The organism is Ruegeria sp. AG1, from assembly GCF_056541705.1.
In genome coordinates, this window is sequence record NZ_JBQFYU010000007.1 from 56117 (window position 1) to 113332 (window position 57216).

The 57216-nt window shown below is 56.3% G+C and carries 53 protein-coding genes, 2 tRNA genes and 1 riboswitch (2 of these 56 only partly in view); of the genes, 26 read left to right on the forward strand and 29 right to left on the reverse strand.

Annotation, left to right across the window (positions count from 1 at the left end):
• Positions 1-357: the 5' portion of a cobalamin biosynthesis protein gene (locus ACR0B5_RS11980; RefSeq protein ID WP_170767023.1), read on the reverse strand. Its footprint begins 12 nt before the window's first position; only the first 357 of its 369 coding nucleotides appear in the window; its start codon is at positions 355-357; the stop codon falls past the left edge of the window.
• Positions 354-1553: a precorrin-6y C5,15-methyltransferase (decarboxylating) subunit CbiE gene (cbiE, locus tag ACR0B5_RS11985; RefSeq protein ID WP_480540638.1), complete on the reverse strand. Its 1200-nt coding sequence runs from the start codon at positions 1551-1553 to the stop codon at positions 354-356. The genes ACR0B5_RS11980 and cbiE overlap by 4 nt, the downstream gene beginning before the upstream one ends.
• Here cbiE and ACR0B5_RS11990 point away from each other — a divergent pair.
• Complete coding sequence (locus ACR0B5_RS11990) at positions 1552-2316, forward strand: cobalt-precorrin-6A reductase (protein WP_480540640.1); 765 nt, start codon at positions 1552-1554, stop codon at positions 2314-2316. The genes cbiE and ACR0B5_RS11990 overlap by 2 nt on opposite strands.
• On the opposite strand, the gene cobJ is transcribed toward ACR0B5_RS11990, so the two are convergent.
• From cobJ to ACR0B5_RS12025, 7 genes are read right to left on the reverse strand one after another with little or no spacing between them, the layout of a single operon-like run.
• Positions 2289-3041: a precorrin-3B C(17)-methyltransferase gene (cobJ, locus tag ACR0B5_RS11995; RefSeq protein ID WP_480540642.1), complete on the reverse strand. Its 753-nt coding sequence runs from the start codon at positions 3039-3041 to the stop codon at positions 2289-2291. The genes ACR0B5_RS11990 and cobJ overlap by 28 nt on opposite strands.
• Positions 3038-3766 (reverse strand): precorrin-2 C(20)-methyltransferase, encoded by a 729-nt coding sequence (locus ACR0B5_RS12000; RefSeq protein WP_480540644.1) that lies wholly within the window; start codon positions 3764-3766, stop codon positions 3038-3040. Before ACR0B5_RS12000 ends, cobJ begins: the two co-directional genes overlap by 4 nt.
• Positions 3763-4392 carry a precorrin-8X methylmutase gene (locus tag ACR0B5_RS12005; RefSeq protein ID WP_480540646.1) on the reverse strand — a complete coding sequence of 210 codons (630 nt, stop codon included), beginning with the start codon at positions 4390-4392 and terminating at the stop codon, positions 3763-3765. Before ACR0B5_RS12005 ends, ACR0B5_RS12000 begins: the two co-directional genes overlap by 4 nt.
• Positions 4392-5531 (reverse strand): precorrin-3B synthase, encoded by a 1140-nt coding sequence (cobG, locus tag ACR0B5_RS12010; protein ID WP_480540647.1) that lies wholly within the window; start codon positions 5529-5531, stop codon positions 4392-4394. Before cobG ends, ACR0B5_RS12005 begins: the two co-directional genes overlap by 1 nt.
• Positions 5528-8821: a cobaltochelatase subunit CobN gene (gene cobN / locus ACR0B5_RS12015; protein WP_480540649.1), complete on the reverse strand. Its 3294-nt coding sequence runs from the start codon at positions 8819-8821 to the stop codon at positions 5528-5530. The genes cobG and cobN overlap by 4 nt, the downstream gene beginning before the upstream one ends.
• Before the next feature lie 5 nt (positions 8822-8826).
• Complete coding sequence (gene cobW, locus ACR0B5_RS12020) at positions 8827-9882, reverse strand: cobalamin biosynthesis protein CobW (protein WP_480540651.1); 1056 nt, start codon at positions 9880-9882, stop codon at positions 8827-8829.
• On the reverse strand, positions 9879-10259 hold the full coding sequence (locus tag ACR0B5_RS12025; RefSeq protein WP_170676600.1) for a DUF1636 domain-containing protein: 381 nt from the start codon (positions 10257-10259) through the stop codon (positions 9879-9881). Before ACR0B5_RS12025 ends, cobW begins: the two co-directional genes overlap by 4 nt.
• Positions 10260-10342: 83 nt before the next feature.
• Positions 10343-10546, reverse strand: a riboswitch (cobalamin riboswitch).
• Positions 10547-10572: 26 nt separating this feature from the next.
• Between ACR0B5_RS12025 and ACR0B5_RS12030 the strand changes: the two genes are divergently transcribed.
• From ACR0B5_RS12030 to ACR0B5_RS12050, 5 genes are all read left to right on the forward strand, one after another.
• Positions 10573-11643 carry an NAD(P)-dependent oxidoreductase gene (locus ACR0B5_RS12030; protein WP_480540653.1) on the forward strand — a complete coding sequence of 357 codons (1071 nt, stop codon included), beginning with the start codon at positions 10573-10575 and terminating at the stop codon, positions 11641-11643.
• A 269-nt stretch (positions 11644-11912) separates the two neighbouring features.
• Positions 11913-13148 (forward strand): tyrosine-type recombinase/integrase, encoded by a 1236-nt coding sequence (locus ACR0B5_RS12035; RefSeq protein ID WP_480540655.1) that lies wholly within the window; start codon positions 11913-11915, stop codon positions 13146-13148.
• 1 nt (position 13149) lies between these two features.
• The gene (locus ACR0B5_RS12040; RefSeq protein ID WP_480540657.1) at positions 13150-13785 is read left to right on the forward strand and encodes a hypothetical protein; all 636 of its coding nucleotides are present in this window, start codon (positions 13150-13152) and stop codon (positions 13783-13785) included.
• Positions 13786-13857: 72 nt separating this feature from the next.
• Positions 13858-14049 carry a helix-turn-helix transcriptional regulator gene (locus ACR0B5_RS12045; protein ID WP_480540659.1) on the forward strand — a complete coding sequence of 64 codons (192 nt, stop codon included), beginning with the start codon at positions 13858-13860 and terminating at the stop codon, positions 14047-14049.
• Complete coding sequence (locus tag ACR0B5_RS12050) at positions 14036-15394, forward strand: virulence-associated E family protein (protein ID WP_480540661.1); 1359 nt, start codon at positions 14036-14038, stop codon at positions 15392-15394. Before ACR0B5_RS12045 ends, ACR0B5_RS12050 begins: the two co-directional genes overlap by 14 nt.
• A gap of 532 nt (positions 15395-15926) precedes the next feature.
• On the opposite strand, the gene ACR0B5_RS12055 is transcribed toward ACR0B5_RS12050, so the two are convergent.
• Complete coding sequence (locus ACR0B5_RS12055; protein WP_480540663.1) at positions 15927-16388, reverse strand: very short patch repair endonuclease; 462 nt, start codon at positions 16386-16388, stop codon at positions 15927-15929.
• A gap of 73 nt (positions 16389-16461) precedes the next feature.
• Here ACR0B5_RS12055 and ACR0B5_RS12060 point away from each other — a divergent pair, with 73 nt between their 5' ends.
• The 8 genes from ACR0B5_RS12060 to ACR0B5_RS12095 all read left to right on the forward strand — a co-directional run bounded on the left by ACR0B5_RS12060 (position 16462) and on the right by ACR0B5_RS12095 (position 29981).
• Entirely contained in the window at positions 16462-18018 is a 1557-nt protein-coding gene (locus ACR0B5_RS12060) for a DNA cytosine methyltransferase (RefSeq protein WP_480540665.1), read from the forward strand.
• A 288-nt stretch (positions 18019-18306) separates the two neighbouring features.
• Entirely contained in the window at positions 18307-20940 is a 2634-nt protein-coding gene (locus ACR0B5_RS12065) for a Z1 domain-containing protein (protein ID WP_480540667.1), read from the forward strand.
• Positions 20930-21940: a PD-(D/E)XK motif protein gene (locus ACR0B5_RS12070; RefSeq protein WP_480540669.1), complete on the forward strand. Its 1011-nt coding sequence runs from the start codon at positions 20930-20932 to the stop codon at positions 21938-21940. Before ACR0B5_RS12065 ends, ACR0B5_RS12070 begins: the two co-directional genes overlap by 11 nt.
• Positions 21940-23787: a hypothetical protein gene (locus tag ACR0B5_RS12075; RefSeq protein ID WP_170703485.1), complete on the forward strand. Its 1848-nt coding sequence runs from the start codon at positions 21940-21942 to the stop codon at positions 23785-23787. Before ACR0B5_RS12070 ends, ACR0B5_RS12075 begins: the two co-directional genes overlap by 1 nt.
• 29 nt (positions 23788-23816) lie before the next feature.
• Positions 23817-24695 carry a hypothetical protein gene (locus tag ACR0B5_RS12080; protein ID WP_480540671.1) on the forward strand — a complete coding sequence of 293 codons (879 nt, stop codon included), beginning with the start codon at positions 23817-23819 and terminating at the stop codon, positions 24693-24695.
• Positions 24692-25576, forward strand: coding sequence for a DUF6339 family protein (locus ACR0B5_RS12085; protein ID WP_480540673.1), 885 nt, complete (start codon positions 24692-24694; stop codon positions 25574-25576). The genes ACR0B5_RS12080 and ACR0B5_RS12085 overlap by 4 nt, the downstream gene beginning before the upstream one ends.
• Before the next feature lie 234 nt (positions 25577-25810).
• The gene (locus tag ACR0B5_RS12090) at positions 25811-26581 is read left to right on the forward strand and encodes a Hachiman antiphage defense system protein HamA (protein WP_480540675.1); all 771 of its coding nucleotides are present in this window, start codon (positions 25811-25813) and stop codon (positions 26579-26581) included.
• Entirely contained in the window at positions 26568-29981 is a 3414-nt protein-coding gene (locus ACR0B5_RS12095; RefSeq protein WP_480540677.1) for a DEAD/DEAH box helicase, read from the forward strand. The genes ACR0B5_RS12090 and ACR0B5_RS12095 overlap by 14 nt, the downstream gene beginning before the upstream one ends.
• Before the next feature lie 181 nt (positions 29982-30162).
• On the opposite strand, the gene ACR0B5_RS12100 is transcribed toward ACR0B5_RS12095, so the two are convergent.
• Positions 30163-30276, reverse strand: a tRNA-Cys gene (locus tag ACR0B5_RS12100).
• 82 nt (positions 30277-30358) lie between these two features.
• Here ACR0B5_RS12100 and ACR0B5_RS12105 point away from each other — a divergent pair.
• From ACR0B5_RS12105 to ACR0B5_RS12120, 4 genes are all read left to right on the forward strand, one after another.
• Entirely contained in the window at positions 30359-30499 is a 141-nt protein-coding gene (locus tag ACR0B5_RS12105; RefSeq protein WP_480540679.1) for a hypothetical protein, read from the forward strand.
• 113 nt (positions 30500-30612) lie between these two features.
• Positions 30613-30933: a hypothetical protein gene (locus tag ACR0B5_RS12110; protein WP_480540681.1), complete on the forward strand. Its 321-nt coding sequence runs from the start codon at positions 30613-30615 to the stop codon at positions 30931-30933.
• Positions 30933-32546 (forward strand): DNA primase family protein, encoded by a 1614-nt coding sequence (locus ACR0B5_RS12115; protein WP_480540683.1) that lies wholly within the window; start codon positions 30933-30935, stop codon positions 32544-32546. The genes ACR0B5_RS12110 and ACR0B5_RS12115 overlap by 1 nt, the downstream gene beginning before the upstream one ends.
• A 629-nt stretch (positions 32547-33175) precedes the next feature.
• A complete protein-coding gene (locus ACR0B5_RS12120; RefSeq protein WP_480540685.1) occupies positions 33176-33640 on the forward strand; it encodes a hypothetical protein in 465 nt (154 codons plus the stop codon).
• A gap of 556 nt (positions 33641-34196) precedes the next feature.
• Here ACR0B5_RS12120 and ACR0B5_RS12125 read toward each other — a convergent pair.
• The 7 genes from ACR0B5_RS12125 to ACR0B5_RS12155 all read right to left on the reverse strand — a co-directional run bounded on the left by ACR0B5_RS12125 (position 34197) and on the right by ACR0B5_RS12155 (position 39236).
• Positions 34197-34757, reverse strand: coding sequence for an alpha/beta hydrolase (locus tag ACR0B5_RS12125; protein WP_480540687.1), 561 nt, complete (start codon positions 34755-34757; stop codon positions 34197-34199).
• Positions 34754-35725: a hypothetical protein gene (locus ACR0B5_RS12130; RefSeq protein WP_480540689.1), complete on the reverse strand. Its 972-nt coding sequence runs from the start codon at positions 35723-35725 to the stop codon at positions 34754-34756. The genes ACR0B5_RS12125 and ACR0B5_RS12130 overlap by 4 nt, the downstream gene beginning before the upstream one ends.
• Positions 35718-36242, reverse strand: coding sequence for a hypothetical protein (locus tag ACR0B5_RS12135; RefSeq protein WP_480540691.1), 525 nt, complete (start codon positions 36240-36242; stop codon positions 35718-35720). Before ACR0B5_RS12135 ends, ACR0B5_RS12130 begins: the two co-directional genes overlap by 8 nt.
• A 3-nt stretch (positions 36243-36245) precedes the next feature.
• Entirely contained in the window at positions 36246-37052 is an 807-nt protein-coding gene (locus ACR0B5_RS12140; protein WP_480540693.1) for a hypothetical protein, read from the reverse strand.
• A gap of 489 nt (positions 37053-37541) precedes the next feature.
• Positions 37542-38153 (reverse strand): hypothetical protein, encoded by a 612-nt coding sequence (locus tag ACR0B5_RS12145; RefSeq protein WP_480540695.1) that lies wholly within the window; start codon positions 38151-38153, stop codon positions 37542-37544.
• Positions 38154-38275: 122 nt separating this feature from the next.
• Positions 38276-39079, reverse strand: a complete 804-nt coding sequence (locus ACR0B5_RS12150) for a hypothetical protein (RefSeq protein WP_480540696.1) — start codon at positions 39077-39079, stop codon at positions 38276-38278.
• Positions 39080-39162: 83 nt separating this feature from the next.
• Positions 39163-39236 (reverse strand) — tRNA-Cys (locus ACR0B5_RS12155).
• Between the two features lie 221 nt (positions 39237-39457).
• On the opposite strand from ACR0B5_RS12155, the gene ACR0B5_RS12160 reads away from it, so the two are divergent.
• From ACR0B5_RS12160 to ACR0B5_RS12170, 3 genes are all read left to right on the forward strand, one after another.
• Complete coding sequence (locus ACR0B5_RS12160; protein ID WP_480540698.1) at positions 39458-40111, forward strand: protein-L-isoaspartate O-methyltransferase family protein; 654 nt, start codon at positions 39458-39460, stop codon at positions 40109-40111.
• A gap of 94 nt (positions 40112-40205) precedes the next feature.
• Positions 40206-41624 carry a TolC family outer membrane protein gene (locus tag ACR0B5_RS12165; RefSeq protein ID WP_170465821.1) on the forward strand — a complete coding sequence of 473 codons (1419 nt, stop codon included), beginning with the start codon at positions 40206-40208 and terminating at the stop codon, positions 41622-41624.
• Between the two features lie 71 nt (positions 41625-41695).
• On the forward strand, positions 41696-42466 hold the full coding sequence (locus ACR0B5_RS12170) for a hypothetical protein (RefSeq protein WP_480540701.1): 771 nt from the start codon (positions 41696-41698) through the stop codon (positions 42464-42466).
• Between the two features lie 4 nt (positions 42467-42470).
• Here the strand turns inward: ACR0B5_RS12170 and ACR0B5_RS12175 are convergent, their stop codons facing one another.
• A complete protein-coding gene (locus ACR0B5_RS12175) occupies positions 42471-43928 on the reverse strand; it encodes a cobyric acid synthase (RefSeq protein WP_480540703.1) in 1458 nt (485 codons plus the stop codon).
• A gap of 60 nt (positions 43929-43988) precedes the next feature.
• Between ACR0B5_RS12175 and ACR0B5_RS12180 the strand changes: the two genes are divergently transcribed.
• Entirely contained in the window at positions 43989-44558 is a 570-nt protein-coding gene (locus ACR0B5_RS12180) for a cobalamin biosynthesis protein CobQ (protein ID WP_480540705.1), read from the forward strand.
• A gap of 67 nt (positions 44559-44625) precedes the next feature.
• Here ACR0B5_RS12180 and ACR0B5_RS12185 read toward each other — a convergent pair whose 3' ends face one another.
• Positions 44626-44946: a DUF6280 family protein gene (locus ACR0B5_RS12185; RefSeq protein ID WP_108785849.1), complete on the reverse strand. Its 321-nt coding sequence runs from the start codon at positions 44944-44946 to the stop codon at positions 44626-44628.
• A gap of 218 nt (positions 44947-45164) precedes the next feature.
• Here ACR0B5_RS12185 and efp point away from each other — a divergent pair, with 218 nt between their 5' ends.
• Positions 45165-45728, forward strand: coding sequence for an elongation factor P (gene efp, locus ACR0B5_RS12190; RefSeq protein WP_170374158.1), 564 nt, complete (start codon positions 45165-45167; stop codon positions 45726-45728).
• Between the two features lie 55 nt (positions 45729-45783).
• On the opposite strand, the gene ACR0B5_RS12195 is transcribed toward efp, so the two are convergent.
• The 3 genes from ACR0B5_RS12195 to ACR0B5_RS12205 all read right to left on the reverse strand — a co-directional run bounded on the left by ACR0B5_RS12195 (position 45784) and on the right by ACR0B5_RS12205 (position 48482).
• The gene (locus ACR0B5_RS12195) at positions 45784-46719 is read right to left on the reverse strand and encodes an ABC transporter transmembrane domain-containing protein (RefSeq protein WP_480540707.1); all 936 of its coding nucleotides are present in this window, start codon (positions 46717-46719) and stop codon (positions 45784-45786) included.
• A gap of 108 nt (positions 46720-46827) precedes the next feature.
• On the reverse strand, positions 46828-47565 hold the full coding sequence (ygfZ, locus tag ACR0B5_RS12200) for a CAF17-like 4Fe-4S cluster assembly/insertion protein YgfZ (RefSeq protein ID WP_480540709.1): 738 nt from the start codon (positions 47563-47565) through the stop codon (positions 46828-46830).
• Between the two features lie 89 nt (positions 47566-47654).
• Entirely contained in the window at positions 47655-48482 is an 828-nt protein-coding gene (locus tag ACR0B5_RS12205) for a hypothetical protein (RefSeq protein WP_480540711.1), read from the reverse strand.
• A 103-nt stretch (positions 48483-48585) separates the two neighbouring features.
• Here ACR0B5_RS12205 and ACR0B5_RS12210 point away from each other — a divergent pair, with 103 nt between their 5' ends.
• Positions 48586-49356 carry an alpha/beta hydrolase gene (locus ACR0B5_RS12210; RefSeq protein WP_480540713.1) on the forward strand — a complete coding sequence of 257 codons (771 nt, stop codon included), beginning with the start codon at positions 48586-48588 and terminating at the stop codon, positions 49354-49356.
• 119 nt (positions 49357-49475) lie between these two features.
• Here ACR0B5_RS12210 and ACR0B5_RS12215 read toward each other — a convergent pair whose 3' ends face one another.
• The 6 genes from ACR0B5_RS12215 to ACR0B5_RS12240 all read right to left on the reverse strand — a co-directional run bounded on the left by ACR0B5_RS12215 (position 49476) and on the right by ACR0B5_RS12240 (position 55696).
• Entirely contained in the window at positions 49476-50441 is a 966-nt protein-coding gene (locus tag ACR0B5_RS12215) for a UDP-glucuronic acid decarboxylase family protein (RefSeq protein ID WP_480540715.1), read from the reverse strand.
• 15 nt (positions 50442-50456) lie between these two features.
• Positions 50457-51455 (reverse strand): glycosyltransferase family 2 protein, encoded by a 999-nt coding sequence (locus tag ACR0B5_RS12220; protein ID WP_480540717.1) that lies wholly within the window; start codon positions 51453-51455, stop codon positions 50457-50459.
• Between the two features lie 153 nt (positions 51456-51608).
• Positions 51609-51890: a DUF1496 domain-containing protein gene (locus ACR0B5_RS12225; protein WP_480540719.1), complete on the reverse strand. Its 282-nt coding sequence runs from the start codon at positions 51888-51890 to the stop codon at positions 51609-51611.
• Between the two features lie 247 nt (positions 51891-52137).
• Positions 52138-53178, reverse strand: a complete 1041-nt coding sequence (locus tag ACR0B5_RS12230) for a hypothetical protein (protein ID WP_480540721.1) — start codon at positions 53176-53178, stop codon at positions 52138-52140.
• A 4-nt stretch (positions 53179-53182) separates the two neighbouring features.
• A complete protein-coding gene (gene parE, locus ACR0B5_RS12235) occupies positions 53183-55141 on the reverse strand; it encodes a DNA topoisomerase IV subunit B (RefSeq protein ID WP_170676583.1) in 1959 nt (652 codons plus the stop codon).
• Between the two features lie 111 nt (positions 55142-55252).
• Positions 55253-55696, reverse strand: coding sequence for an NYN domain-containing protein (locus ACR0B5_RS12240; RefSeq protein ID WP_480540723.1), 444 nt, complete (start codon positions 55694-55696; stop codon positions 55253-55255).
• A 260-nt stretch (positions 55697-55956) separates the two neighbouring features.
• On the opposite strand from ACR0B5_RS12240, the gene ACR0B5_RS12245 reads away from it, so the two are divergent.
• Positions 55957-56565, forward strand: coding sequence for a carboxymuconolactone decarboxylase family protein (locus ACR0B5_RS12245; protein ID WP_480540725.1), 609 nt, complete (start codon positions 55957-55959; stop codon positions 56563-56565).
• Positions 56566-56689: 124 nt separating this feature from the next.
• Positions 56690-57216: the 5' portion of a polyphosphate kinase 2 gene (gene ppk2, locus ACR0B5_RS12250; RefSeq protein ID WP_170767004.1), read on the forward strand. Its footprint extends 403 nt past the window's final position; the window shows 527 of its 930 coding nt (coding positions 1-527); the start codon lies at positions 56690-56692; its stop codon lies beyond the right edge, outside the window.

Below are 57216 nucleotides of genomic sequence, written 5' to 3' on the forward strand. Positions count from 1 at the left end.
TCCGATGGCAATGGCGCATGTCGCCAGCCGGTCGTCCGAGATATGTCTGGGTGAAAGAAGCCGCGCGCCATTTCCGGCGGCGGCCAATGCGGATGCTTCGGCCACGCTGCCGGTGCCATAGGTGGCTCGGCTGCGGTTCGAACATGTCAGGGTGCGCTGCCCAGCCAGATCGGCTGCGGCAACGAAATGCAAGGGCAAGGCAAGGCCTTCTGCGAAACTGGCAAGTGCCAGATGACCCTCTTTGTCGGCAACGGTTGCCAAGGCTTGAACGTTATGTGCAGCAGCGGCGGCCTTAAAGGCTGCGCGCAGGCTGTCCACTGTTGCGCTTGATGAAAAGCCAAGGCCTGCGACGATCATAGCGTCACACTCCATTGCACGACCGGATAGGCCGATTTCCATCCGCGCCGAGGGCCGAGCGGTGCCGATTGCGCGAGCTCAATCCGCAGAAGATCTCCGCCCAATTCTTCGTGCCAGCGGGCCAGCAGCGCTTCGCTTTCCAAAGTAACGGCGTTGGCGACCAAGCGGGCGCCTGATGGAAGGGCATTGCGCAGCCACGCCAAGAGATCGGCGCTGAGACCGCCTCCAATGAACACAACATCGGGCAGAGGCAGACCTGACAGCGCATCCGGCGCCGTACCGTGAACGACATTCAACCGATCTTGCCCCAACGCATCGGCATTGCGCCGGATGCGTTCGGCGCGATCTACGCGGGGTTCGATGGTTGTGGCCGTCAAGGTCGGATCACACATCAGCCATTCAATGCTGATCGAGCCCGTGCCGCCACCAATGTCCCAAAGATGCTCACCGCGTTGTGGGGCCAGCGCCGACAGGGTGAGCGCTCGGATCGGGCGTTTGGTGATCTGGCCGTCGGTTTCGAAAATCTCGTCGGGCTTGCCCGAGGCCTTTGGGAAAACGCGCCCCTCGCCCGCAACCTCCAGCCCGACGCAGACCGGGTGATCGAACGTGCCCAGAAGCGCCTCGGTCAGCGAGACAGAGCGCGCGCGTTCACGCGGGCCGCCCAAGGCCTCCATCACGTGCAACTGGGTATCGGCGAACCCGGTCTCGGTCAGATAGGTCGCAAGCTCTGCAACGGCAGCACCATTGCGCAACAGGATGATCGCCCGCAGACCCGGAGACAGGTGCGGTCGCAAACGCGTCAGAGGAGCGGCGTGAAGGCCAAAGGTCTGGGTGCCCTCCAACGGCCACCCCAAACGCGCGGCGGCCAGCGAAAAGGTCGATTGGCCGGGTCGCGCTGTCCACTCGGCAGCCTCGAAATTGCGTGCAATCACCGAGCCCGCGCCGAACCAGAAGGGATCGCCCGAGGCCAGAACCACCGTCGCACGACCCCGAAGTCCGGTCAGGATCGGCAGACCGTCGGAGAAAGGCACCGGCCATTCGATCCGCTCAGCCCCTGTTTCCGGCACCAGCGAAAGGTGGCGAGGCGGGCCCATGATGACCTCGGCCCGATCCAGCACTTGACGGTTTGCAGGCGACAGGCCATCAAGCCCATCTTCACCCAGGCCCAGAACGGTCAGCCACGGAGTATCAGACATGACCAACCTCCTGATCCCCAATGTGCTTATTCTGGGCGGCACGACCGAGGCAAACGCTTTGGCCAAAGCCGTTTCCGAACAGGGGCTTGCGGCGACCTATTCCTACGCAGGACGGGTCGAGAAACCGCGCCCGCAGCCCTTGCCGGTTCGGGTCGGCGGGTTTGGCGGAGCGCAGGGTTTGGTCGCTTACATCCGCGACAACGGGATCAGCCATGTAGTCGACGCGACCCATCCATTCGCCTCGCAGATGAGCCGAAACGCTATTGAGGCCTGCCGTGAGGCGCAAACGCCACTGGCCGCGCTGACGCGACCGGCCTGGCGCGCGCAGCCCGGTGATGACTGGCGACACGTTCCCGATATCCCCGCCGCAGTTGACGCGCTGAACGTCGAGGCGCAGCGTGTGTTCCTTGCGGTTGGTCGGATGCATCTTGAGGAGTTCTCGGCCCAGCCCCAGCATCGCTATTTGCTGCGACTGGTGGATGCGCCCGATGAGCTGCCCTTGCCGAATGCCGACGTGGTTGTCGCCCGCGGCCCGTTTGTCGAGGCTGACGACCGCGCGTTGATGCAGAGGCACGAGACGCAGTTGGTTGTGTCCAAGAACGCAGGCGGCACGGGCGCGCGGGCCAAGCTGGACGCGGCGCGGTCGCTGGGCCTGCCGGTGCTGATGATCGACCGACCGGTCCTGCCAGAGCGGACCGAGCTGTCGACGATTGCACAGGTTCTGGACTGGCTGGCTCATTCTGGGGTGAACCTCGGGGTGTAGACGATCGGCGCGCCGTCGCGCTCGATCACGCGGGTGCGCGATGATCCGACGATCACCACAGTCTGCATATCCGCCATCTCGGGCGTGGCCTCGGCCAGAGTGGAAATCCGGATCGCTTCGTCCTCGCGCGACACGGCGCGCGCGAAAAGGATCAGACGTTCAGGCTCACATTCCTCACGCAGGATTTCCAGCGTTTTCACAAAGCCTTCCGGTCGCGACTTCGAGCGGGGATTATAAAAGGCCATCGAGAAGTCCGCTTGCGCCGCTAGACGCAGCCGCTTTTCGATCAGGGACCAGGGCTTGAGGTTGTCGCTAAGGTTGATAGCGCAGAAATCATGCCCCATAGGCGCACCGGCGCGGGCAGACGCGGCCAGCATCGCAGTGATCCCCGGCAGTACATCAATCTGAATGTTGCGCCATTCTTCCGGGCCGTTCTCCAGCGCCTCGAACACCGCAGCGGCCATCGCAAAGACACCCGGATCGCCAGAAGACACAACGACGACGCGTTTCCCCTCGGCCGCCATCTGTAGCGCGTGTTGCGAGCGATCGATCTCAACCCGGTTGTCACTGGCATGCAGCGTCAGGCCGGGGCGCTCAGTCACGCGCGCGACATAGGGGATGTAGCCCACCACATCGGTCGCCTCGGCCAGTGCGGCGGTAGCTTCCGGCGTGACCAAATCCTCATTGCCCGGCCCGAGGCCTGCGATCTTGACCCAGCCGCTCATGGCCGTCGCCCCTGACCGTGTACGAGGATGATCGAGAAATAGGGGGTGATCCCCTCGCAATTTTCGGACAATTTGCAGACGCGTTGGTTCGGCATTTGTGCGTATTCCACAATCCAAGCCCGGTCATACATTCCGGCGGTCTTGAGCGCGCGCTTCACCTTGTCGATATTGCGCCCGATCTTCATCACGACCAGCGCGTCGGTCTGCGCCATGCGTTCGGCCAGAACCTCTTCGGGCAGGGTGGCGGCCAGAACGGTCAGGATGTCGTCTCCCCATGTGATCGGATCGCCTGTTGCTGTCCAAGCGCCGGACATTCCGGTAATGGCCGGGATGACCTCGACGGGGGCGATATCGCGCAAACGGGTGTAGAGATGCATGAACGAGCCGTAGAAAAACGGGTCACCCTCGCAGAGAACAACGACATCTTCGCCCTTCTCAGCAAGGGCTTTCAGATGGTGCGCACAGTCCTCGTAGAACGCGGCCAACAACTCATTGTAGCGCGGATCGTTCAGAGGGATCTCGGTTGTGACGGGGTATTCCATCGGGAATTCCACCGCGCCTTCCGGGATCATACCGTTGACGATCTGGCGGGCCTGACCACTGCGGCCCGGCTTACGGAAAAACGCCACGTGGCGGGCATTGCGCAGCAGGCGGTCGGCCCGCACGCTCATCAGGTCGGGGTCACCGGGGCCGAGGCCAACGCCATATATCTTGCCGGCGCTCATTCGGCGCGGCTCGCGATGGCGTTGATGGCGGCGACGGTGATGGCGCTGCCGCCCAGACGGCCTTTGACGATGCAGGACGGCACGGGCTGTGCCTCCCACAGGGCGTCCTTAGATTCGACCGCGCCGACAAAGCCCACAGGGCAACCGATGATGGCGGCGGGGCGCGGGCAGCCTGGGTCTTCCAGCATGTTCAGCAGGTGAAACAGAGCCGTCGGCGCATTGCCGATAGCGACCACAGCGCCTTCCAGATGCGGACGCCACAGCTCAAGCGCGGCCGCCGAACGCGTGTTGCTCATCTCAGCGGCTAAGGGGCGCACGCGCTCGTCATGCAGGGTGCAGATCACCTCATTCTCGGCGGGCAGGCGGAAACGGGTCACACCCTCGCTGACCATGCGCGCGTCACACAGGATCGGTGCGCCGTTTTCCAGCGCGGTCCGCGCGGAGGTTACAAAACCCGGCGAGAAATGGACGAACTCTTCCAGCCCGACCATGCCAGCTGCGTGGATCATCCGAACGGCGACCTGCTCTTCATCGGCGTCGAACCGGTCCAGATCGGCCTCGGACCGGATGGTTGCAAAGCTCTCCTTGTAGATCGCCGCGCCGTCGGTTTCGTAAGTGTAGGGCATCAGGTGAAGTCCATCGTCATCAGTGTTTCGGGGGTCAGCCCGCGCAGGATTGGCTCATCCCCCGCACGGCCCTGTTTGACAAGATCAAATCGTCCGTTCTGGCCGACTAAAGTCACATCCGCGGGGCCCATCCGGGCGCACCCTTTGGAACACCCCGAAACATGAAGTGTGCCGGGCACAAGCGGGGCCAATTCGCGCGCGATATCGCGGGTTTCCGCTTGCGCCTGCGGGCATAACGGAGCACCGGGGCAGGCGTCGGTGGTCATAAGCGGGTCGGTGCCGTCTATGACAAAACCCGGTGCGGGTATCGCCGCCCCGCCTTCCAGCAGGATCAGTCGCCAAGGGGTGACACGCAGGGCAGAGGCGCCGCTGTCGCGGATCAGCGCGTGGAGCTCGTTGGCGGGCAATTGCCCAAAGGCCGCGCCATAGAGGCTGCCCAGATCGCAAGCGCCAGGTTGCAACGACGCGCCAATTGGTCCGGGGTCGCGGCCCTGCCATTCCGCAGGCAGACCAAAAGCCGCCACGGCCCGCGCCATGCGGCGGGTGTCTGGCGTGAAGGCTTCCGCAAACCAAGTGGCCAGAGCAATCAGGTGATCAATGGCCTCGGCCTCCGAGACTGCACGTCCGGTTTGTGCTCCTTCTGCGCGTAGGATCAGCCCATCGGCGGAACGCTCCACCCGGATATCGGCCGATTCCGCCGCTAGTAGACGCGTCGGCCCAGTGTCGATGGCGAAGCCGAATTTGGCCGGTAGAGCAGGCAACTCGCTCAGGCGGTCGATCAATTCCTGCGCTAGCCGCGCGGTCAGATCACCCGGCTGGTAAAGCGGTGAGACCAGAATGTTGCGTCGGACCTCGATATCCGGCTCCGCGTCCAGCAGCCCAAGCGCGGACAGCTCGGACAGCAAAGCCTGGTGTTCACTTTCCTGCACGCCGCGCAACTGCAGGTTTGCGCGGTTGGTCAGGTCGATTGTGCCGTTGCCGTATTTCTGGGCCAGTTCACACAGACCAAGCGCTTGTGGCGCGGTCAGCCGAGCGAGCCGAGGGCGCACGCGCACCACCAGCCCATCCCCTGACATCATCGGTCGGTGGGCGCCGGGGCACCAACCTTGGACGACTGGTTTTGGGGTGGGCGCGCTCATCCCAGCCCCCCCAGGTCCGCCCGGATCGAGTTGCGCCGGGTGTTCCACAAGCCGGCATCCAGCAGCGCGCGGAACCGGTCCTGCATGGCCTGATGGGCCTGCGGATTGGCCTGTTGCAGGAAAGCATCCACATCTTCATCGCCCAGCGTGGCATCGTGGTAGAGGTCGAACAGATGCGGCGCAACAGTGCCCGAGAGATGCGCGAATGAGGCCATGTGATCCAGCGTCGCCGCGATCTCTGCCGCGCCACGGAAGCCATGCCGCTGCATCCCTGCGATCCAGTCCGGATTGGCAGCGCGGGCGTGGACAACGCGGCTGATCTCTTCCGGCAAGGTGCGGGCGCGTGGGTTTCCGGGGTTGGTATTGTCCAAATGATATAGCTGTGCGGTCCCATCCGTTGCCTTCTTGGCGGCAGCAAAACCGGCCTCATGCGTGGCGTAGTCATTGGCCAGCAGAAGGTCTGTTTCCGTCAGGTCCTGCAGGTGAACAAAGCTGTCGGCATGCGCCACGCGTTGGGTGATGCCCGCCTTGTCCTGAACGATATTCTCGCCTTCCAGCGCAAAAGAGCTGGCCTCAAGCCATGCCTCACCCGCCTGCGCGCGGGCCTCTTCAGTATAGACCTCGGACAGTTGGGTCATGTTGACGCCATAGCTGCCAGGCGCGGGGCCGAAGACGCGAGCCGACGGGGCCTGACCGGCAAAGGGGTTCCAGTCGGTCGCCTCATCCCGCGCGGTCAACGCGCGGATCGCTTGACCGTAAAGTGCCGAGAGGGTTGGGAAGACGTCTCGGAATAGGCCTGACACACGCAGCGTCACGTCCAAGCGCGGGCGGCTGAGGTCAGTAATCGGCAGCACCTCGATCCCCGAGACCCGCTCGGACCCTTTATCCCAGACCGGTTTCACGCCCAGCAGGTGCAACGCCATGGCGAATTCCTCGCCAGCCGTGCGCATGGTGGCCGAGCCCCACAGGTCGACGATCAGCCCCTTGGGATAGTCGCCTTCTTCCTGAAGGTGGCGGCGGACCAGTTCCTCAGCCAGTTTGACGCCTTGGGTGTAAGCCGCCCGGGTCGGCACTGAGCGGGGGTCGGTAGTGAAAAGGTTCCGCCCGGTTGGCAGAACATCCGAGCGACCGCGATAGGGGGAACCGGACGGCCCGGCCTCGATCCGCTTCCCAGCCAAAGCGTCGATCAGAGCGCTGCGTTCCGCATGGGCCGAAGGCGCAGGGTCGAAAGTACCGGATACCTCAGGCGCGCGGCCATAGATATGCAGCCCATCACCAAACTGGCTTTCTTTGATATCGCAGACAAAGCGGTCGATGCGGGTGATCGCCTCGGCGGTGCAGGTGGCCTGATCGAGGCCTAGATCGCTCTCCAACCCGATGGCCTGTGCCTCGTCGCGGATATCTTCCTGCAGGCGGTCTCGTCGCTTGGGGTCCAACCCGTCCGCGTTCGAGAACTCATCGAGCAGAGATTCCAGCCGCACCATACGATCTGGGGTGCCGCTTTCCTTCATCGGAGGCGGGATATGGCCCAGCGTGACAGCCCCGATCCGACGCTTGGCCTGCGCGGCCTCGCCCGGGTCATTGACGATGAAAGGGTAGATCACTGGCAGATCGCGGATAAGCGCCTCGGGCCAGCAATTTGCCGACAGAGCAACGGACTTGCCCGGAAGCCATTCCAGAGTGCCATGCGCGCCGATATGGATCAAAGCGTCTGCGCCCAGCCCTTTGCGGAGCCACAGATAGAAGGCGACATAGCTGTGACGCGGGGTGCGAGACAGGTCGTGATAGTCGTCATCGCGCAGTTCGGGTGTGCCGCGTTCGGGTTGCAGTGCAACCAGCGCGTTGCCTCGGCGCAGGGCGGTGAAGTGGAACGCGCCCTCGGTAAAGATCGGGTCGTCCTCGGGCTTACCCCAAACGGTTTGGAGATCGGCCCGCATTTGCTCAGGCAGGTCAGCTAGGGCTGCCTGGTAATCTTCCAAAGACCACGAAATGCGCGCGTCCAGCAGGGTTTCCGCAATCGGCTCAGCCGGCGCGGTGCTGTAGCCCTCGGCCTGAAGATCGGTCAGCATCGCCTCGGCCGAAGCCAGCGCGTCGAGGCCCACCGCATGCGCCATTTGCCAGTCTTTGCCAGGATAGGTCGACAGCACCAGCGCGGGCACCTGATCCGCCTTGGGCTTGTCATGCAGGGTTAGCCAGCCGGTGACGCGGTCGATAATCGCTTCGATTCGCTCTTGCTCAGCCCGGTGGGCAAAGCGGGAATATTCCAGATGCGGATCGCGCTTGCCAGGTTCCTTGAACGAGGCGACGCCCGCCGAAATGCGCCCGTCAACTTCGGGCAGCACCACATGCATGGCGAGGTCGGCGGGGGAGAGGCCGCGTTCGGCCTCGGCCCAAGCCTTGCGGCGGGACGTGGCGAGGGCCATCTGAAATACCGGCACGCCCGCTGCGTCGAGAGGGGATGTGCCTGATGACCCTTTTCCAGAGAAAGAGGTGGCGTTGATGATCGCCGAAGGTTTCAAAGCGGCGATGTTGTCACGCAGCCATTCAGCGGCAGCAGGTGCTTTGAGCGAGGGGGCAAAGAGGCCCACGGCCTGAAACCCACGATCCCGCAAGCTGCGGATCACGGCGGCGACGGGGGCGGTATCCGCCGAGGTCAGATAGGCGCGATAGAAGGTGACGACGATACGTTTTGCGTCGCCCGAAAAGGCCGTCTCAACCGGGATCACGCCGCGATCAGGACACCACGCGCCGGATTCGGGCAGGGTTTTGGCTCCCATAACGGGACCGGCGTAAAGCCCCGCCGCCAATGCCATCTGCGCCAATGCGGCCTGTGCCGCGACTTCACCGCCTGTGTCGCAAAGATGGGCCAGACGGCGTAGGGTCGAGACGGGAAGGGTGGAATATTCATCCAGCCGCGTGTCCTCACGCCCGTCGGCGGGTAGGACGGCCAGCGCGATCCCCTTGGCCTGCGCCAGTGACAGAACCTGCTGCAGCCCGTAGGCCCAGTAAGGCACGCCACCAATCAGACGGATCAGAATGCCCTTGGCGCCCTCAAGCGTCTGTTCCACATAAGTGTCAACGGACAGAGGGTGTTTCAACGCCGTCAGGTTCGCCAACCGCATCGTGGGCATGCGCCCCTCCGGCCCGCCACCACGGTGCCAGCCTGCCGCGAAAGCGCCAAGGTCGCTATCCGAGAAGGACAGCACCACCAAATCCGCCGGGCTCTGGCCCAGATCGGTTGGGGTTTCCGTTTCTTCTAACCCGTGGCTTTCGCGGAAGACGACGTGCATGGGCCTTACTCGGCGGCCTCGGTTACACCCGCGAGGATATCGCGGATTTCTGCTTCTTTGATGTCGTCATGCTCGGCGATCACCACCATGCGCGAGCGGCGGTCTTCACCGGGCTCCCACGGACGGTCATACTGGTGACGCACGCGGGCACCCACGGCCTGCACCAGCAGGCGCATCGGTTTGCCTTGAACGGCGGCGTAGCCTTTGACGCGCAGGATGTTCAGCTCATTGGCCAAACGTTCGATCTTGGCAACCAGATCGGCAGGATCGGACTGTTCCGGCAGATCAACGATGATGCTTTCGAAATCGTCGTGCTCGTGGTCGTGGTGACCGTCGTGATGCGACGGACGAGCGTCCATGTCATCTTCAGCAGCCGCTTCCAGACCAAGAACAACGCGGACGTCCACGGCACCTTCGGCCACTTCGACAACGGGCAGCGGGCGAGGGGCCTCGGCGGCGATGATCTCTTTGGCTTTTGCCACGCCTTCGGGACCGGCCAGATCAGGCTTGGTCAGCAGGATGATATCGGCGCAGGAAATCTGATCCTCAAACACCTCGGATAAGGGCGTTTCATGGTCGATCGAGTCATCAGCCATGCGCTGAGCGTCCACCGCTTCGACATTCGGAGCAAAGCGACCAGCGGCGACGGCCTCGGCATCGGCCAGCGCGATCACGCCATCAACAGTGATTTTCGATCGGATATCGGGCCAGTCGAACGCCTTCAGCAGCGGCTTGGGCAGGGCGAGGCCCGAGGTTTCGATCAGGATGTGATCGGGGCGCGGCTCCAGCGCCATAAGGGCTTCGATGGTCGGGATGAAATCATCGGCCACAGTGCAGCAGATGCAGCCGTTCGCCAGTTCCATGATGTTTTCCGCCGGACAATCCGGGATCGCGCAGGATTTCAGGATATCGCCATCGACGCCGACATCGCCGAACTCATTAACAACCACGGCCAGACGCTTGCCTTGCGGGTTCTGCATCAGGTGCTTAACGAGAGTTGTTTTGCCCGAGCCCAAGAAGCCAGTGATCACGGTGACGGGGAGTTTTTCCAAGTTGCTCATTTCAGGGCTCCAATCGGGGGAATACGGGCTGCGCAGTTTTTGCGGAAGTGTTCAGGGCGCTCACGCCATTTGACCAAGCCGTCCTCGGTCGCGAGGTACTTGGTGGCGCCGTCCACGATCACGTCGACATGGTCGGTTTCGTTCAGATGTTCATAGACGAAGGTCCAGCGTTCCGGGCCGCCACGCAGCACGATGGAACAGCCCTCGTTGCAGTTGGACAAGCATTCCACGGCTTTGAGGGTAATCCCTTCCGGCAGGTCCGCCTGTTCAAGCGCCTTGTGCAACAGGGTGCCGGGGCGTTTCGCGTCGTCTTCAACGGGCAGTCCGCGACGACAGGTGGTGCAAACCAGCAATTCGACCGGAGCGGTCTCGGTCATGTCTCTCATCCCCCCAAATCCTCATCGTGGGGGACGGGGTTTCATGCGGGTCCCTTGACCCGACACCGGAACACCCCGTCCGGTTTCATCTTCGGGCGCTGGCAGGTCTCCCGGCTTGCGGATGTCAGAGGCGTCCTCTGTCGGATGTCCCGCCTTCCCGGCTTTGCGCCAGTGGCTCGGGCACCCTCTCCGGTCACGGTCGCGGGGGCGGCTGCGTTTGGCGGAAAACCCGTTGACGCATTCCCTTTTCATCTGCTCTCACAGACACCAACAGGAGGCTCATGCGGCACCGACCCTCAGCTTGTCAAGCGCGATGCAGTCCAGACCGCTGTGGTGCGTTGAAAAGCGACCTGCCAGCGTCGCTAGGCGGCATGAACATGGCGCTGATGCATGGTCGCATGGCCTCAAATCGCAAACGGAGGCGAAATCCATGAAAGTAGGTTTTATCGGGCTTGGGAATGTGGGCGGCAAGCTGTCGGGGTCATTGCTGCGCAATGGAATCGATCTGACGGTTCATGACCTAAGTTCCGATTTGGTCGAGGCCTTTGTCGCGCAAGGCGCCAAAGCGGCTGAAAACCCGGCCCAGATGATGCGCGATTGCGATGCTGTGATCACCTGCCTGCCGTCGCCTGCGGCCTCGGACGCGGTGATGCAAGAGATGCTGCCCGAGGTTGGCCCCGGTAAAATCTGGATGGAGATGTCCACCACTGACGAGGCCGAGGTCAAGCGGTTGGGGGCTTTGGTTCTGGAGCGCGGAGGGGCTGCCGTCGATTGCCCTGTTTCGGGTGGCTGTCACCGTGCGGCGACGGGCAATATCTCTATCTTCGCTGGCTGCGATCGCGACACCTTCGAACGCATTCTGCCCTTCCTGACGACCATGGGGCGGCGCGTTCTGCACACCGGAGAGCTCGGCTCGGCCTCGGTTCTGAAGGTGCTGACCAACTATCTGGCCACGGCCAACCTGATCACGTGTGCCGAAGCCCTAGTCACCGCCAAGGCCGCCGGGATGGATTTGAACACCACCTATGAGGCCATCAAAATCTCGTCGGGGACATCGTTCGTGCACGAAACCGAAAGCCAGGTGATCCTGAACGGTTCGCGCGATATTTCGTTTACGATGGATTTGGTGAAAAAGGACATCGGCCTCTTTCAGGACGTCGCCGACCGCGCCGGTGTTCCGCTGGAAATCAATCCGGTGATGATCAAGATCTTTGAAGACGGCATCGCCCGGTTTGGCGAGCGTGAGCTGTCGCCAAACATCATAAAACGTCTGGAAGAGGCCACAGGCCTGGACATCCGCGCACCGGGTTTTCCTACGGAAATGCAGGACGATGAGCCGGAAGAACCAGGTTACGAGGTTGTGCCTCAGGGGCGTTCCTCCTGAAAACTGATTCCCGGAGACGGTATTTAGAGGAAGGGGATGTGGAGGCGAGTACCACTTGAATACCGCTGTCCCGATCCGTCTCATTTCGTATTAATTTCAAAGGCCTGGTCGATTTTGCTTGTTCCATTCCGTCGCATGAAATAGCCATGTGTTGCATCCGTTTGGGCGGGTAGGAATGGGGTAGGAATTCAGAGGTCGAGTTCGATTCCCGGTTCGAACAGAGGTCGCAAGTATTGCCAAAACGTGCCAGAGAGCTCGGATCTCTCGAAGTGAAACGGCTGACACGGCCCGGCGTACACGCAGTGGGCGGCGTGGCCGGGCTTGCATTGCAGGTAACCGGCACCGGCGCGCGATCCTGGGTCTTTCGCTACAGACATAACGGTCGGCGACGAGAGGCGGGCCTTGGCCCTTACCCGGACGTGCCGCTGGCCAAAGCCCGTGAATACGCTCGCGAAGCGAGGGATATGCTCCGGCATGGCGCAGACCCAATTGCCGAGCGACAGGCCGCACAGCGCAGGCTTCTTACATTCGCAGAGGCGGTTGAACTGTATGACCAGGAGAAAGCGGTCGAATTTCGCAGCGGCCTGCACCGAAAACAGTGGCGCGCCTCGCTCGATCGGCACGCAGTTCCCCTGCTCGGCGAAATAGCCGTGGCCGATATTACTCTTCAGGATGTGCTGGCGACACTCCGGCCAATCTGGACGACAAAAACAGAAACAGCTTCAAAGGTACGTCAGCGGATTGAGCGCGTTCTGGACTACACCACTGTCGCGGGACACAGAAGTGGCGAGAATCCGGCCCGTTGGCGCGGAAATCTTGACATGGTTTTACCCGCGCCGACGAAGCTGACCGGCGGTCAGCACTACTCCGCGCTGCAGCTTGATGATGCACCGCGATGGTATGCGGCCTTGCGCGCCCGAGAAGGAACCAGCGCAAGGGCGTTGGAGTTTCAGGCTTTAACTGCATACCGCACAGGAGCGGTTCGTTTTGCCACCTGGGACGAGTTCGATCTCGAGCGCGGTCTTTGGATTATTCAACCCGGGCGCCAGTCTTCAAAAATACCGCCGTCCGGGCGGCCGCACAGGGTTCCGCTCACCGATAGTCTTATTTCCCTGCTTGACGAGCTGCCGCGCGAGCAGGGCAATCCGCTGGTGTTCTGGGCCCCGCGAGGAGGCGCATATTCAGATGCTGCTCTGGCAGCTGTCATGCGAAAAATCCACGCGGCAGATCTGAAATCTGGAAACCGGGGATACTTCGACGCTCAAAGCGACAAACCTGCGGTACCGCATGGACTGCGTTCAACCTTTCGAACATGGGTTGCCGAACGGACCAGGTTCGATGGTGACATGGCCGAAATCGCGCTGGCCCACAAAGTCGGAAGCAAGGTTCAGCAGGCCTATGATCGATCCGACCAGGTCGAAAAACGCAGGGAAATGATGGGCGCGTGGGGATCGTTTCTTTGCTCGAAGGATTTAGCGCGCAAAAAGGTCAGACCGAGGAAGTGACGTGCCTGAAGTTGAACAACAGCTCGTGGAAGCCTTTAAGGCTCATTTGGATGTTGAGGGTGCAAACCTCGAAAAAATGGTGAACAACTTCCTGAGCTTCCTGAGCTGGAAACCCTTTACGTTATATGACCGAAAAAAAGATCTGGAAGCGCTCGACCGTTTTATTCTCGGTTTGTCTCATCTCGACAAAAGAGTTTACGACAGTTTGAGTATCTCAGCGCGAAAAAGGCTGGATTCACGCCTTGGCCTCGGAGCTGACTACAGTGACGAGGGGATTCTGGATTTCATGCAAAGGAGTGAAGAGCGACATGTTCGCCTCTTTATGGACCTTTTGGCGCATGCTTCAGAGCTGCGGACGCTCGTTGCTGCAGCGCGAAAAGACATTGAGGTTTCTGAGCGAACGCGCCGAACGCTCAGTGTGATCAATGTGGACAGACTTCATGTAGTGGCTCTGGCAGCGCCTCTTTGGGCGGCGCGAAACAGACAGGACTTGCCGGCCAAAGGCATCAAGGAAACTCACGCGCTGGCAAGGTTCCTTGCAGTGCTTTTTGGTATTCTGGGGATCGATACGTCTCCGACGAAGGCATATGACTCGTGGCTGGAGCTGGACCACACTTCCCCCCTTCATCAGAATTGACACGGCGAACGGGTGCCGACTGCAAAATCGCTGCGTGCCAATTTGGATCCATCAATTCGATGGAGTTCAATCATGTATCTTTCAGATCGCCAGGTGGCGAAAAGATATGGCGTTTCAAGAGGAACGCCGTGGCGGTGGGCCAAATCCGATCCAAGTTTTCCCAGGCCCGTGGAACTAACGCCCGGCTGTACCCGCTGGCGGCTCGACGAGCTTGAACGCTGGGAGACCGCAAAGACGGAGGGACACGTCAATGCAAGGGGATAAGCGAAATCGAATTCTGGAAGCCGCGGAGAAGGCCCAGCGAGTCGAATGGGATCCAAGCACAGGAAACGTGGCTACTGGTCGTGCCACGCCGCGGGCTTCCAGCTGTTTGACATCAGGAACACCTCAGCAATCCGGCGGAGGCCTCAAGTTCCGTCATGTGGACATTCCGGTCGTCCGCAATGACAAGGGGTTGCCTGTCTGGTGCCCCGCCACGGCGATCGCAATGTTGGAAAACCATTCGGACTGGCAGGGCTGCCTTCGCCACGATGCCTTTCTCCAATGCGACATGCTGTACCGCCCTGTGCCCGGGACCGACGAAATCCAAGATTTTGAAATCCGTGAAATCAGGGACACCGATATTGTTCAGGCTCAGGTTTGGTTCAACCGAAATGGTTTTCCGGATGCGACGCGCAACACTGTCGCGGATGCCATTCAGGCGGCTGCCGGTGCAAATACTGTTGATCCGCTAAGAGACTGGCTGGCGAGTTTAGAATGGGATCGCCGTCCCAGACTGTCATCGTGGCTAATGAACTATCTTGGCGCGGAGGAGAGCACGTACAATGTGGCAGTTGGACGGTGCTGGATGATTTCGGCGGTGGCTCGCGTGTTCTCTCCAGGCTGCAAGGCAGATGGCTGCATCGTGCTGGAGGGCGATCAGGGCAGTGGAAAAAGCTCAGTTTTGCGTGAGCTGGCAGGACCAAAGTTCTTTGGAGATTCTCTGCCTGACATTTCATCCAAGGACTCAAAGCAGTTCCTGCGTGGAAAGTGGATAATTGAGCTGGCCGAACTGGCAACACTGAACCGGGCCAGTTTCGAGGCAATCAAAGCGTTTATCTCGAGACAGATAGAGCAGTACCGCCCGTCATACGGCCGTAAGGATATTGTTGAACCTCGCCGATGTGTTTTTGCCGGCACAACCAATCGAGATGACTATTTGCGAGATTCAACGGGGAACCGTCGGTTTTGGCCCGTGCGAACCGGGTCAATAGATGTCGAGGGCGTTCGAAGAGATCGTGACCAGCTTTGGGCGGAAGCGGTAAGCGCATACCAATCCGGCGAAGCATGGTGGCTGTCGGCGGAGATTTCCAAACTGGCCTCTCTGGAGCAGTCCGAGCGCGGCGAGGATGATCCCTGGGTGGTAGAAGTTTCCCGGTACTGCGAAGGACGGGAATTTGTGGCCTGCAAACCCATTCTGGCGGAAGCGCTCGGGTTTCGCAGTGAGAATATGGGGCAGCGCGAAACAAAAAGGGTGGCGGGTATACTGAGGTCTCTTGGGTACCAGCGAGACGGCCAGTTCACTTCCGGACCGGATAAAGGCGCAACCAGATTTGTTCGGGTAGCTTAAACCTGGGAACGATTGAGCAGTAGACGAAGCCAGGTTCTTTCACCGAGAGGACCTGGCAGTAGAGGAGGTAGACCGATATTGTGTTGGTATTCCGCGGCCGGCTAAGTAAATGAAATAAAACTGTTTTCAAAAGTTGGGTAAGAGCGGATCATGTCCGACCTGCTCTCTGAGCAAGTTCACGCGAATACATCTACTTCATCTACTGCTTAGCTTCTTGGCGAGCGCACCTTGGAGGGGGTGGTTTCAAAGTCTCCAGCCGGATACCCGCAGACCCGTCTCTATCCGCATTCGCAAATTTTTTTTCGCAACCGGGCAGTTTTTTGCAGACAGATATGTTCCGCAAATGCTGAGGGCAAACGTCAGCCGGAGTTAGAGAAGTTGTTTCGGCGTGCCCGAGAATTCGACTCCAATTCAATTACTTAATCCGCTGACTTCACGGCTGACATCTTGGAAACTTCCGGTTCCATGGAAAACCGCTCTTCAGCCTTTCGATCAGATCATTTTTCCCGGCCAGGCAGGTGTTGAACAGATGCTACAAATCCACAACCTGTGATCGCCGGTCGTCCTTCAGCCAGTTGCAGAGCCTGTTGAGCGTGATGGCCCTTTGTTCGCTGTGCCGCTTTCGAGGTTCAAGTGAGCATTCCCAGACAGTAGCGACGCTGAAACCGTTTGAAAGGGCACGTTCCAAATTTTTTTGATCTCTTTCCCGGTTGCCGCTTAGCTTTTTTGCCCATTTACTGTCCGCATCATCTTTTACCCTTGCAGCGTTTTTGCAGCCGGGATGCTGGTGCCAAAAGCAGCCATGTACGTAAACAACAGCCTTGCGACTGACAAAGACAAGATCCGGCGATCCCATGGCGCGGCTTCCGTGCAGCCGATACCGAAAGCCACGTGCAAAAAGTTCTTTTCGAACGATCATCTCGGGAACGGTGTTTTTGCTGCGAATCCGCGACATGTTTCTGGAACGGTCGGCGGAACTTTTGATGTCAGCCATCGATCTTATCCCTGGTCATTTCCAACCATCCTGGTAAGAAGTGTAATTCCAATCGTCAGGATAAAAAACAGGCATGGCGCGAGCTTACAAAGTGGTTGATCTCTTCGCAGGGCCTGGCGGTCTGGCCGAAGGATTTTCATCGGTCCTGGCAAAAGGAAAGCGCGTGTTCGACGTGGCGCTTTCTGTCGAAATGGAGGAAGCCGCGCACAAGACCTTGAGCCTGCGCTCGTTCACTCGCCAGTTCCCGCCTGGCACGTTGCCTGACGAATATTACCAGTTCGTGGCTGGAACGATATCTCAGGACGAACTTTTTGAAAAATATCCTGGTGAGTGGAGGAAGGCTAAGAAGGAAGCTCTGCACGCAACCCTCGGAACGCCGGAAGCCGCAAGCCTTATAAATCCTGCTATAGACAGGATCAAAAAGTCGGCCAGAGGGCGAACTGTTCTGATTGGCGGTCCTCCCTGTCAGGCATACTCACTGGTTGGCAGAGCTCGAAACGCGGGTAATTCAGAATACAATGCAGAAGACGACGGCAGACATTACCTTTACCGGGAATACATTGATATCCTGGATCGCCTTCGCCCGGCTGCATTTGTTATGGAAAATGTTAAGGGCATCCTGTCTTCCAAGGTTTCTGGCACAGGTATCTTCAAGCGCATTCTTGATGACCTGCAAAGCGTTGGCAGTGAGGAAGGCGGTTATCGGTTGCTGGCTTTGGTCCCAAACAGATACGGCAAAACCGCTTCAACTCTTGGTCCGGACCCGCATGATTTTATTGTTCGTGCTGAGCAGCATGCGATCCCGCAGGCACGGCATCGTGTCTTTGTCGTAGGTCTGAGGGCCGACATTGCAGACAGGCTGGACGACACAGACTACGAATCTGTGCTGAACTTTGAAGGTACGAACACTGTCAGCACGGTGCTCAAGGGACTGCCGCAAATCAGAAGTGGTTTGAGCCGCAAAGACTCGGCAGAGGACTGGCAGAAGACGGTTCTCGAGGCCGCAGATTTCCTTTCTTCATTGCAGCTTCAGATTGGATCCGCGGCTGAAAGAAAAAAGTGGAAAAAGACAGTCGGAACCGTAGCAAAGTTTCACCAAAGAAAGAACAATCCGCTGTCGAGGAAGAGTGGAGAATACGAGCTGGCAATTGAGAGCAGGGATAGGCCTGGTTCGCTCATCGAATTCCTGACTGATCCAAGGATGCCTCTGCTTTCGCAGCACGAGACACGAGGCCACATGAAGAGTGATCTCGCGCGTTACCTTTTCTGCTCAGTATTCTCAGACGTGTTTGGGCGGGCTCCCAAAGCTCCGGATTTTCCTGATGAACTGGCTCCGAACCATCGCAGCTGGAAGACTGGTAAATTCGCCGATCGGTTTCGGGTTCAAAACTGGGACGAACCGTCAAAGACAATAACAAGTCACATAGCCAAGGACGGGCACTATTACATCCATCCGGATCCAAAACAGTGCAGAAGCCTGACTGTGCGAGAGGCTGCGCGATTGCAAACTTTTCCTGACAATTACCTGTTCCTCGGCAACAGAACTCAGCAATACGTTCAAGTTGGAAATGCTGTTCCGCCATTTTTGGCCAAGCAAATTGCCGAGGCTCTGGTGGCGCTGTTGCCATGAGGCAACGGCTTCAGTTCTCCGGGGCACTTGGTGCGAAGGTTTGAACCCAATATTCGTGTCAATTTACTCCGGGCGCAAGAGAACATCACATTCAGGTTATCCTTTGTATACTTAAGTGTTTTATCTCTTGGTGCCGCTCTTGGCTGTAAAATCAATAGCTTTCAACTTCATTCTTCCCCCGAAAGAAAGATTGGTGGCCTCGGCAATTTCAATCAGAAGGGGATTGAATCTCAACTCGAGACATTGTCACTTGTGCCCGCCAGAATATAGGCAAGAGCAAAAGGATAAATGAAATTGGACGCGCAGGTTGAGACACTCGTCAAAAAGATCCTTGATGTACTACCCAGAGTGAATGATCTGGATGCAGCGGTAAAGTCTGTCACAGACGATCTCGAAGTGCTTCTCCCGGGGTATACGCTGGATCATGCCGAAGAATTGAGGCTGGCCCGTCTCGAAGTCGAAAAACAGTTTGAGGACATTGAAATCCTTCACCAACGGTCGGTGATTCGTAAACGACCAGACTGGTACTTTGGTCCCAGACCAACAGATCTTCACTGGCCGGTCCTAAAGCAATTCCTGATAAGCAAAGGCTGGGATAAAGACGATGTCGACGGCATCGATCACGCCTCGAACGAAGTTGTGTCGCTACTGGACAATCCGCAGCAAGACCAATTCGATTGCCGTGGGCTCGTCGTTGGTCATGTGCAGTCCGGAAAAACTGCGAACATGACTGCAGTCATCGCGAAGGCGATTGATGCAGGATACAACACAATCATTGTTCTGGCGGGGCTGACAAACAAGTTGCGTTACCAGACCCAAATGAGGATGTACGGCGATCTCGTTAAACGGCGACCGCTGAACTGGCAAGTTCTCACGGCAAACAGCGAGGGGCTGGATTTTCGAGCACCCGCGCAGGGCGGATTCCTCTCACATACAGACAAATCTCAGCTGGCTGTTGTGAAGAAAAACGTTTCGCCGCTGGGGCAGCTGGAGATTGCAATCAATGAAACTTTGCCGGCGCATTTGCGGCGACTGAAGGTGCTCGTAATTGACGACGAATGCGATCAGGCCAGCGTTAATGCGGCCAGCCGCGAACTTGACATGACGGCGATTAATCAACGTATTCGAGGGCTGCTTACGAAGTTTCCTGCAGTCACTTACGTTGGATATACTGCCACCCCTTTTGCAAATGTACTCATCGATCCTTACCGGGTGGATGAACACAAAGGAGAGCGGCTTGATGACCTTTATCCGAGAGATTTCATTACTGCTCTGCCCTCGTCGGACAACTATTTCGGCACAGCGAAGCTGTTCGGCGTGCCGCCGGACGATGCTGACAATGAAACCCCGGAGGAACTAGGGCTAGATATGATCCGAGATGTGCCGGAGGAAGATCAGACGGCGCTTCAACCCGGCAGTGCGAAGGACAGGGAAGCTTTTTATCCCGCAATGACTCCAAGCCTGAAAAAGGCAGTACTTTATTTTCTGGCGTGTTGCGCGGCCCGAAGGGCTCGCGGCGATACTGAAAAACACATGACCATGCTGGTGCATACTTCAGCATTTGTAGTGGCGCATCAACGAGTGGCCAACATTATCTCGGGCTGGGTGGAACAATATGCGGAAGATATTCCAGACAGAAACTCAGAAATTGGAAAAGAGCTTGCAGCGGTCTGGGACGAGGAGAATGGACGATTGCCTGCGGACATTACCGGGGCAAAGAGCATCTCCGTAACCGAAATTTTTGAATATTTGCCCGAGGTCCTTGAGGCAATCGAGTTTCCTGTAGAAAACGGGGCCAGCGACGACAGGATTAACTACGAGCAAAATGCAAAGACCTACATCGTTGTCGGTGGCTCGATCCTTGCCAGAGGCTTAACGCTGGAGGGATTAATGGTCAGCTACTTTCTGCGAACGGCCAATCAGTACGACACTCTCCTGCAAATGGGGCGCTGGTTCGGGTATCGCCCCAACTATGAGGACTTGCCGCGAATCTGGATGCCGGAAGACCTCAAGTTGCGCTTCCGTAACCTCGCCAGGGTCGAGATGGAAATCAGAAGCGATATCGATCGCTACAGTGCGCAGGACATGACGCCTATGGATATCGCTGTACGGATCCGGGCAATTCCTGGTATGGCAATCACCGGAGCCACCAAGACACGCTCGGCCAAGACTTGTGCCATTAGCTTCTGGGGCACTCACAGACAGACTTTCCGTTTCGAGCACAGGAATATTTCAGTTCTCAAGCAGAACTGGCAGGCGGGGGCAGACCTTCTCGGCGCTGCATCCAGTCTCGGCCTGGAAAACAAGGATTGGCGACATCGTCTGTGGGAAGGCGTGCCAAGAAATCTGATCCTAAGTTTCTTTGAAAAATACCTTCCGCACAGTGATCACAGTGAACTGAAGGCCGACGTTTTACTGCCATTCCTGCGGCAGTCTGATGACCGACTAAAAAGCTGGAATGTAGGTATAGTGGAGTCGCAGATTGGTACGCCGTCAGAAGTCGGGCTGGGTCCGATCGGACAAGTAAAAACCGTGAATCGTGCGAAACTGGAAAACAGCGGATACTCGGCGGATATCAAGGCCCTTATGTCGAAAGCTGACATCAGGTTCGACTGCCCGGCCGACCTTGATGGGTCAGGTAGCTGGGATGATGTGAAAGACAGACGACTGGAAACCATTGGCCAGGTCCCGCTGCTGCTACTTTATGCGATTGATCGCAACTCTGAGCCGAAAAGAAAAAGTGACGTCCGTGAGCCCCTGAATGCACTGCACGACGTCCTTGGTTATGGGATCGTTTTCCCGGGATCGACCGCCGAGGGTGCAAGTTTCGTATCGGTGGAGCTCCAAACGATTTCCGCGGATGAGATTGAAGAAATAGAGGCAGAGGAGAAAGCACAGGTGGAGGCAGCTGGTGTCGAGTAAAGAAGATGAGCAAGCCGTTGACAAGGCATGGGCCATTCTGCGCGCGGGGTCCTCTGACTCGTCAGGCCTGGAAATAGCGACATTACCGGCCGGGGTATCGACGGCAGATGGTCCTGTGCGATTTGCTCTCGGCGGCAAAGGGGAAGCGCGTTTGCTACTCCCGCTGTCAGACAGGGAGTCAGGCAAGGAAGTAGTCGGAGCAGAAGCTCTGCAAATTTTGGTTTCCGTATACACTCAGGGGGGAAAACAACAGCGCTTCCTTGATCTCACCTGCCGAGCTCATGAGCTGGAACGCGTGTTTACGGAATTGGGCAATGAAATCCTGTCCCGTGTTGCTGGTGGTGTGGGCTGCGAAGAAGCTGCCAAATCGACCATTGAAGAGTTCAGATCACTGCTTGTAAGGCCGAACTCAACGCAGTCGTCTATCAGTCAAGTCGCAGGTCTGGTGGGGGAGTTGATTTTTTTGAACCGGTTGCTGGATCGAGAGTCATCAGCGTGGAAAAGCTGGCGCGGTCCGGCGGGCGACCGGCATGATTTCGCATCTGAATCGCACTCTCTTGAAGTGAAGACGTCCCTGAGCAAAGGGCGAACCACGATAGGTATTAATGGCTTCAACCAGCTGGAGAGACCGGCGGGAGGCAGTCTTCATCTTCTTCACTTTGAGCTGGAAGCGGTCATGGCGGGAATGCTTACAGTCGAGGCACTCGGCAGTGCCGCACTTGGAAAGGCAAATGAGCCCGAAAAATTGCAGCAGCTACTTTCAGCTCTTGGCTGCGAAGAAGTTCGGGATCCTGCGTGGAACCACACAGCTTTCAGACTGGAGGCCGAAAACTTGTTCTGCGTCGAAGAGGGTTTTCCGCGACTGGTGCCGTCAATGCTCGCAGCGGGTTCGCCACCAACAGGTGTTTCTAGCGTCTCTTATTCCATTGATCTTTCAACCGCAGAGGAATTTCGAGTGGACCCGGCCAAAACGGCTAAGATCGAGGAGCTTTTCCTGTAATGCCTGTAACGCTTAGCCTGTACTCGGAACCTTACGGAAGCACAGGGAACATTGGGGAGAACTTCCTTCGATTGCTTGGTACGCCTTCCACCGATCCCTTACAGACGGTGATCCGCGAGGCGATTCAAAATATCGCGGACGCCGCTAAGCTAGGCCAGGGCCCCGGGGTTCGCATCAGACTGCGCCGTCTTAATGACGACCAGCGTAACTGCATGAGAAACAATGTACTGTACCACCTTCCTGACGAACTGAACTCTCGTAAGAAGTTCAATGACTTTCTCGAAAAGGAAGAGCAGGTTGTTCTAGAGATCTGTGACTTCGGAACCACGGGGCTTGGCGGACCAACACGGGCGGACAGGATCCCACTTGGCGTGGAACAGAACGATTTCATTAACTTTCTGAGAAATATAGGCGCACCTCGCGACACTGATCGCGGCGGCGGTACATACGGATTTGGCAAGGCGTCGCTTTACGCAGTAAGTCAGTGCCAAACTATCCTCGTAGATACACTAGTTGCGGAAGAGCACGGAGGTGAACGTCGAGTGATCGGATGCCACGTCGGCTCAAGGCACGAGGTCGCCGAAGACGGTTACAAGAAGCAATTCACCGGCCGCCACTGGTGGGGCGTGGCCGACCCAGACGACGGCATTGCTGATCCTGCGCTGGGTTCTGATGCCAAAGTCTTGGCTGAAGCACTTGGCTTTCCGCCTCGTATGCCCGGGCAGTCCGGTACTTCCATCATGATGCTTGACTTCAATCCTGAGGGAGAAGACCTCTTTGCCGTCGGCCAAAGGATTGTCGAGGGTCTTCTCTATAGCTTCTGGCCTCGGATGATGAAGGACACCCCAGTCGGCATGCAGTTTTCCTGCAGTGTGGAAGTCGACGGTGTAGAGTTGGATATCCCGGACCCGGAGTTGTTTCCACCGCTTCATTTGTTTTGCCGCGCGATGCGCAAGGCGAGAGCGCGGTCGGGCGTAGGGGTTGAGAGGATTTTTTCTGAACGCCCTTCGAGAGATCTCGGGTGGCTTGCGATTGAGAAGGGGCTCAGGAGCGAAAGAAGGCCAATTGTGGTTGAAGACAGCCTTTTCCGAAGGACCTCAAGGCATATAGCCCTAATGAGGCCCGTTCAGCTTGTGGTGAAGTATCTAGAGGGCACAGCATTGCCTGACGAGAACCTTGAATGGGCCGGCGTGTTTCTCACTTCGGAGGACGATGAAGTAGAACGCGCATTCGCACTTTCGGAACCCCCGGCACACGATGACTGGATCCCAGGTAATTTGGAGAGGGGTCATGCCAAAACGTTCGTGAATGTCGCCCTTCGAAAGCTCGATGCTCGTGCAGCGGAAATTGGGCTGCCTTCCGCATCTGGCCGCAATCAAGAAAGCGACGCGCCACCTCTTGCAAAAGTGTCCGGTATGCTGGGCGCTGCTCTTGAGGGGGTTGACGGAGAAGGCGCTGGACGACCGAGAACTAACAATGGTGGAGGAGGTGCATCTAGGCCGCTTCGAGCGCGTGCATCAAGGCCAGTATTCTTGAGGTTGGAAGAGCGGGACGGCATGAAAGTTGCAGTGTTCTCCACTTCTGTGCAGCAGGATTTTGACTGCAGCGGAAGAAATCTAAACGCGTCGGCTTCAGTGGCAATAGATGGCGCTGCGGCGCACCAGTTGGACCAGACTATCCTTAACCCGGAAGTAATTGAGTTGAGGGCCGAAGATGGAAGCTGCGCCGAACTTGGCGATACGCTGATGATCGATGGCGCGAGCGGCACCTATGAAATTGTCGTGCGCATACCGGATGAGTGCGCAGTAACGGTAGATGCCGAAATCCAGAGTGGTGATGGCATATGAAGTCTCGTGTCGCATTTCCGTTTCTCACGTTGAGCGATCATGCAGTCGATGCGGGGCCATGGATGCTGCGGCTCAACGATAATGAGCAAGCTCCGGCTGGTGATTACCTTCCAGACTGGGACTACGCCTCCCGCATATATCTGCAGCGAACGGTTTCCGTGAATAAGGATTTGGCATCCGCAGAACTTGCGATCCAGAAGAGCCATTTAGCCCTTTCGCTTTGTGTAAGGGCGGGTACCGGTGTCGGCCGCTTGCCCAGATCAGTTATTTCTCAGCAAGAGCATCCATTTGGCGATGACACAGATACCATCGTTCTCGACCTTGAAATTCTTGGCCATGAGCTCTCGTCCGTGCTCGATCTGAGGACCGAGATCGTGATTGAAAATGCTCCCATGGATCTAGGCACCCTCTCGCCGTCAAAACCGTATGAACGAGTCTGGCATGAAACGCTCCGTGTTCGTCTCGAAGGTGAGGAGCCTAGGTTTCCAATTGAAGTGGCTGATTTCGGAAACTTGCTTTCTGGAAGCATTGCCGTATCCGCGCCTTGGTATGTCCACTGGTCGCCGGGAGACTGGTCACGAGATTTTCACGGTTCAATGCGTCTTTACTTGAACAAGAACCACTCAGGTTTCATCGATAGGGTGACCGAAGGTGATCCGGAAACGCTAAGGGCCATCATGGCTGATGTCATGGGCCAGGTATGCGAAAGATTTCTTGCACTTGATGATTGCGTAACCCTTGCGCAAGGGTTCGAGGAAGGATCGCTGGGGTCCCAGGCGGCCAGCTGGATCAGGGCGGCGTGGCCCGAATGCGATCTTGGCTTTGTTCAATCTCAAATGAAATCTCGTCCCGGCACCTTCCGGGCAGCAATACATGCTCTTGCAGAACAGCGGGGTGGCGAAGAATGAGCTTTCTGCTGCCACGACTACCAGGACCTTCCGCCGAGAGTATGCTTGATGCGTTGTTCGACGGCGACGATCTGAATTGGCCGGGTTTTGATCCGACAAGCCTTCCAGACGAGGCACGTTTTGCGTCTACAGGTGGTTCAGCTGTCGATCCACTGCAGCTTCGGGAATTTCGAAGTGGCATTGTTCTAGTAGCAGAGGAGTTTGGGTTTGGAACACGCGATGCGAGAGCCACACAGGCGAAATTTGATGCAGCCCTCGGAGCCTGGCTGGTCAAGCATCCTCTCCTGAAAACAGGCGAGGCGTTGCGAGATGATGTGTGGTGTTTTGTGGGCGTCGTCGTGGCGCCCGACATAGTTCATTGGCGCTTCGGCAATTCGAGGCAGCGCTATCTCGGTGGGATACGTAATACTTTTCAACGCCTTTGGATGCGGGCTCGTGTTCTCGACAGGGGTGAGACAACCCAAGACCGCTGGGGGCTTCTGGACAGTCTCACCGAGGATGCACTGGTTCAAATAACGGAAAGACCCAGCATTGGTGCGGATGCAATCCTTTCCAGAGAGCTTGCTGAAGCGTGGGTCAGGGCGAGCGACCGACTTGGCAGAAGTCAAATGGAAGACGTAATGCGTTCAGCCATACTTCGTCTAAGAATTCGGAATGAGATACGTAGTCTCTCAATGCTTCCAAAACCCGAGCTAGAGATATTGCTCGACGAGTTTTTCGATCATGCTGCTCAGGGTCTGAAGTCAACTAGGGAGTCCTCGCGCGTTGTTAAGCTCCAAGAAAAAGATATTGGAACTTCCAGAGAGACGGCGGCCGAAGAGCAGGGGGCAAAGGCCTCTGTTAAGCGCAAAAGAAGTTGGTCTTCTTGGCTTGGAAGGTAAAGGATGATGTCATTGAGCATTCCAGTGTGTTTGCAATTCTTTTGCGAACAAATGCATGCCCTTTGGCGAAAAAGCCGGGCTAAGAAACAACAGTTCCTGAAGACCTACAGATCAAGATATCGGGTGCAGGCACCAACATTCGTTACAACTTGGGCAAAGAATGCGGAATTTTATAATCAAACACTCCTTGGTTTCACACCTTCGACCTAGATTTAGAACTGCCAAAAGCCCAAAATGATTGAAGACTGGTTAAACATTGAAGAAACAGATCATGGCGACCGCAAACGCCTGTACATGCTTGTTGAAAGAGAAGGGGGCCGCGCTACCGTCGAGGTCGACCTTATTAACCGTGTCCGCGGCCACTACGACGATCCCAAAAACATTTCTGACGACATCGCCGAGCTTGGATTTCCCGGAGCTGCTAACATTCTCCGTGAACGGATGCCACAAGATGCAAAAAAGCGTTCCGGTGAGGTTGGAGAAATCCTGGCTACCGAGTTTGTGGAGCACCAGACAAATTTTCGCGTTCCGGTTCGCCGTCTCCGCTACAAAGACGGTCGTGAAATGGCGCTGCGTGGTGACGATTTTCTTGGAATCGAGGCTACAGACAGGCGCCTGAACTACCTAAAAGGCGAAGCGAAAAGCGGTCGCAACATGGGTCGAGGAGTTATCACTGAAGCACGGGAACGACTAGGGTATGACGATGGCCGTCCGACTCCGATCTCGCTCCTTTTCGTTGCAGATCGATTGCTAGAAGGAAATGAAGTAGAAAAAGCGCTCGGTCGCGAAATCCGAAACGCGATGGGTAGGCGCACGATCCGCGCGCAGCAGGTAACGCACGGTCTGTTCACGCTGACAGGGAACGATCGCCGCGCGGAACTCGAAACTGATCTCAATGGTGTTGACGGCGATCACGGCTACATCTCAGTGAATTTGAGAATCGACGATCACCAGGAGTTCATTGCCTGGGTTTATGAAGAGGCGGAAAACCTTGGAGACGATTGACGAACTTCAGGAATTTATCGGTGCGGTCGCGCAGCCTAATATTCGCGGGCGACTGCTTGCCCGAGGCGAAGCCCGTGCGATCATCAGGCGACAAGGACAACTACCCGAAGGCGCGCCGCCGTTTGCAGTCACTCTCGATACCGATCTTTCTGAATATGGTTTTTCGTTGCTAAGGGCGTCGCTCGCGTTGCGCGAAAGCCAGGAAGGTGATGCGGACGTTTACCGCGACGGCTTTTTAAAAGCCGGAAATGCCTTCGAAGCACTTGTAAGAAATAGCTCGCCCGACGCGCTTCAACGCGGTTTCTGGCGTGTCATGGGCGCGGCTTCCTATCATCTAGCCGGGTACGCCGCGATGGCATACTCGCTAATGAGCCAGGCCGAGGAAGAGGCAAATCTCGCCCCGGCAGAGCGGGCCATTGTTAGATTGCTTCTAAGTGATCTCGGGACGCTTCGCCAGGAGTCCGAGGCGTGGTTAGGAAGCGAAGAACACAGCGACGATGCCGTTAAGGCAAAGTTAGAGGATGACGAAAGCGATTTTGATGACGCGTTCTCGATCATCCTTACCACGTCAGTTTTTCGCGCCTTCGCATTCTTCGAATTTGCAATATTGACCGGCAATGATGCGATGCGGGTTGAAGCCGCTTCGATCCTGCAGCGCAGTCTGCGTGTAGCAAGAAACGTTGGTGCGGTTTCAATGTGGTGGATCATACGGGTTGCGGTCAATTTGATTGACGATTTGTGGTCCAACAGCCTGCACCGCATCCTGCCTGAAGACGGGCCGGACGGGGCGGGCGACTATGACAATCTGCGTGAGATGTTTCTTGCGTCTCTTTATGCCCGCAGGACAGCTGAGGTAGAGCTTTGGCCTTCACAAATCGGTGCTGCACGGCGAGCGACCGATTTGGCGGACGATCTCGTCGTGGCCCTACCCACGAGTGCCGGAAAGACCCGCGTCGCAGAAATCTGCACGTTGATGTCGCTCAGTGCGGAGAAGCGGGTTTTGCTCGTAACGCCGCTACGGGCACTTTCGGCGCAAACAGAGCGTTCGTTCAGGAGAACATTCGGTCCCCTCGGTTTTTCTGTTTCCTCGCTCTACGGAGCAAGCGGCGCGATGCCTGGTGATCAGGACGCTCTGCGTTCACGCGACATCGTCATTGCGACACCGGAAAAGTTGGATTTCGCGCTAAGGAGCGACCCGGAGTTGCTCGATGATATCGGTTTGATAGTACTCGATGAAGGACATCTGATTGGGCCAAGTGAGCGCGAACTCCGCTATGAAATATTGGTGCAAAGACTGCTTCGACGGCAGGATGCTGATCAGCGGCGTATCGTGTGCCTGTCCGCTATTTTGCCGGACGGCGAGCAACTCGACGATTTGACAGCATGGGTCCGCAGCGATGCGGAGGGTGAGCCGGTGAAGTCAGGTTGGCGTCCCACACGTCAAAAATTCGGAACGCTGGCGTGGGCTGGACAGGGGGCACGCCTGACTTTCGATCTCGATGATGATGGACCTTTTATCAACAACTTCGTCACAGAGCAGCCTCCTATTGCTCCACGAAGAACGTCTTTTCCTAGAGATAATCCAGAGCTGACTGTCGCTGCTGCATGGCAATTCGCAGGGGAAGGTAAGCGCACGTTGTTGTTCTGTACGCAGCGCGATCATGTCGAGAGCTACGCGAAACGCATAGTCGATCTCGCACAGCGTGGCTTTATAGCTCCGCTTCTTGAGGAAGAGGACGCCATCGAGCGAGCGAAATCCGTTGGGGCCGAGTGGCTTGGTGCAGAACATCCCGCCGTCCGGTGCCTAGAGCTCGGGGTCGCAATTCACCATGCGCGGCTGCCAAACCCATTTCTTCGCGAAATTGAGCGCCTGCTCAACGAAGGTGTTTTGACTGTGACCGTTGCATCACCCACGCTTGCCCAGGGTCTCAACTTGAACGCAGCGGTCCTACTGGTGCCAACTTTGTATCGCGCGGGAATGCCGCTCACCGGAGAGGAATTTGCGAACGTCGCCGGACGAGCCGGTCGGGCGTTTGTCGATCTCGAAGGGCTCGTAATTCACGTCATGTTTGAACCTCAGCGTTGGCGAAGACAGGCGTGGCGCGAACTTGTGAACGCATCAAGAGCCCGGACGCTTGAAAGCGGACTCATTCAAATCGCAAGTGAAATTCTAAATCGGTTGGCCCGCAGTGGAACGCTGAATCGCGACGACGCGTTTGAGTACCTAGCCAATAACCGCGGTGCGTGGGACATCAATGTAGATGAGGAAGACGACGAACCTTTCGAACATCTTGTAGAAAAACTCGATCACGCGATCTTTGGACTTGTCGAAGCGCTGGATGCTGACGAAGCGGACTTGCCACAGCTAATTGACCAGGCACTAAACGGCTCGCTTTGGGCTCGCCAACTTGCCCGCCGCGGCGACGACTTGCGAGCACGCCAGCTCGAATTGTTCAGGTCTCGCTCGGTGCTAATTTGGTCTCAAACAACTGTGGACCAGAGGCGCGGGCATTTCGCCATGGGAGTTGGGCTTGAATCTGGATTAACCCTTGACGCGATGGCGGACGATCTCGCAATACTGCTCGACCAGGCTGACGAGGCGGCCCTGCCGGGTGATGCCGAAGTTCTAGTTGCGTCATTAACGGCACTGGCGGAGCACCTGCTCTCGATCCGACCCTTCGTGCCGGATGACCCCATTCCGGACGACTGGCGTGACATTCTCGCTGCGTGGATATCGGGAACACCTTTGTATGAGATTGGTCCGGATAGCATGCGCTTCATTGAGGAGGTCTTGAACTACCGCTTAATTTGGGCGCTGGAAGCCCTCCGCACTCGGCGTATAGCCCTTGGCTGGCAGCCGGAGACTATTGCCGGGACCGCAGCTGCCTGTCTCGAAACTGGTCTGCCACGCTACACAATGGCATTGATCGTTCGCGCCGGACTTCCTTCAAGGTCGGCGGCGCTCAACGCAATAGTCGATCAGGAACCGGTGTTCACTGACAACGATGGCCTTATTGCTTGGCTTGAAACCAACGAAATTGTCGCGCTGACGGATGGTGGGGAGTGGCCAACACCCGAGACAAACGATGTTTGGACAGCATTCAGGGAAGACATGCTAAATCGCACCAGTCAGCGTTGGACTTCCCGTGAATGGCGCAGAAATGTCGATCCGGCCACAAAGCAGATCGCGCCCGTTCCTGGTTTCCAGTATCGGGTTGAGGTTGATAAAACAGACAATTCTGTGTGGGTTTTAACACCAGACTTCGATCGAGTTCTCAAGTTGCGACGAACCATGGTTGACCGCGATCCAAGCGTGTTGCACGCCCGATTTGAACGAGGCAGCAATCAGGCAATCATCCGTCGTTTGGGGCGTTCACTCGCGAATTGGTCGCCGCGCTGACTGGGTATCAATTAACTGCCTTCAAGGAATGATTTAGCAGACGACCAACTTTTTGGTTAAACCCTTATGCCGCAAAAGAATTTTGCATACTCAATCGCTTTGCTGTTGGGCGGGTAGGTGGAAATTCTCTTAGAGAAATTTAGTAATAAACTCAATAAAAACAGTATCTTATGAAAAAAATTGGAGGCGAGTACCGGAATCGAACCGGTGTACACGGATTTGCAATCGATCTGTTGTAGGTGTTTGCGGATTTCTTCGCGGTAAAGTTGTTCGATGTCCAGCAAGTCTCTAAGCCCTTGTAACATATAGCACAATTTCTATAATCCCACATATTTTGATGGGTGTTGAATCAAGTTTGATGATAGCTTCATGCAGCTATGCAGACACCCACCAGCATCAAAAACGGCAAGAAACACGACGCCAAAACAAACGACCTGATCTGTGAGATTCAGGCCGCACGTGCCGCGTTGCGCGAAGCCGAAGATAAGCTGGCCAAGCATCTGCATTTGGAGAAGTAGCCATAGCCGGTGGGGGCCGGTGTGGCTGGCCTGAACTGACGCGAACCACCGGCAAAGAAAGACCCGGCAGCGCAGCAACGCCAACCGGGCCAACATAGGATTGTGAGTAAAAGATGACCCACAATAACAACTGTAACTGCCAACGGCAAACCCAGTGGATTCGGACCTTCACCAGCGGCTATGCGTACCGCGACTTTGACGGCAACTTGATCCAGCCCAAAGACCTGCCAGTGTTCGGTGATTTCCAAGGCACGGAACGCTTTGACCGGATCGATGGCATTTACCCCAACCGACAAGACGACCGTTATCTGAACGTGAGTGTCAGGGGCGACCGCAACGAATCCAACGCGTTTACAATGATCCTGCGGTCCGACCTTCACCAGATCGCGCCGGAATTGGCCGCAACCTTTCCGCTGCCGCAAGGGGAACAGTGATGACCAAGCCGATACCCGCAGCCCCGCAAATGCTCACGCAGGCCGAACAGGACCGTATACGGGCCGCAGCGATCCGGTTTGATCAATTACAGGCGCAGCCGATCCCGCCACTGCTGGATGGCCAATTGCCCGATCTGGCGCACGATACGATTGCGCTGGAAATGGGGCTGGTCGGATGGAACCGGGGGGCGCGGTATTGGCCGGAACGTGAACGGTTTCTGTTCTGGAATGACTCACACTGGGCCGAAGACGAAAAGCTGGCCAGTTACACCTACGTGCGATCATATCTGCGTCTCAAGGCTCGCCAGATCATCGAATGGGCCGCTGGGGTGGCACAGGCCGAGACGGATACCAAGAAGGCCGAGAAAACGCTTAAATGGGCCGCGCAGGCGGCAAAGGAACTGACCAGCAAGGCGACCGTCAACGCGATCCGCGAAATGATGAAGTCGAACCCCGACATGGTGGTGCTGTCGGATGATCTGGACAAAGACCCGTGGCTGCTGGGGACGCCGTCTGGCACCATCGATCTGCGCACCGGGGAACACAGGCTGGCCAACGCTGACGATCTGATCACACGTTGCGTTGCGGTCGATCCGTCCGCACCTGGTAATGCCGCACCACATTGGAACGCATTTCTACACACGGTCATGGCTGGTGATCAGGCGTTGATCGCGTTCCTGCAACGTCTGTTTGGCTACGCTCTGACCGGGCTGGTATCGGAACATAAATTTGCGTTCCTGTACGGCACGGGCCGCAACGGCAAAGGCACGTTCCTGAACACCGTGATGGACATTCTGGGGCCGTACGCCCGCAAGGCACCGGCCAGCGTGTTTCTCGAATCGAAGACGCCGGAGCATTCAACCAATCTGGCCGGTCTGGTCGGTAAGCGGTTCGTGTTCGGCAGTGAGATTCCGCGCGGTGCGTTCTGGAACGAAGTGCAGCTAAAAGATGCCACCGGGGGCGACGTGCTGACCGCACGGTTCATGCGGGGCGATTTCTTCGATTTCATGCCCCAGTTCCTGCTGGCCATCGCGGGCAACAACAAACCCGCGCTGCGCGGTGTGGACCCGGCGATCCGTGATCGTATCCTGATGATCCCGTTCACGGTCTACATTCCCCCTGACCAGCGCGATCCCGATCTGCCCAACAAGCTGCGTTCCGAAGCACCCGCAATCCTGCGTTGGCTGATCGACGGTTGCCTTGCGTGGCAACGTGACGGTCTGAACCCACCAGCGGCTGTGACGGCTGCTGTAGAAGATTACATGGCAGACGAAGACCTGCTGGGTACCTTCATTCGTGAACACGGGCGTGTGGACCTGACAGACACCCGCTGTGGTACACCAAAGGACCAATTCGTCAGCCGCTACAACGCGTGGCGTGTGGAAAATGGCATGCGTCTGATGTCCGCACCACAGATCAAGAAGGATATGGAAAGCCACGGGTACGCATCCAGCAAGATGCGTGTGGGTGAAATGACGAACAATGACAGCCCAATTTCATGTTTCAGAGGCGTTGAGTTACGACCTGCTGGTGTGGTGACGCCGCCCAGCGTGATGCCGTCGGTACCTACGATGCCACCCGGTTGCACACCACTGCCCAAAAAAATCCATTAAAATCAATGGGTGTTCCAATGTTCCAATCGCTATCTTATCAGACGTATGTATATACACATGATATGTGCGCGTCGCACGTATAATACTATACGTCGGATAAGGGAAACACTGGAACACTGGAAAACCCCCACCAACGGGATCCAAATCGGGCCACCACCAGCCACCACACCAGCCAAATCCACTAGTCAAACGCCTATAGGATACGAACCACACGACACGTAATCGACAGCCCACCAACCACCAACGGCAACGGACGATCAGGATAAGATATATTCGCAATGCTATAGGTGCCCCCTACCTATTTTGTCTGTGATGTCTTCGATCACGTCACGTGTGTGATCTGATCACGATGCGTTGCGTGACGTTCGAGTGTGATGGCGACCGATGCCGCCAAACTCTGGGGGAGGGTATCACCAAACATCGTTGGGGGTCGTGCCACCGCGCGGGGTCCAAAATTTCTAACTCTAACCGCCGATTTCGCTCATCGTATTGCAACTTAGTTGCGAAATTTTGGATATAAGCGCAATATATCTGGAAAATCTACTACCAAATTACGTCGAATTACATGCATTCAGATCGGATCGCGCAACATGGCACCACGTAAGCAAAGATCAGACAGCATTCCGGCAATGCGTGAAGAATTAGCCAAGCCACACGCCGAAGACATTGCGGTGCCGGACCTACCCGGCGCGGAAATGCTGGACGGGTTCGGGCGCGATTGCTTGGCCCGCCTGTACCGAGAAAATGCGGAACACTGGACCGAAGCCGATATGCTGATGTTGGTGGAAGCCGCCGCGACACAGCAGCAAATGCACGCGAACCGCTTCGTGGTGATGACGACACCGCCAACGATCCAGCACGCCAACGGCACCATCGGAAAGAACCCGGCGCACGTCTATCAGTTCGAACTGACGCGCCAATTGCAAACGCTGCTGCGCGATCTGGGCATCCGGTCGAAAGACGTTCTGAACGACCGCCAGAAAAGCCCGCTGGATAACACCAAACGCCAGCGACACCGCAAGACCATCGGTGCCAAACCGGTCGCAACACACGAAGACGGATCGCCAGATTGGAACAGCTTGAGAATCCAATAGCTGACCGCGTGCCGGATCGGGCGTGGTTTGTTGAGCACTTAATGGGTGGTCACTGGCCACCGCCTGAAGGGCCAGGACGCCTGCATTACTTCCGCGTCATGAACGACAATCTTGAAACGGTTGCTCACTTCCTGCGTGGTCACGGTCTGATGGACGCCTTGCCGTGGGATGAACTGAACGACGTTAACAACGGGCGCATCTGATTGAAAGGCCGATCACACTGGGCCGACAATTGATGATCGGCCGAGTCGTGTTAGTACACCCGCCATCGCCCTAAGACTATCCGGCAAGGGCCGATTACTTGAAGGTCATTGAAGCGGCGTTACTTACAACAGAAGGACGTAAGTGCCTTGAACGAACCTAGCCGTCCAGTTCCCTGCAACCGAAAATAGCGGCAGATAGCGTGGAATTGAGCCTAAGTTGCGCAACGTCTCACAGCGAATGCCTAGTAGCAACGGTGACGAGGTTCGAGGGAAAATAATCGTCAGGAACCCGGTGTGAAAACCATCACAGTTACCTGTAACCTCTATCAAATAAAGGCGAAACGCTCTTAACACTAGGTCGAAAACTTGGAGTCGTTGACTATTAGCTTTTGTTTCATGCGAATCAATTCAACAATGAAGTCTCTTTCTGCCGTCAGACGATGGCCTTCGTTGACAAGATGCAGCCGAATACCATGCTCGGTGCAGTATTCCACGACATTTCGTGCTGGAATCAACTGATCCTGAAAGCCATGAATTATGTCCACAGAACGAGCGTTCGGCACGGGAAAATCACTCCCGTAGAAATCCTTCCGAATACCTATCGGAGGAGACAATAAAACCATGCCACCGGGGGTGTCGCTAAAGTGTAGCCGTGTCGCTGACGCGCAGATGAAAGCACCTCGGCTTGAACCTACAAAAATGGCTCCGGGAAGCACCACGTTGCTCGATTCTATACTTCGAGCTAGGTCACAGGCCATTTGCTCAATCGAAGACTGTTCGTCGAACCTCGGAGCCAAGACGTTAATACCTTCATCTTCAGCGAACTTTCTGATCGCGCTGACCTTCATTCCTTTGTTTGGGTCGCCTCCAACGCCATGGCAGTAGACTATTGTTACTGGATGCCGCTTGGTCATAACTCCACTCCACGTGAGAAAAATCCGTCACTTTGCAGGCCGTCAATTGATCGGATGGTATCTGCTACATCTGTCGGCAATCCATATAACACTTGTTCAGGATTTACAGGGGCCTTCAGTTTGATTTCACCAGCCAAAGCGTGCAGAAGTTTTGCCAGCCAAAACTGAATAGCTATCAAGCGTAGTGCACGAATATCGCCTGACTCGATTGCGCCTTCAAAAATTGAAGTCCCCCCATAGTTCGAAACATCTAACACGTAGTCCTCCAACGGGCGAAGCCAGTACCGAAATTCCTCATCTTTCGTATAAGATGTGAAAAATTCTAGAAAGGAGCGGCAGCGGCTCTCTTCATTATGCCGTTCCGTCAGCAGTTCCCCTATCGAGTGCTGAAATTGGCGGTGCAGAGAAAATGCGTCACGAACCTTGGAAGACCTGCTTTCATGCTCTTGAAAAACGTGATCAATACTCTCGCACTTATTCCAAATCTCCTTAAACTGAAATGCTCTCGAGATACTCGAAACCGCTTTGGAAACTTCAACGCTTCTTTTCTTACTAGGCGAGTAAAAATAGCCTGCCTGTTTATTCACAATTTCTAACCAACAAAAAAACTTTCCAAAAAGAAATATTGAGCTAAAAATAAAGTATCCCTTGTTTCTTGGATCATTAGAAAAGCCTTCACCTTGCATAGCTTCTTCAAAGTACTTTGAATTTAGCCAATCTAAAGCGTAAGCGTCTCGTATCTTGCCAATCCTATCGTACAACTCCACGGAGGCATCAAATAGTGGGTAGAACAGCTTTCGAATTTCTTCTTCTTCAGTGCTTTTTCTATCTTCTTTGAGCTGTCTAGCCATTACATGGTACGCAACGAATGCTCCAGGTAGTGACCCGGCTAGAATTAGGACAACTGAAGGTGCAACATTGTTCAACAAGCCTTTTGCGGCTTCGAATATTTGAGCCCAATCAGCCATCTATGAACCCTTTTTGAAGCAAAATTAAATTGCCAGTTGTGGCGTCACGACGTTGACTATATCTAGTTAGAAAATAATTCGGGGCGTTGAATGTACTTAAATCAATTAGCTTATACTCGTCCTCGGCAATGCTTTTGACGTCTGCCTGATTTTTGACCTTCGAAAACCCTGCCTGAAAGAGAGACTCGATCATGCTGGTGTTCGAAGCAGAAAGAATGGAGTACTGCTTAGATATATGCTTTAAAGAAAACTTGATAAGTTTGCATGCTACACCCGTCCCGCGAAAGTCGCGGGCAACGAAAGTTGCGCACCTTCGGCCAGATGGCTTTATATAACAACCAGTGCAAATTTCACCACAGGGTTGTTCGCGCCCGACAAACAGAAGACACCTGTTCTCATAAAACCGTTTCATGTGGTAGTCTATGCCAAAGCTATTATCATAGTGTTCGCTTACCTTTGACAAAAAGTCTTCCGCAAGACTTTTGGATACTTCATCAAAATCAGTCTTACTGAACAACACTTATTTCTTCCTCTGCTTTTGCCAAGCCGAGATAAGCTCCGGAAGTTTTTTCTGCTCATTAATACAGCCAGGCCACCTATCCGTTAAGATCACTCGTGAGCTGAATGGGTTTTTTACTACCAATAAGCTATTTTTGGCGTTCTGTTTGACCAGCCTTTCAACAAAGAGACCCAACGCGGTTTCTAGATTGTCCCCGGTTGATTGACTGGGATTCCATGTGCTTCTCAAAAAATGCAACAAAATAAATGATGGGATTTTCTTGACTTGGTTGTCTAACAAAAAGTCATTAATTCTCTTAATTTCTCTGAAAGTGACAGAGAAATCATTTAAACAGTTGACGCCCCCCGGAGTTACAACGTCACCGTTGCACAATACTCTAAAGTATGACGCGGTGTCAGAGTTGGCTTCCGCTATCCACGAAGTGTAAGGAAAGGGGCACGAATACTTACCTTTGATGCCATTAGGTGCTGTACACCTTACAAGGCCACGGTCGTTACACTTCGTAGCTACAGACACGTCAAGCTTAACACCATGTATTTGAAAAATATAACAGTTCGGCCTTTCCTGAACTTCAAAGCCAGATTGAACCATTTTCGGTATTACGGTCTCAAGGCAAGCCTCAGAATCTTCGTCGAAAACTAATGTTAAATCCAATTCTGGATCGTCTTGTGCAGTAAGACCAAAACAGACGGTGCTTCCCTTTGGTATGATTGAGCAACGCAGGTCTACCTTACTCAATTCAACAAAGAGCTTCCTGTTTGCCACGGCGATACTTTGATAGACGGATGGTTCAATTTTTGTCTGCACTTTCGGGCAATCTACAGGCACTCTCCTTGCGTCGTACGTAGCACTAAAGCACCAATGTGGTGTCGTGGGCAAGCAAGGTGAAATTTTAGACTAATATTTGTTTGACGTACTTAAGTGTATTCGGACTCTGCATACCTAATTTTGGCTGCCGTGATTGGAGCTTGAAATGGCTTGTTTTGCAACTCCTTAGCTTCGGAACGGAGTCCTAGGATAGGTCGAGTCACTAGCCCAATCAACCTGTATTTTGGGATCAATACTGATTGCAGTGCGCTGAGGATCGGATCGGAGCGGGCCAAAAGGCGCATCAGAAGTGTTCCAAGTTATGAAGCTAGTGGCTTCTCTTGCATAAGGTTGAAACTGTTCGCGACGCCACCGGTTCAATTCTCCCAGCAATCTGGCAGTCAGTTTACTTGGTGGCGGGCGTTTTCCAATAATGCAAATGGTTTGGGTGGGTGCTGGTCTTACCATCCGCGCGGACATCAAAGTACGTTAATACAGTCCCAGAGTTGCCAAACAGAACGTCTCCACTTTGATGAAGCAAACCCAGATTTCTTTTTGGCGATCACCATAAAGAATAAGTTCGCCGGTCAGTGGAAACTCAATTCCAAGAGGGGTAACACCGTCTATGTCCGCATCCTCGTCGCGCAGCCACTCGACGCCTTTAGCATGGATGATCTTGTTACATGTTTCGCGTATGCCCAGTGGTTCCTTTTCCACGTTCTCCTTGCTAAAAGCTGCCCAAATCTCACTGGGACTTTCAGGAAAAGGTTCAGGCGGTTTTCCTTTGAATGGTTCTTTGACAGCCATAAGCAGTGCGCAGTAGGCATCTTCATTAGGATTGAGCGGTTCATTGTCCAGACTGTTCCGAACAACAACGGCTAGATTCAAGATGATGCGGGAGGCTTCGGGTTCTTCACCGTTTCGAAGATGCGCCATGCCGCCAGCGGCTCGAAAATTTGGATGCTCTTGTTCTGGTGTTTTTTGACGATAACCCAACATAACTTCGTGCAGGCGTTCAGATGAGTATAGGATCTGCAAGAGGCGCATACACTCCCGTTCCAAAATCGGTGATTCAAACAGGAAAGGTTTTGGCCCACTCATCAGCATTCGTCCAAATTCTCAGATTACCAATTCATTCAGGCTAGGCTGAGTTGAGAACACTTTTACAGATTGCACGACCCGGTGTCTGGTGCCAATTGAAGCCGGGCCGTGTGTTTGGGCATTCAAGAGCCGGGCGGAAACAACATCGCTTCCCATTGTTGGACTATCTCTCGACGCTGTGACAGTCGCTTTGCGCGGTTGTAGGTCCGTGCAACGCCACGTGCCGTGGCACTGGCCACATGGTTCAGCAGCCTGTCTACATCGGCCTCATTCTCACCCGCTTCGCACAGGTGCGTTGCCATGGACCTGCGTATGTCCCGAAGCTGAAAAGACAGCGGGATACCAGCCGACCGGAACCAGCGGCGTTTGAAATGGGCCGTGGTCGCAACACCAGCGAATAGGTTTGGCATGATACCACCCAGCACAAACCCCTTTGGACCGAGCGGTACAATATGGGGCATGCCGTTTTTTGATGACGGCAGGTGCATGTCCATCCCGTTCAGTCGGCTTGGGCAAAACCGCATCAGGTCTGAATGCCTTTGGCCGGTCAGGATCAGCAACTGAGCGTATTGTGCCCATACACGGCCCTGATAGGGCGCGGCGTCATATAGGCTGCGCAATTGTCGGATCGACAGCACGTTATCGCGCGGCTGTTCCTTACCACCCATGAGAGTCGGATATAGGTCTGCCCAACCCATTGCCCGACCGTATTTCCAGAAGTGGGTCAGTGCAGATCGGTAGCGGTTCCGAGTGGCACCTGACCAACGTGTAAGCATGTCGGACATATTAGCATTGGTGATGGATGCCATGTCATCAGACAGGTGCTTTTTCAGCACGCGAGTCAGTTGGATATGGCGTTCATTACCCGTCTTGAGTGTATCCAGATGGTCAGTTTTGTAACGCTCTAAGGCGTGCTTGATCAGCATGGGCGTTCCTCTAAATCCGTGAACATGGCCCTGCTGACAACCGTCAGGGTTATTTTCCTCAGCCAAATTAATGGCTTGAGAAGTGGAGGCGAGTACCGGAATCGAACCGGTGTACACGGATTTGCAATCCGCTGCGTCACCACTCCGCCAACTCGCCTTTTCAAGTAAAATCAAATACTTGCCGTGGTGTGATGGGCGTTTTAGCAGCTTTCATCGGGGGCGTCCAGAGGATTGGCGCCGATTTTGGGCCGCAAATCAATATTTGTAGGGTACCGGTCGAAACGGATCGTGAACCAGGCTTGCGGCATCTGGGCCGTTGTCGAGTCAGGTCGAGTGTGGCACAAGCCAATTACCCAAGGGATTGAAAAGAGAGATCAGATGTCAGATTTCGCAGCCCGGCGCCGCACCATGGTTGATACGCAGGTACGACCCTCGGATGTGACCAAGTTTCCAATTATCGACGCGATGCTGTCCGTTCCGCGTGAAAGCTTTGTGCCAACTGCACAGCGCGAAGCGGCCTACGTCGAAGGGTTGATCGATCTGGGCAGCAACCGCTGCATTCTTGAGCCGCGCACGCTGGCCAAGATGTTGGATGCGCTGAATATCTCGAATGACGAAATGGTTCTCGATATCGCCCCGGCCTATGGTTATTCGACCGCTGTCGCCGCGCGGATGGCACAGCTGGTGGTTGGTGTCGAATCTGACGAACATCTTGCCTCTGAGGCGCAAATCGTGCTGACCGAAGAAAACGTCGACAATGCCGTCATTCATGTCGGTCCTCTTGAAGAAGGGGCTGCCGAGCATGGCCCTTATGACGTGATTATGATACAAGGCGGTGTCGAACAGGTGCCCGACGCGGTGCTGGACCAATTGAAGGATCAGGGCCGGATCGCCTGTCTGTTTGTGGATGGGCAACTGGGTACGGTTCGCATCGGTCGCAAGGCCGGTGGCGTGGTCAGTTGGCGGGATGCCTTCAACGCCAGTGCGCTGGTTTTGGACGGTTTTTCCAAAGAGTGTGCATTTTCGCTATAGTCCGCTGACTGTTGTTTCCACCACCTTGATTAGTTGAACATAAAGACGCAAACTGCCGGAGAGGCAGCGTAATTTCGATTTGAGAGGATTTGGTATGCGTGGAAAGACAGCGGGAAAGCTGGTCAAAGCGCTTGCAGTGACTGCGGCCATTGCCCTGAGTACTGTTCCCGGACGGGCCGTCTGGGCTGACAATCTGACAGATGCGTTCATCGGAGCGTATAATACCAGCGGTCTGCTGGAACAGAACCGAGCCCTGTTGCGGGCGGCGGATGAAGACGTGGCAATTGCGCTTTCCGCGCTGCGCCCGATCATCAATTGGACGGTTCAGGTCAGTCAAGATTACACGAGAACAAGAACTGACTCCGTTAGAACAAGCACCGACCCGTCGCGTTTCTTCTCGGGCCTGACGCTTAGCCAGCTTCTGTATGATGGCGGGGCTTCGGTGCTGGGCAAGCAGTCCGCACAAGAAACGGTTCTGTCTACGCGCCAGTCGCTGATTGATATCGAACAGCAAGTTCTTTTCCGGGCCGCAACCGCGTATCTGAGCGTCCTGCTGCAAGAGGAAACGGTTCAGATTCGGCAAAACAACGTCGATCTGTCGAGCGAGGAACTTCGCGCCTCAAACGACCGCTTCGAAGTGGGTGAGGTGACGCGGACCGACGTCGCGCTATCCGAGGCGCAGCTGGCCAGTTCGCGCGCGGATCTTGCGGATGCCAGAGGGGATCTCAGCACCGCTCAGGCCGAGTATGTTAATGCGGTCGGCAAGTTGCCGGGGCGTACGGCTGGGCAGCCGGGGCTTCCGAATCTCCCACGCTCGCAATCCGAGGCAATCAGCCTCGCGCAACGCAATCACCCGGCGATTCTATCGGCTCAGCACCAGGTGCGGGCGCTGGATTTGATCGTCCAGCAACAACGCGCCAACCTTGGGCCCAATGTCAGCCTGAACGCGGATGCGGGTGTGACGCAGCGATATGACAATGATGATTACATCAACGACGCCACTGTTTCGCTGAACTTCAACCAGCCGATCTATGCAGGCGGTCGTCTTGCAGCCAACGTACGTCGCGCGATGGCAACCCGGGATTCGTCGCGGGCCAATCTGCTGAACGTGCAGAAGAACATCACGCAAGGCGTGACAGATGCCTTTGTTCGGTTCCAAACGGCAACGGCCAGCCTGACGGCCTCGACCGAGCGGGTCCGGGCCTCGCAAGTGGCCTTTGACGGGATTCGCGAAGAGGCGACGCTGGGCGCGCGAACCACGCTGGACGTGCTGACCGCTCAGCAGGATCTTCTGGATGCCCAATTGGCCGAGGTGGCCTCGCGCACGGAACGGTCATTGGCGGCATACCAGCTGCTGCAGGCGCAAGGCCTTCTGACGGCTGAACGTCTGGGGCTTGCGGTGCAGATCTATGATCCGACGCTGTACTACAATCTGGTCAAAAAGGCTCCGGCGCAGGTCAGCAAGCAAAGCAAGGATCTGGATCGCGTTCTCAAAGCGTTGCGGCGGGACTGATCTATACTACTGGTTGTGACGCCCGATGTGTTTGGCTACACTTGGTCTCAAGAATAGAGCGGTAGAGAACAATGTCGGATAGCGTCATGACCTCAGGTATCGAGGATGTACTGTCGTCGGTAAAACGACTGGTGAGCGAAGACGGTCGCAAAGTGTCGGATGCCGATACTGCGACCGCTCCACGCAAGCCGGGCCGATTGGTCTTGACGGACGCGCTGCGCGTTGGTGACGCGCCAAAATCCGAACCCATGAAACTGGATCCCAAATACAGTCCCGAGGATTCGGCCAAGCCGATGCTCCTGCGGGCCTGTGATATTGTTCAGCCGGGCGACGCAGCCAATCAAGATGGTGCTGAGGCGGTCGGCGACGAGACCCCGTCGGAAAACTTATCTGGCAGCCTGAGTGCGAAGATTGAAGCCCTGGAGGCCGCCATCGCGCGAACCGAGGACCAATGGGAGCCGGACGGAGACAGCGACGACGCGTATTCCGGCACGCCCTCGAAGGCGCTGCATTGGATACCTGCGCCCACCTTTGAAGAAGAGGACGCCGAGGATGTGGATGCGCCCTCAGGCGAGGCGGATGCCGCGACAGAAGAACCGGCGACATTCGTTCGGCACGGGGATACTCCTAAAGCAGACCCAGTGGAAGACGACGCGCTTGAGGAAGCGATTGAGGACGAGATCGGGTTGTCTGCTTCCGAGGAGGAGGCCTTGCGTGAGATGATCGCCGAGGTTGTCCGGTCCGAGCTACAGGGCGCCTTGGGGGAACGCATCACCCGCAATGTGCGCAAGATGGTTCGGCGCGAGATTCATCGCGCGCTGACCACCAAAGAGCTGGAATAATCGCTCAGGCCCGTTGCGGCGTCTGAGCAAGCTCCAGCAGCAGATCCAGATCCATATGCTGTTCAAGATGGTCTGCCAGATCATCCAGCGCCTGTTCGACGCCGTCTTCGTATGCGGTCTCGGAGGTGACACCCAAACCCGACAGATACTGCGCGCGGAAAACATCGGACGAGAAAATCCCGTGGAGATAGCTGCCCAGTATGCGCCCATTGGCACTGGCGGCACCCTCAGGGCGTCCTTGCACCTCAAGCCAGGCACGGGCGCAATCGGGCCCTTCGGTCCGGCCCATGTGAATCTCGTAGCCGCTGACGGGTTCGCGATTGGGTAGGGCGCAAGCTTCGGTCAGGGTCACTTGTTTCTTACCCGCCATGACCGTGTCAACGTCCAGCAGTCCAAGGCCCTCAACCGTGCCAGGGCGGCCATCCACGCCTTCGGGGTCTGAGATCGTTTTCCCTAGCATCTGATATCCGCCACACAGACCCAAAACGTGACCACCACGGCGCACATGCGCGTATAGGTCGATATCCCAGCCCTGCTTCCGGAAATAGGTCAGATCACCGATGGTCGATTTACTGCCGGGCAACAGCACCAGATCGGCATCACCGGGCAGAGGGCGGCCTGCGGGGATGATCTCGACGCTCACACCGGGTTCGGCGGAAAGCGGGTCCAGATCGTCGAAATTGGCCATGCGCTCCAGCTGAGGCACAGCGACCTTGCACGCCCCGCCGGTGTGTGAGCGGATGTCCATCATATCCTCGGCGGGCAGCTTCCACGCATCGTGGAACCACGGCACCACGCCCAGACAGGGCCAGCCCGTGCGTGCGGCTATATCGTCGCGGCCCTCATCAAACAGCGACACGTCGCCTTTGAAGCGGTTCACGGCAAAGCCTTTGATCATCTCGAGATCGCCGCGGTCCAGCACGGCCTGAGTGCCCACGATCTGCGCAATCACACCGCCCCGATGAATGTCTCCGACCACCACCACCGGCACACCGGCTGCGCAGGCAAAGCCCATATTGGCAATGTCGCCTTTGCGCAGGTTGGTTTCCGCCGGGCTGCCCGCGCCTTCGATCAGCACCAGATCGGCGTCGCTGCACAGCCTGTCGAAGCTTTCCAGCGCGGCCCCCAGCAGTTTTGATTTGTCCTTGCGGTAATCGCCGGCCTTCATCGTGCCTGCGCGCTGGCCCTGCACGATGATCTGCGCGCCGGTATCCGTTTCGGGTTTTAGCAGGATCGGGTTCATATCCGTATGCGTCGGGCGTTTGGCTGCGCGCGCTTGCAGGGCCTGTGCGCGTCCGATCTCGCCTACGTTTTCCGTCACAGCCGCGTTGTTCGACATGTTCTGCGGCTTGAACGGGGCGACCCTCAGACCGCGCCGCGTGAACGCCCGCGCCAACCCGGCAACCAGAACCGATTTGCCGACATTGCTGCCGGTGCCTTGAATCATGATGGCGCGAACCATGGGTGTCTCCTATACGTTGAGGGCAAATGACCTGATTTGACGCCAAAGGGAAAGCCCCAGATGAACACGCCTGCGCATCTTTTGATCGGTGCAGCCGCCTTTGCGCGCCCTGCACGCGGGCGCATACTTTGGGCGGCTGTGCTCGGGTCGCTTTTGCCAGATCTGTCGCTGTACCTGATGGCGGGGGTATCGCTGCATATTCTGAACATCCCGCCCCATGTGGTGTTCGACGAGTTGTATTTTTCACCGCAGTGGCAGACGGTTTTCGCCATCGACAACTCGTTCATCCTGTGGGGGTTGGCACTGGCGCTGGGGCTTTGGCGGGGATGGCGAGTCCTGACGGTCGCGGCATCGGCAGGGCTATTGCATATAATGATGGATTTCGGGCTGCATGCGGGGGACGGGCGCCCTCACTTCTGGCCACTGAGCGATTGGGTCTTTCACAGCCCGGTCAGCTATTGGGACACGTCGCATCACTCGATTTGGGTTATGCCGGTGTCAATTGTGCTATGCGTCGGCTCTTATGTCGTGCTTTGGAGCAGGGGGCTGTCGATATCCGCAAAGCTCTTCTTCGCGCTGTTGCTGGCGGCCGAGATTTGGGTCGCACGGCAATGGGTTCTGTTCTTCTAGGCAGAGCCAAAGAAAAACGCGCCCCAAAGTCTGGAGGCGCGCTTTTTCGTAGTGAAATCGCCTTGGATCAGGCGGCTTCGGCTTGTTGGGCGGCGTTGCGACGCTCGCTTTCTTCGCGTGACAGGGCGACGGAAGTCCGCACACCTCGGCCAACGAAGTCCATCAATCCGCTAACAACCCGCTCGTTCGGGTCGATACCCGCGCAGGACAGCACCTCGCGACCATCGCGCGAGCGGGCCCAGCGGGCGATTTGTTCGGGGCCATTGCCGTATTTCTTGTCATCGGCGATGGCATCATCCAGTGCGGCCAGCACAACAGCCGCGAAAAGTTTACGCGCACGATTGCCTTGCTCATTGTTAAAGGCAGTGCCGTCAACGAAATCTCTCATCTCGTCTTCCTTGTTGTTCTTGCTCTTGCATTTTCGGCGTGACGGTCCTTATGACCTATTAGCTCCGATTCGGATACAGCTAAAATGCATAGTTGCGTTGCGTCATTTGCATGGCTTGCTGCATGTGCAGCACTAGGTGTCGTTGTCTTGTCAGGGATGGTCCTGCCAGATATAGGGACGACAACTGACGCATCAACCGTTTGTGAAGGAATTATGTCATGCCCAAGATCAATGGGAACGAAATTCGCCCCGGCAACGTGCTTGAGCATAATGACGGGCTGTGGGCGGCTGTAAAAGTAGACCACGTAAAGCCCGGTAAAGGCGGTGCTTTCGCACAGGTCGAATTGCGCAACCTGCGCAACGGGTCAAAACTGAACGAACGGTTCCGGTCGGCGGATAAGGTCGAGCGTGTTCGGCTGGAGCAGAAAGATCAGCAGTTCCTGTACGAATCTGATGGCATGCTGGTGTTCATGGATGCAGAGACCTATGAGCAGATCGAACTGCCTGCCGACCTGCTGGGCGAGCGTCGCCCGTTTCTGCAGGACGGCATGACCATCGTGGTCGAGTTCTACGAATCCGAGGCGCTGAACGCCTCGCTGCCACAAAAGGTCACCTGCCAGATCGTTGAGACCGAACCGGTGGTCAAAGGTCAGACGGCTGCGAACTCGTTCAAACCGGCGGTTCTGGACAATGGCGTGAAGGTCATGGTGCCTCCGTTCATCGGTCAGGACGAGATGATCGTCGTGAACACCGAAACCATGGAATATTCTGAGCGCGCCTGATCGCCGACCGTGTGTATTGAAAAAGACCGCGCTAGCCTGCCGCTGCGCGGTCTTTTTATGTGCGGTGGCGATAGCGTGTAGGGTCGGGGCCAAACAGCTCTAGCATCAGCTCATATTTGATCCGGTTGGCGCTGACTTGCCGGTAGAAGGCGATTAGGAAGGCCGTGGGTCCCTGAATGCGACCGAGGCCACTGGTGGCGGCAACAACGGTCCCCACATCGGTTTTGCCTTCAAGCACCAGCCAGCCGCCCAACATTAATATTCCAACGGTGCCCGCGCCGTTGATCACGCTCAGCAAGAACTTGGCCGAAAGCTTCCACAGAAACATTCGTTTGCGGGTTTCATAGATGTCGTCGAAGAGGGCGTTGATATCCTGCTCAACCGCTTCAAGGTCCTCGGTCGTTAGCTGATCTGTCGCACTGCGCAGGATGCGGACGCGTTCGGCCACGAAGACATTCACTTTGCGCTGCGAGACCAGAACGATGATGATCTGCGGCGCGATCATCGAAAAGGCGATCAGGCCCAGCCCCGGCTGCGTGGATGAGATATAGCCGATGACACTGATCAACGTGCCGATCTGGACCACCGGGTCCGAGAACGCGCCGCCTGCGAATTTGCCCAGCTCCTCCGCCTCGGCCGAGATTGCCGTGGTCATGGTGCCCTTGCGCACGCTCTCGCCGGTTTCGTTGATGTCTGAAGACCGCCAAAGCAGGCGTTGGCGGATCAAGCGGATCATGTCCTCGCCCAAAGTACCCGCGCGGTAGCCCAGAACCCATTTCAACGCGAGGCTCAGCAAGATCACCCCCATCATGCCAAGCCCCAGATAGACCAGGCGTTCCGCCCCAACATCGAGCGAGGTCAGATGGTTGACGATTGCGCGTTGAAACTCCAGCGGAACAGCGGCCAGAGCGGCCACGGCCACCGAGAGTAGGATCAGTAGAATCTGACGCCCGGCGCTTGCGCGCCAGATTGCGGAATAAAGTCTGAGCATGCGGGTATCCGGTTCATTCGAATAGCCGCACTGTGGCAGGGCAGGGACCGGGGTTCAAAGGGTCAGCGCTCAGACCGCTTTGGCCACGTGCCGATTGGGCAACAAATATCAGTCGATCAGACGGACCGTGGCCGCGTCGGCCTGCATGTCACCGGTTGCCCGATCAAAGCGCAGATAGGCGATGGCGTGGCCGCCCGATTGCGTAAACAGGGTGCCCACCGGCTTGCCATTGGCCTCAATCGCGCTGCCCACAGGGGCTGCCCCGTCGATGGCGACGCGACACAGTCCTTTGCGCAGCTCAGTCTTGTGTTTCATGCGCGCGGTCACTTCCTGACCAACATAGCAGCCCTTTTTGAAGTCGACGCCTCGCAGCGGCTCAAATCGGGATTCGAGGATATAGCTGTCGGGGTGCAATTCGACGCCGGTTTCAGGGATGCAATGGCGCACGCGAATTGCGTCCCAATCGGTACCATCATCGCTTTCTGTCGACGCGATGTAAGCCCGCCAGCCCAAGTCAGGATGACGCGGGTCAGGCAAGGCGCCCTCTGGCGCAGGCCCGGTGCCGCGCTGCAGGTTCAGATCCGAGACCTCGATCGCCACATCCGCCCGCAGCTTGTACATGCTCAGCCGTTTGATCAGGCCATCCGCCAACGACTCGGCCACGTCCAGCAACACGGCGTCGCCGTCGCGTTTCAGGAAGAAATCGGCCAGGTATTTGCCCTGCGGCGTCAATAGCGCGGCATAGACCAGCCCTGCATCCAGCCCGCTGATGTCATTGGTGATCAGGTCCTGCAAAAAGCTCTCGGTATCCGAGCCGGTCAGGCGCAGTATGCGGCGGGTTGGCATGGCGTGGTCCTTATCATCTGCCTCGGCCCCGAGATATAGGGAGTTTTGTGGCCGAGACCAGTGGGTTTCGGCGCTTTGCAACGCCTGAACTAGCTGTCCGCCTGCGCCTTGTTTGGACTGTCAGGCGCTGTATCGGTCACCTCCTGCGGCACGTCAGGATGCAGCGTTGTCCGCAGCTCGACAATGGATTTCCCCAATCGGAAGGGCGCGGCAAAGCTGACAAGACACAGCGCCACGATCTGCAGAACAAGAATGTGGGCGTTGGCCTGCAGATACTCCCATTCATCTTTCAGCTTGCTGACCTGCTCGATCAGCTCATCGTAGCTTTGGGCGAGGATCAGATAGTCTCCGGCAATTGCGGGGACTTTGCGGCGCAAATTGTCGATGGCGGTTTGGGTTTCGTCATCCAGCGAGGTGAAGACCAGAAACTGTTCAATATCGAAGGCATCGGCCTTTGCGGCCATTTCCTCCATCTCGTCCTTGTCTTGACGTCCGAACAGGAAGTGCAAACCCTGCAGGGGGGCGACCTCATTCGTGACGGCGATGAAAAGAGGCAGATCGGTATTGCTGGCAGTTGAGGCCGACAGAAACTCGACCTTTTCGCACAAGACACCGGTGTCGGGATCATAGGCCGGGTCGCAAAACCGCAACCGGAACCGCGCCGCATCGCGGTCAAAGGCCGAGGACGTCGCGTATGCCACATCTATCTGCCGATCCAGCCGCGAGCTGTCGGATGTATAAAGCCCTGCCAGGACGGCCACCAAGGCACCGATCCCCCCGAGGACGACCCAAACCAGATCGGCCAGCTTCCACGCCCTGTGCCCGGCCGGTTTGCGAAACAGAAAGCCCGTTCCAACCGATCCGATCAGGAAGAACATGATCAGCAGAGGCAATTGGTTTTCGGTCACAAATGTCATGAGACAAGTTTAAGTGGTCCGCCCTCTCACGCAACAGCGATCACGCGCAGTTGTTTCGTCTTTCAGGATGACCATACTGGGCGGAAATAGGTGGGAGGTTTTTATGAAGAAGCATATTGTCCTGACCCACGGCGCGTTTGCCGGCCCTTGGTGTATGGAGGGTTACGCCGGTTTTTTCCGTGACCGCGGTTGGACGGTCCACACCCCGGCGCTGCGGTATCACGATGCGGACCCCAAGGCCGAACCTGATCCGGGCCTGACTGACACGAGCGTCATGGACTATGCGGATGATATCGCGGAGTTTGTCGAAGGGCTCGACAGCAAGCCTGTGCTGCTGGGCCACGCCATTGCCGGGGTCGTAGCGCAACAGGTCGCCGCGCGCGGCTTGGCCAGCGCAATCGTGCTGATCAACCCAAACGCTGCCTGGGGCACTCTGCCCGAGACCGACGATGAACGTGCCGTTCCACGTGCGTTGATGGAGGGTGGGGCCTTCTGGAAACAGCCGATGCGGGTTGATTTCGACCTCATGGCCCCGTTTGCGCTAAATAAGCTGCCCGAGGCGCAACAACACGCGGTTTTCGATCGGCTTGGCCCGGAAAGCGGGCGCGTGATGTTCGAGATGTTCTTCTGGATGTTCGACGACTATCACGCGATGAAAGTGGACATCGATAAGGTCGACTGCCCCGTGCTGATCGTCTCCGGTACCGAGGACCGAGCCGTGAACCCCAATACCTGCCGCGCGTTGGCGAACCTCTACGGAGACCGTGCGACTTTCATGCCCGCCGAAAACCACGCACATTTCCTGTTCATGGAGCCAGGGTGGGAGGGACCAGCCGCGCAGATCGCGGACTGGCTGGACCAGAAGCTGGGGTAGGCGCTGGAGGCTCGGATCGATCAAACCTTGTCGGACGCTAACTATGCGGGTCGGTCTGACTTCAGCGCCCGTCTAGGTCTCTTGAATGCGCGGACCTGAGGGTGGTGTACCCATCGGCCTCACTGCATTTCGGACTGCAACTCGCGGAAGTACTGGATTGTCGCGCCCAACCCTTCCTTAAGCTGCACCTTGGGCTCCCAATCCAGCAACTTACGCGCCTGCGAGATATCGGGTTGCCGTTGCTTGGGATCGTCCTGCGGCAGATCCTTGAAGATGATCTGTGTGTCCGAACCCACCTGCGCACGGACTTCGGTGGCCAGCTCATTCATTGAGAACTCGTTGGGGTTTCCAAGATTCACTGGGCCAGTGACGTCCTTATCCGTGTCCATCAGGCGCAAGAAACCTTCGATCAGATCGTCAACATAGCAAAACGACCGCGTTTGTGTGCCATCTCCGAACATTGTGATTGGCGCACCGGTCAGGGCCTGCATGATAAAGTTCGACACGACGCGCCCGTCAGAGGGATGCATTCTGGGCCCATAGGTATTGAAGATCCGGGCCACTTTGATCTCAAGACCCATCTGGCGATGGTAGTCGAAAAACAATGTCTCGGCACAGCGCTTACCTTCGTCATAGCAAGACCGCGGGCCGATCGGGTTGACATTGCCCCAGTAGTCTTCGGTTTGGGGATGGACCGAGGGGTCTCCGTACACTTCGGACGTAGAGGCCTGAAAGACCTTGCATTTCAGACGTTTCGCCAACCCAAGCATGTTGATCGCGCCATGTACGCTGGTCTTTGTCGTCTGTACCGGATCGTGCTGGTAGTGAATGGGCGAGGCAGGGCAGGCCAGATTGTAAATCTCGTCCACTTCAACAAAGAGAGGGAACGTCACGTCATGGCGCAAAAACTCGAACCGAGGATTGCTGTGCAAGTGATCAATATTGCGTTTTGTACCGGTAAACAGGTTGTCGACGCATAGGACCTCATGCCCCTGATCCAAGAGCTGGTCGCACAGATGCGAACCTAGAAAACCTGCGCCACCAGTTACCAGAACACGTTTTCTACTGTCGTATAAGCGAGCCAAATCGGGTCCCTCTTTCTATTTCCAGGCAAGCGCGTCGCCGTGCAGCCATTTCTTAAATCGTTTTGTGAAACGAATTGGTTTGATCTTCAGGATATTGCGGGCCGCATAGTCATCCATCTCGGCATTGCGTATCACATCGGCCGGATGCACCAAAGGCCGAGGCAAGGGCTGAGCGCGCAAAGACGCCTCCTTGGCGTCAGGGTTGGTCGTATGAGTCGCCGACCCGTCAAAGCCGATATTCTGCACCATGTTCTTCCCGGGGACGACCGTCAGGCCCGATTTCATCCATTGGGCAAACTGCCACTGGTAATCCCAGGTATCGATCTTGCCGTCTTTCACATTGGAATAAACCGCCATCCAATGCTGTACCCCTCCTGGGGTTGGGCACATGTTAGATATCGCCTCGATGGATGCAGGCGTGCCCAGATCGGATAGGCCAAAGTCGTAGTGGGCCCAGGCTCGCCGCCAAGTTGCCCAGCCCCAGGCGCCCCAGAAGGCCGAGAAAAAGTAGCTGTACCCCGAAGGCAGGTCATCGTTCAATCTATTAAAAGCAGAAATGGAGGTCACGCGCGGATCGTCTCGGTAGCGTTCCAGCATTTCGGCGGCAAACTCGAAGAAATCAGGATCGACCAGAATGTCATCTTCCAGAATGATCCCTTCGGGCTCGTGTTCAAAAAACCATGTGATGGCGCCTGAAACGGCGCGCCCGCACCCGAGATTTTGTTCTCGAAACAGGGTCTGCACCTCACAGGGCCAATCAACCTCATTCAGAATAGAGCGTGTCTCGTCGCAGATTGCGGCTTCACTGTCTGAACGAGGTCCGTCAGCTGCAATGTAAAGTCGTGCCGGTTGTGCCTGCCGGATCGTCTCGAACACGGCCCTGGTTTTGTCGGGACGGTTAAAGATCAGAAAGAGGATCGGAGGCATTGATGGGTCTTTCCATTCGTTGCGATGCGCGTGGGTTCTATCCCATACTTTCTTAGAGGGTTCAAACCGGTCTTTTTGACGGTTCATCTACGGCAAACTCAAGCATGCGGGTTGCGATGCTGTCTCACGACAAATGAAAACAAAAGCGTTTTCGATGCCTCGGACAGGCATGCGATCTGCCTACTGTCCTAGTGGCGCGGCTAGAAGGGCCCAAGTGTCTGCCGCCGCACGAAAAACCGTCTAGTTGTTGGTCGAAAATGTACTCTGTGGTCTCCACTTAAGAGTGCCGTCACTCTCTCGGTGGCAACGCAATAGGCGTTCCTGCACGGTGGTGATCGTGTTGGTGACGGTGTTGTCGCCGACCATCAGGACAAAGGCGTCCTCCGAATAGGCCATGCCTTCGTAGTAGCAGAACCGGCTCTCGGCCCCTTCCGGTATAGGCGATGCAAGGCTTAGTGTTTGCTGTGCGGCGGCGGTCGAGGCCAGTACGGTCAGTGTCAGCCCGAGGGTAAGTGTTTTCATGTTGTCCTCCCGTTCGAAACTCTGTTCTTGGTTAAATTAGGTCTTGGACGCTCGGAACCTCAAATGTCGTTCTTGGATGACGGGTTGAGGTAAGTGTGAACGGTATCAACGGGTTAGGCAAGGGGGGTGTTTGGTTGCATTTAGCGTATAGACCTAGCGGAATCTACGATTCGTATGAAGCAGTGCTTCAAACAAGCGCTCGCGCAAACCTAGCCAAAGTGCGACTAAAGGCGACTGGGAATGGTTATTACCCCAACTTGCCGTTGTTCGCCGACGGATTCGATTCCTCATCTTCCTCCGGCTTTCTGCCATTCGCAATTTTGATACTCAACAACCCTATGAGTGCAAAGGGCAACCAAGCTTGTATTGACACTATTGCGAGGGAATCATGATCTGTCTCAACGTTTTGATTCGTGAGACCATCCAAATTGGAAGCAGAATTCGAGCCAAATGTTCCAAAGATAAGTTGGTGTATCTCCTCAATCCGATCTCTAATCTCCGAAGGCTTCATTAGTACTAATTCTTCGTTCGTGAGTATGTAAGAGAGGACAGAAGGGCGGTTGAAATTGAAAGAAGTGCCTTCTTGTTCAGCTAGCCCAATGGCGGTTAAGTCAATAGGCAGAAAATAGAAAACGTCCTCGAAGTAATGATCGTTCCCGTTTAAGAATTCTGATAGTTTTTTGTTTATTTCGCCGAAGTTTGAACCTTGGCATCTTTCAAGTCTTGCCCACGAGCGTTCTTCTGCTTCTCGGAGCTCGGTTTCTGATGACCTATTCAACGCGTTCCGCGCAGAGTAGATGTCTCTTTCTAAATCAGCGTCACAACTATTTCGATCGACTTTAATTTCGGATGTTTCAAAGTACCGCTGGCTTTTTTCACGGGAGGACTGGATGATCAGACTTCGATTGTCTTCTAACAAGTCCAGGAATGCTCGTGCGGTTTCCAAATCTTCAATGTTGCTATCGAAGGTAGCGACTGTGAGAGCGTCCTCTACGGCTTTATTTGCGATCATTACCTTTTCGCTTTCACTTAACGTGGTGATCGCTGTGGCGAGAATGGCCAAGGAGTAGTAGCAGAAATCTGATGCTTCTTTATTCAAAGGCAATAGATATCTGAAGGTCAGTGAAACAATGAAGCAGCAAAAAACAAAAGCTAGTAAGCTATGGAAGTAGTCTATGCCAGGGTTTAGGTGATTTAGATAAGCGTATGTGAGCAGAAATAATATTGAAACAATAAAAAGGTAGAGTAGGGTGGGCCGCCATTTATCAATTCCGTCTTTAAATTTCATTTTGCTAAACATCCAACTCTTCCACAAACCGCGCGTTCTCCTGAATATACTGGAACCGCAGTTCGGGTTTTTTGCCCATCAGGCGCTCGACCAGATCGCCGGTTTCGCCGGGTTCGTCCTCGTCGATGGTGACGCGGATCAATTTGCGCGAGGCCGGGTCCATTGTGGTTTCTTTCAGGTCCTTGGCGTCCATCTCGCCCAGACCCTTGAAGCGCGAGACGTCGATTTTGCCTTTGCCGCCCAGACCTTTTTCGAGCCATTCGTCGCGCTCGGCCTCGTCCAGACAGTAGACGCGCTTGGCGCCTTGGGTCAGGCGGTAGAGGGGAGGGCAGGCGAGGTAGAGGTGACCTGCATCAATCATGGGGCGCATTTGGGTGAAGAAGAACGTCATCAGCAGCGAGGCGATATGCGCGCCGTCCACGTCCGCGTCTGTCATGATGATGATCTTGTCATAGCGCAGGTCGTCGACGTTGAACTTGGTGCCAAGCCCCACACCCAACGCTTGGGTCAGGTCGTTGATCTCGGCATTGGTGCCCAGTTTCGAACTGGCCGCGCCCAGCACGTTCAGGATTTTGCCGCGCAGGGGCAGCAGGGCCTGTGTTTTGCGGTCGCGGCCCATTTTCGCAGAACCGCCCGCCGAGTCGCCCTCGACGATGAATAACTCGGTGCCATCACGTGTTGAACTTGAGCAATCCACCAGCTTGCCGGGAAGACGAAGTTTCTTAGTGGCGGATTTGCGTTGTGTTTCCTTCTCGGCCCGTCGGCGCAGGCGTTCTTCGGCCCTCAGAATGAGGAAGTCCAGAATCGCGCCGGCGGATTTCGTGTCGGCCGCCAGCCAGTTGTCGAAATGGTCCCGGACAGAGTTTTCAACCAGCCGTTGCGCCTCGACCGTCGCCAGACGGTCTTTGGTCTGGCCGACGAATTCGGGCTCGCTGATAAAACACGACACCAGCGCGCAGCCGCCTGTTATCAGATCGTCGCGGGTGATCTGACCGGCTTTCTTGTTGTTGATCAGTTCCCCATAGGCCTTGATCCCCTTGAGAACCGCCGCCCAGAAACCGGCCACATGGGTGCCGCCCTCGGGCGTGGGGACGGTGTTACAGTAGGACTGGATGAAGCCGTCGCGTGAGGGCGTCCAGTTGATCGCCCATTCGACCTTGCCCGGCGTTCCGAATTTCTCGTTGAAGTCCACGGTGCCCGCGAAGGGCTGCTCGGCATAGGTGGAGGAGCCGTTCATCGTCTCCTTCAAATAGTCCGACAGGCCGCCAGGGAAGTGGAAGGTTGCCTCGGTCGGGGTTTCGCCGTCGTCGATGGCCGATTTCCAGCGGATTTCCACGCCCGAGAACAGGTAGGCCTTGGAGCGGATGGATTTGAACAGCCGCGCCGGTTTGAACTTGTGGTGGCCAAAGATCTCGGCATCCGCATGGAAGGTTACGGTCGTACCGCGCCGGTTGGGGGCCGCGCCGACCTTTTCGACCGGACCCAGAGGAATCCCGCGCGAGAATCGCTGCTCGAACAGCGTTTTGTCTCGTGCCACCTGGACGACCATCGAATCCGACAAGGCGTTCACGACCGACGCACCCACGCCGTGCAGACCGCCCGAGGTCTGATAGGCCTTGCCCGAGAATTTACCGCCCGCGTGCAGGGTGCATAGGATGACCTCAAGCGCGGATTTATCTGGAAATTTGGGGTGCGGGTCGATCGGAATGCCGCGCCCGTTGTCGCGCACCGTCAAGGCGTAGTCTGCGTGCAGCTCAACCTCGATCCGGTTGGCGTGACCAGCGACCGCCTCGTCCATCGAGTTGTCGAGGATCTCGGCGACCATATGGTGCAAAGCGCGCTCGTCCGTGCCGCCGATATACATACCGGGGCGTTTTCGGACCGGCTCCAACCCTTCAAGCACCTCGATTGAGGAGGCGTCGTAAGTGGCGGTCGCGCTGGGCGTCAACAGATCGTCGGGCATGGGTGCTGCTCTTGTTTTTGAGTTTCCCCCATTATGGCAGGTGATGTGGGTCGGGGGAAGAGGGACCCGAGGTCTTGTGGATGGATTGCCCAAATGTCGGCGATTGACATCCTACAAAGACAGCCAAAGCGCCCCATCCCTGTACCCACCACGCACGGAGTATTCCGGTTGCAAAACCGCGCCAAACTCCTCGGCCCAGTCGCGGAAGCGGTCGTTTGATACGACGATTGCCCCGTAATCTTTAGCAACTTGCAGCACCAGGGGGTCGGCGGGCGTACCGCTGGGGGCCACCATGACGCGATCCTCGGGCAGGTTTAGCAGATCGGCAAGGGCGTTGTGGTGCAAGTAGCGGCCCTTGATCTTGTAGCCCACGTTAGCGTCGAAGACTACGCCGGGCGTTAGACCAGCGCCGGTCAGTTTCTCGACTACTTCTTGCACCGTTTCTATGCGAGGCTCGCCATCCTTCCAATGCATGACATTCGATCCATCGACAACAGCCCAGCTGCGAGGCTTGCGCTTAAGCAATCGTGCCAGGATCAAAAGCGCACTGGCCATGGCGCAAGGGGCAGCTAGCAAAAGCCAATCGGTAGAAATCAGAGAAAGGACGGCAAAGGCAGTAGCGGCGGAGGATAGAAGTAAAGCAAAAATGAGAATACGCACAGTGGCCTCTGGAAATGAATCGCGTCTAGGATGAGGTGTCTGGACGGAGTTCAATCCTTTTGGCATCTGTTTTCAATACCGATTGATTGTTCGCCTCAAATGTAGCCAAGCTGTGTGTGACCTAAAATGTTCAAGGAAAAAGGGGCCTCGTTTCAATGAGCTGGATCAAAACCGTGCCATTTCAGGAAGCGACCGGTAAGCTAAAAAAGTTGTATGACCGGGTGACTGGGCCCGACAATAATGTGGACAACATCATGATGGCGCATTCCCTGCGCCCGCATTCGATGGAAGGCCACATGACGCTGTACAAAAACGTGCTGCACCATTCGGCCAACACGATCCCCAAATGGTTTCTGGAGACGCTCGGCGTTTGGGTCAGTGAGTTGAACACCTGTTCCTATTGCGTCGAGCATCACTTCAACGGTCTGCAACGGCTACTGGCCGATCCGCCAAGGGGGGATGCGATCCGCGCGGCGATTGAGGTGGGCGATCCGGAGGCCGCGCCTTTGAACGCAGCGCAGATCGCAGCGATGCACTATGCGCGCAAGTTGACCGAAGCACCTGGCGACATGGTCGAGGCGGATGTCACAGCCCTGCGCGACGCTGGGTGGGACGACGGAGAAATCCTCGAGATCAATCAGGTCTGCGCCTATTTCAACTATGCCAACCGGACGGTCTTGGGGCTTGGCTGTTCGACCAAGGGGGATGTGCTGGGGCTGTCGCCCAACAATTCTGACAATCCCGATGATTGGGGGCATCGCTAGGCTGCTCGTCTCGGAACCCCCGGTTTTTTCGTCGAAATTCGTTCCAATTTGATCCCAATCAACGCAGGATCTTGCGCTTTCTGCTAGCTCGTTCTCAAGACAAGAACAACAAGAGGACAGCTGAATGGAAACGACCGCCCAGAAAAAACCCGAAGCCGTTAACATCAAGGTAGTGCCCACACCTGCACCCGAACCGGCCGTACCCAGCGCCGAGAAGATTCGGCACGCGTTCGAAAGCGGGAAGTACCCTTATGGTCGCAAGATGGCACGCAAGGATTACGAGACGCAGAAAGCCAAGTTGCAGGCCGAATTGCTGAAGGTTCAGCATTGGGCTCAGGATACCGGTCAGCGGTTCGTGTTGTTGTTCGAGGGTCGCGACGCTGCGGGTAAGGGCGGTACCATCAAGCGCTTCATGGAACACCTCAACCCGCGTCAGGCACGTGTTGTTGCGCTGAACAAGCCCACGTGGGAGGAAAAAGGCCAGTGGTACTACCAGCGCTACATTCAGGAACTGCCCACCGTTGGTGAAATGGTGTTCTACGACCGCTCCTGGTACAACCGCGCGGGCGTCGAGCGGGTGATGGGCTTTTGCGATCCCAACGAGTATCTGGAATTCATGCGTCAAACCCCGGATTTGGAACGGATGCTGGT

Bases quoted from the DNA above. Each gene is read 5' to 3' on its own strand.
- efp (WP_170374158.1), top strand. From the start codon at position 45,165: ATGCCCAAGATCAATGGGAACGAAATTCGCCCCGGCAACGTGCTTGAG.
- ACR0B5_RS12005 (WP_480540646.1), bottom strand. From the start codon at position 4,392: ATGCCCTACACTTACGAAACCGACGGCGCGGCGATCTACAAGGAGAGC.
- ACR0B5_RS12160 (WP_480540698.1), top strand. From the start codon at position 39,458: ATGTCAGATTTCGCAGCCCGGCGCCGCACCATGGTTGATACGCAGGTA.
- cobN (WP_480540649.1), bottom strand. From the start codon at position 8,821: ATGCACGTCGTCTTCCGCGAAAGCCACGGGTTAGAAGAAACGGAAACC.
- ACR0B5_RS12205 (WP_480540711.1), bottom strand. From the start codon at position 48,482: ATGACATTTGTGACCGAAAACCAATTGCCTCTGCTGATCATGTTCTTC.
- cbiE (WP_480540638.1), bottom strand. From the start codon at position 1,553: ATGTCTGATACTCCGTGGCTGACCGTTCTGGGCCTGGGTGAAGATGGG.
- ACR0B5_RS12210 (WP_480540713.1), top strand. From the start codon at position 48,586: ATGAAGAAGCATATTGTCCTGACCCACGGCGCGTTTGCCGGCCCTTGG.
- ACR0B5_RS12165 (WP_170465821.1), top strand. From the start codon at position 40,206: ATGCGTGGAAAGACAGCGGGAAAGCTGGTCAAAGCGCTTGCAGTGACT.
- ACR0B5_RS12055 (WP_480540663.1), bottom strand. From the start codon at position 16,388: ATGGCTGACATCAAAAGTTCCGCCGACCGTTCCAGAAACATGTCGCGG.
- ACR0B5_RS12125 (WP_480540687.1), bottom strand. From the start codon at position 34,757: ATGACCAAGCGGCATCCAGTAACAATAGTCTACTGCCATGGCGTTGGA.
- cobW (WP_480540651.1), bottom strand. From the start codon at position 9,882: ATGAGCAACTTGGAAAAACTCCCCGTCACCGTGATCACTGGCTTCTTG.
- ACR0B5_RS12030 (WP_480540653.1), top strand. From the start codon at position 10,573: ATGCAGTCCAGACCGCTGTGGTGCGTTGAAAAGCGACCTGCCAGCGTC.
- ACR0B5_RS12150 (WP_480540696.1), bottom strand. From the start codon at position 39,079: ATGCTGATCAAGCACGCCTTAGAGCGTTACAAAACTGACCATCTGGAT.
- ACR0B5_RS12060 (WP_480540665.1), top strand. From the start codon at position 16,462: ATGGCGCGAGCTTACAAAGTGGTTGATCTCTTCGCAGGGCCTGGCGGT.
- cobG (WP_480540647.1), bottom strand. From the start codon at position 5,531: ATGAGCGCGCCCACCCCAAAACCAGTCGTCCAAGGTTGGTGCCCCGGC.
- ACR0B5_RS12050 (WP_480540661.1), top strand. From the start codon at position 14,036: ATGCAAGGGGATAAGCGAAATCGAATTCTGGAAGCCGCGGAGAAGGCC.
- ACR0B5_RS12110 (WP_480540681.1), top strand. From the start codon at position 30,613: ATGACCCACAATAACAACTGTAACTGCCAACGGCAAACCCAGTGGATT.
- ACR0B5_RS12090 (WP_480540675.1), top strand. From the start codon at position 25,811: ATGATTGAAGACTGGTTAAACATTGAAGAAACAGATCATGGCGACCGC.
- ACR0B5_RS11990 (WP_480540640.1), top strand. From the start codon at position 1,552: ATGACCAACCTCCTGATCCCCAATGTGCTTATTCTGGGCGGCACGACC.
- ACR0B5_RS12220 (WP_480540717.1), bottom strand. From the start codon at position 51,455: ATGAACCGTCAAAAAGACCGGTTTGAACCCTCTAAGAAAGTATGGGAT.
- ACR0B5_RS12185 (WP_108785849.1), bottom strand. From the start codon at position 44,946: ATGAGAGATTTCGTTGACGGCACTGCCTTTAACAATGAGCAAGGCAAT.
- ACR0B5_RS12065 (WP_480540667.1), top strand. From the start codon at position 18,307: ATGAAATTGGACGCGCAGGTTGAGACACTCGTCAAAAAGATCCTTGAT.
- ACR0B5_RS12000 (WP_480540644.1), bottom strand. From the start codon at position 3,766: ATGAGCGCCGGCAAGATATATGGCGTTGGCCTCGGCCCCGGTGACCCC.
- ACR0B5_RS12225 (WP_480540719.1), bottom strand. From the start codon at position 51,890: ATGAAAACACTTACCCTCGGGCTGACACTGACCGTACTGGCCTCGACC.
- ACR0B5_RS12130 (WP_480540689.1), bottom strand. From the start codon at position 35,725: ATGGCTGATTGGGCTCAAATATTCGAAGCCGCAAAAGGCTTGTTGAAC.
- ACR0B5_RS12085 (WP_480540673.1), top strand. From the start codon at position 24,692: ATGAGCTTTCTGCTGCCACGACTACCAGGACCTTCCGCCGAGAGTATG.
- ACR0B5_RS12025 (WP_170676600.1), bottom strand. From the start codon at position 10,259: ATGACCGAGACCGCTCCGGTCGAATTGCTGGTTTGCACCACCTGTCGT.
- ACR0B5_RS12105 (WP_480540679.1), top strand. From the start codon at position 30,359: ATGCAGACACCCACCAGCATCAAAAACGGCAAGAAACACGACGCCAAA.
- ACR0B5_RS12230 (WP_480540721.1), bottom strand. From the start codon at position 53,178: ATGAAATTTAAAGACGGAATTGATAAATGGCGGCCCACCCTACTCTAC.
- ygfZ (WP_480540709.1), bottom strand. From the start codon at position 47,565: ATGCCAACCCGCCGCATACTGCGCCTGACCGGCTCGGATACCGAGAGC.
- parE (WP_170676583.1), bottom strand. From the start codon at position 55,141: ATGCCCGACGATCTGTTGACGCCCAGCGCGACCGCCACTTACGACGCC.
- ACR0B5_RS12170 (WP_480540701.1), top strand. From the start codon at position 41,696: ATGTCGGATAGCGTCATGACCTCAGGTATCGAGGATGTACTGTCGTCG.
- ACR0B5_RS12180 (WP_480540705.1), top strand. From the start codon at position 43,989: ATGAACACGCCTGCGCATCTTTTGATCGGTGCAGCCGCCTTTGCGCGC.
- ACR0B5_RS12115 (WP_480540683.1), top strand. From the start codon at position 30,933: ATGACCAAGCCGATACCCGCAGCCCCGCAAATGCTCACGCAGGCCGAA.
- ACR0B5_RS12145 (WP_480540695.1), bottom strand. From the start codon at position 38,153: ATGAGTGGGCCAAAACCTTTCCTGTTTGAATCACCGATTTTGGAACGG.
- cobJ (WP_480540642.1), bottom strand. From the start codon at position 3,041: ATGAGCGGCTGGGTCAAGATCGCAGGCCTCGGGCCGGGCAATGAGGAT.
- ACR0B5_RS12045 (WP_480540659.1), top strand. From the start codon at position 13,858: ATGTATCTTTCAGATCGCCAGGTGGCGAAAAGATATGGCGTTTCAAGA.
- ACR0B5_RS12120 (WP_480540685.1), top strand. From the start codon at position 33,176: ATGCGTGAAGAATTAGCCAAGCCACACGCCGAAGACATTGCGGTGCCG.
- ACR0B5_RS12245 (WP_480540725.1), top strand. From the start codon at position 55,957: ATGAGCTGGATCAAAACCGTGCCATTTCAGGAAGCGACCGGTAAGCTA.
- ACR0B5_RS12075 (WP_170703485.1), top strand. From the start codon at position 21,940: ATGCCTGTAACGCTTAGCCTGTACTCGGAACCTTACGGAAGCACAGGG.
- ACR0B5_RS12195 (WP_480540707.1), bottom strand. From the start codon at position 46,719: ATGCTCAGACTTTATTCCGCAATCTGGCGCGCAAGCGCCGGGCGTCAG.
- ACR0B5_RS12240 (WP_480540723.1), bottom strand. From the start codon at position 55,696: ATGGCCAGTGCGCTTTTGATCCTGGCACGATTGCTTAAGCGCAAGCCT.
- ACR0B5_RS12175 (WP_480540703.1), bottom strand. From the start codon at position 43,928: ATGGTTCGCGCCATCATGATTCAAGGCACCGGCAGCAATGTCGGCAAA.